This window comes from uncultured Paracoccus sp. (assembly GCF_947496875.1).
Lineage (GTDB): Bacteria > Pseudomonadota > Alphaproteobacteria > Rhodobacterales > Rhodobacteraceae > Paracoccus.
In genome coordinates, this window is record NZ_CANMEH010000009.1 from 56,808 (window position 1) to 112,960 (window position 56,153).

At 65.2% G+C, this 56,153-nt stretch carries 56 protein-coding genes, 4 pseudogenes and 1 CRISPR repeat array (2 of these 61 cut by a window edge); of the genes and pseudogenes, 31 read left to right on the plus strand and 29 right to left on the minus strand.

The features are described from left to right. On the minus strand, positions 1-709 hold the 5' portion of the coding sequence (locus Q0938_RS12125; RefSeq protein ID WP_299362622.1) for an SDR family NAD(P)-dependent oxidoreductase. 56 nt of this gene lie to the left of the window's left edge; 709 of the gene's 765 nt are visible here — the first part of the coding sequence; it begins with the start codon at positions 707-709; the stop codon falls past the left edge of the window. A gap of 356 nt (positions 710-1,065) precedes the next feature. Between Q0938_RS12125 and Q0938_RS12130 the strand changes: the two genes are divergently transcribed. Beyond that, positions 1,066-2,631: an acetolactate synthase large subunit gene (locus tag Q0938_RS12130; protein ID WP_299362625.1), complete on the plus strand. Its 1,566-nt coding sequence runs from the start codon at positions 1,066-1,068 to the stop codon at positions 2,629-2,631. Between the two features lie 423 nt (positions 2,632-3,054). Here the strand turns inward: Q0938_RS12130 and Q0938_RS12135 are convergent, their stop codons facing one another. The 10 genes from Q0938_RS12135 to Q0938_RS12180 all read right to left on the minus strand — a co-directional run bounded on the left by Q0938_RS12135 (position 3,055) and on the right by Q0938_RS12180 (position 10,565). Beyond that, on the minus strand, positions 3,055-3,576 hold the full coding sequence (locus Q0938_RS12135) for a DsbE family thiol:disulfide interchange protein (RefSeq protein ID WP_299362848.1): 522 nt from the start codon (positions 3,574-3,576) through the stop codon (positions 3,055-3,057). Positions 3,577-3,589: 13 nt separating this feature from the next. After that, the gene (gene ccmD / locus Q0938_RS12140) at positions 3,590-3,736 is read right to left on the minus strand and encodes a heme exporter protein CcmD (RefSeq protein ID WP_299362628.1); all 147 of its coding nucleotides are present in this window, start codon (positions 3,734-3,736) and stop codon (positions 3,590-3,592) included. After that, entirely contained in the window at positions 3,733-4,458 is a 726-nt protein-coding gene (locus Q0938_RS12145) for a heme ABC transporter permease (RefSeq protein WP_299362630.1), read from the minus strand. Before Q0938_RS12145 ends, ccmD begins: the two co-directional genes overlap by 4 nt. 42 nt (positions 4,459-4,500) lie before the next feature. Next, entirely contained in the window at positions 4,501-5,157 is a 657-nt protein-coding gene (gene ccmB, locus Q0938_RS12150; protein ID WP_299362632.1) for a heme exporter protein CcmB, read from the minus strand. Positions 5,158-5,212: 55 nt separating this feature from the next. Beyond that, a complete protein-coding gene (gene ccmA, locus Q0938_RS12155) occupies positions 5,213-5,851 on the minus strand; it encodes a heme ABC exporter ATP-binding protein CcmA (protein ID WP_299362633.1) in 639 nt (212 codons plus the stop codon). Between the two features lie 3 nt (positions 5,852-5,854). Further along, positions 5,855-6,208, minus strand: a complete 354-nt coding sequence (locus Q0938_RS12160; protein WP_299362635.1) for an Mth938-like domain-containing protein — start codon at positions 6,206-6,208, stop codon at positions 5,855-5,857. Continuing rightward, on the minus strand, positions 6,208-7,203 hold the full coding sequence (gene secF, locus Q0938_RS12165; protein ID WP_299362637.1) for a protein translocase subunit SecF: 996 nt from the start codon (positions 7,201-7,203) through the stop codon (positions 6,208-6,210). The genes Q0938_RS12160 and secF overlap by 1 nt, the downstream gene beginning before the upstream one ends. Before the next feature lie 10 nt (positions 7,204-7,213). Continuing rightward, entirely contained in the window at positions 7,214-8,878 is a 1,665-nt protein-coding gene (gene secD / locus Q0938_RS12170; protein ID WP_299362639.1) for a protein translocase subunit SecD, read from the minus strand. A gap of 15 nt (positions 8,879-8,893) precedes the next feature. Next, positions 8,894-9,226 (minus strand): preprotein translocase subunit YajC, encoded by a 333-nt coding sequence (gene yajC / locus Q0938_RS12175; protein ID WP_299362641.1) that lies wholly within the window; start codon positions 9,224-9,226, stop codon positions 8,894-8,896. Between the two features lie 169 nt (positions 9,227-9,395). Then, positions 9,396-10,565: a M20 aminoacylase family protein gene (locus Q0938_RS12180; protein ID WP_299362644.1), complete on the minus strand. Its 1,170-nt coding sequence runs from the start codon at positions 10,563-10,565 to the stop codon at positions 9,396-9,398. Positions 10,566-10,629: 64 nt separating this feature from the next. Here Q0938_RS12180 and mazG point away from each other — a divergent pair, with 64 nt between their 5' ends. Next, positions 10,630-11,439 (plus strand): nucleoside triphosphate pyrophosphohydrolase, encoded by an 810-nt coding sequence (gene mazG, locus Q0938_RS12185; RefSeq protein WP_299362646.1) that lies wholly within the window; start codon positions 10,630-10,632, stop codon positions 11,437-11,439. Between the two features lie 25 nt (positions 11,440-11,464). Here the strand turns inward: mazG and dusA are convergent, their stop codons facing one another. Then, the gene (gene dusA, locus Q0938_RS12190) at positions 11,465-12,493 is read right to left on the minus strand and encodes a tRNA dihydrouridine(20/20a) synthase DusA (protein ID WP_299362648.1); all 1,029 of its coding nucleotides are present in this window, start codon (positions 12,491-12,493) and stop codon (positions 11,465-11,467) included. A 219-nt stretch (positions 12,494-12,712) separates the two neighbouring features. Between dusA and Q0938_RS12195 the strand changes: the two genes are divergently transcribed. Next, positions 12,713-13,957 carry a site-specific integrase gene (locus tag Q0938_RS12195; RefSeq protein WP_299362650.1) on the plus strand — a complete coding sequence of 415 codons (1,245 nt, stop codon included), beginning with the start codon at positions 12,713-12,715 and terminating at the stop codon, positions 13,955-13,957. Between the two features lie 191 nt (positions 13,958-14,148). Continuing rightward, positions 14,149-14,403, plus strand: coding sequence for a pyocin activator PrtN family protein (locus tag Q0938_RS12200; protein WP_299362653.1), 255 nt, complete (start codon positions 14,149-14,151; stop codon positions 14,401-14,403). A gap of 517 nt (positions 14,404-14,920) precedes the next feature. Here Q0938_RS12200 and Q0938_RS12205 read toward each other — a convergent pair. Beyond that, positions 14,921-15,760: pseudogene (locus Q0938_RS12205) on the minus strand (cation diffusion facilitator family transporter). On the opposite strand from Q0938_RS12205, the gene Q0938_RS12210 reads away from it, so the two are divergent. The 3 genes from Q0938_RS12210 (at position 15,759) to Q0938_RS12220 (ending at position 17,774) form a co-directional block, all read left to right on the plus strand. Beyond that, positions 15,759-16,001, plus strand: coding sequence for a hypothetical protein (locus Q0938_RS12210; RefSeq protein WP_299362655.1), 243 nt, complete (start codon positions 15,759-15,761; stop codon positions 15,999-16,001). The pseudogene Q0938_RS12205 and the gene Q0938_RS12210 overlap by 2 nt on opposite strands. Positions 16,002-16,015: 14 nt before the next feature. Then, positions 16,016-16,891 (plus strand): DUF1989 domain-containing protein, encoded by an 876-nt coding sequence (locus Q0938_RS12215; RefSeq protein WP_299362657.1) that lies wholly within the window; start codon positions 16,016-16,018, stop codon positions 16,889-16,891. A gap of 535 nt (positions 16,892-17,426) precedes the next feature. After that, positions 17,427-17,774, plus strand: a complete 348-nt coding sequence (locus tag Q0938_RS12220) for a P44/Msp2 family outer membrane protein (protein WP_299362850.1) — start codon at positions 17,427-17,429, stop codon at positions 17,772-17,774. 51 nt (positions 17,775-17,825) lie between these two features. Here Q0938_RS12220 and Q0938_RS12225 read toward each other — a convergent pair whose 3' ends face one another. Further along, positions 17,826-18,158: a hypothetical protein gene (locus tag Q0938_RS12225; RefSeq protein WP_299362659.1), complete on the minus strand. Its 333-nt coding sequence runs from the start codon at positions 18,156-18,158 to the stop codon at positions 17,826-17,828. 103 nt (positions 18,159-18,261) lie between these two features. On the opposite strand from Q0938_RS12225, the pseudogene Q0938_RS12230 reads away from it, so the two are divergent. After that, positions 18,262-18,378 (plus strand): annotated as a pseudogene (locus Q0938_RS12230) (IS5/IS1182 family transposase); the annotation flags it as partial. 389 nt (positions 18,379-18,767) lie between these two features. Here the strand turns inward: Q0938_RS12230 and Q0938_RS12235 are convergent. From Q0938_RS12235 to Q0938_RS12250, 4 genes are all read right to left on the minus strand, one after another. Continuing rightward, positions 18,768-19,232 carry a hypothetical protein gene (locus Q0938_RS12235; RefSeq protein WP_299362661.1) on the minus strand — a complete coding sequence of 155 codons (465 nt, stop codon included), beginning with the start codon at positions 19,230-19,232 and terminating at the stop codon, positions 18,768-18,770. Positions 19,233-19,429: 197 nt separating this feature from the next. Then, complete coding sequence (locus Q0938_RS12240) at positions 19,430-20,353, minus strand: LysR family transcriptional regulator (RefSeq protein ID WP_299362663.1); 924 nt, start codon at positions 20,351-20,353, stop codon at positions 19,430-19,432. A gap of 91 nt (positions 20,354-20,444) precedes the next feature. After that, positions 20,445-20,906, minus strand: a complete 462-nt coding sequence (locus tag Q0938_RS12245) for a dihydrodipicolinate synthase family protein (protein WP_299362665.1) — start codon at positions 20,904-20,906, stop codon at positions 20,445-20,447. A gap of 156 nt (positions 20,907-21,062) precedes the next feature. Continuing rightward, entirely contained in the window at positions 21,063-21,728 is a 666-nt protein-coding gene (locus tag Q0938_RS12250; RefSeq protein ID WP_299362667.1) for a metalloregulator ArsR/SmtB family transcription factor, read from the minus strand. A 220-nt stretch (positions 21,729-21,948) separates the two neighbouring features. On the opposite strand from Q0938_RS12250, the gene Q0938_RS12255 reads away from it, so the two are divergent. Next, positions 21,949-22,197: a rhodanese-like domain-containing protein gene (locus Q0938_RS12255; protein WP_299362670.1), complete on the plus strand. Its 249-nt coding sequence runs from the start codon at positions 21,949-21,951 to the stop codon at positions 22,195-22,197. 571 nt (positions 22,198-22,768) lie between these two features. On the opposite strand, the gene Q0938_RS12260 is transcribed toward Q0938_RS12255, so the two are convergent. The 3 genes and pseudogenes from Q0938_RS12260 to Q0938_RS12270 form a co-directional block, all read right to left on the minus strand. Next, positions 22,769-23,047, minus strand: a complete 279-nt coding sequence (locus Q0938_RS12260) for a 4-hydroxyphenylacetate 3-hydroxylase C-terminal domain-containing protein (RefSeq protein ID WP_299362851.1) — start codon at positions 23,045-23,047, stop codon at positions 22,769-22,771. Beyond that, positions 23,036-23,338: pseudogene (locus Q0938_RS12265) on the minus strand (4-hydroxyphenylacetate 3-hydroxylase N-terminal domain-containing protein); the annotation flags it as partial. The gene Q0938_RS12260 and the pseudogene Q0938_RS12265, both read right to left, overlap by 12 nt. A 202-nt stretch (positions 23,339-23,540) precedes the next feature. Beyond that, positions 23,541-23,695: pseudogene (locus Q0938_RS12270) on the minus strand (transposase); the annotation flags it as partial. Between the two features lie 214 nt (positions 23,696-23,909). Here Q0938_RS12270 and cas3 point away from each other — a divergent pair. The 10 genes from cas3 (at position 23,910) to Q0938_RS12320 (ending at position 35,390) form a co-directional block, all read left to right on the plus strand. Then, positions 23,910-26,438, plus strand: a complete 2,529-nt coding sequence (cas3, locus tag Q0938_RS12275) for a CRISPR-associated helicase Cas3' (RefSeq protein ID WP_299362673.1) — start codon at positions 23,910-23,912, stop codon at positions 26,436-26,438. A gap of 338 nt (positions 26,439-26,776) precedes the next feature. Next, the gene (gene casA, locus Q0938_RS12280) at positions 26,777-28,258 is read left to right on the plus strand and encodes a type I-E CRISPR-associated protein Cse1/CasA (protein ID WP_299362676.1); all 1,482 of its coding nucleotides are present in this window, start codon (positions 26,777-26,779) and stop codon (positions 28,256-28,258) included. After that, positions 28,255-28,824, plus strand: coding sequence for a type I-E CRISPR-associated protein Cse2/CasB (casB, locus tag Q0938_RS12285; RefSeq protein ID WP_299362679.1), 570 nt, complete (start codon positions 28,255-28,257; stop codon positions 28,822-28,824). Before casA ends, casB begins: the two co-directional genes overlap by 4 nt. Continuing rightward, positions 28,763-29,839 (plus strand): type I-E CRISPR-associated protein Cas7/Cse4/CasC, encoded by a 1,077-nt coding sequence (gene cas7e, locus Q0938_RS12290; protein WP_299362681.1) that lies wholly within the window; start codon positions 28,763-28,765, stop codon positions 29,837-29,839. Before casB ends, cas7e begins: the two co-directional genes overlap by 62 nt. Next, positions 29,832-30,536: a type I-E CRISPR-associated protein Cas5/CasD gene (gene cas5e, locus Q0938_RS12295; RefSeq protein WP_299362683.1), complete on the plus strand. Its 705-nt coding sequence runs from the start codon at positions 29,832-29,834 to the stop codon at positions 30,534-30,536. Before cas7e ends, cas5e begins: the two co-directional genes overlap by 8 nt. Continuing rightward, entirely contained in the window at positions 30,533-31,267 is a 735-nt protein-coding gene (cas6e, locus tag Q0938_RS12300; RefSeq protein ID WP_299362686.1) for a type I-E CRISPR-associated protein Cas6/Cse3/CasE, read from the plus strand. The genes cas5e and cas6e overlap by 4 nt, the downstream gene beginning before the upstream one ends. Positions 31,268-31,310: 43 nt before the next feature. Then, positions 31,311-32,210: a type I-E CRISPR-associated endonuclease Cas1e gene (gene cas1e, locus Q0938_RS12305; protein WP_299362689.1), complete on the plus strand. Its 900-nt coding sequence runs from the start codon at positions 31,311-31,313 to the stop codon at positions 32,208-32,210. Beyond that, positions 32,207-32,488, plus strand: a complete 282-nt coding sequence (cas2e, locus tag Q0938_RS12310; protein WP_299362691.1) for a type I-E CRISPR-associated endoribonuclease Cas2e — start codon at positions 32,207-32,209, stop codon at positions 32,486-32,488. The genes cas1e and cas2e overlap by 4 nt, the downstream gene beginning before the upstream one ends. A gap of 84 nt (positions 32,489-32,572) precedes the next feature. Then, positions 32,573-34,248: a CRISPR direct-repeat array (repeat unit 29 nt; unit sequence CTGTTCCCCGCATGCGCGGGGATGAACCG). A gap of 546 nt (positions 34,249-34,794) precedes the next feature. Beyond that, positions 34,795-35,172, plus strand: a complete 378-nt coding sequence (locus tag Q0938_RS12315) for a hypothetical protein (RefSeq protein ID WP_299362694.1) — start codon at positions 34,795-34,797, stop codon at positions 35,170-35,172. Beyond that, on the plus strand, positions 35,169-35,390 hold the full coding sequence (locus tag Q0938_RS12320; protein WP_299362696.1) for a hypothetical protein: 222 nt from the start codon (positions 35,169-35,171) through the stop codon (positions 35,388-35,390). Before Q0938_RS12315 ends, Q0938_RS12320 begins: the two co-directional genes overlap by 4 nt. Here the strand turns inward: Q0938_RS12320 and Q0938_RS12325 are convergent. Then, on the minus strand, positions 35,387-35,542 hold the full coding sequence (locus Q0938_RS12325; protein WP_299362699.1) for a hypothetical protein: 156 nt from the start codon (positions 35,540-35,542) through the stop codon (positions 35,387-35,389). The two genes, Q0938_RS12320 and Q0938_RS12325, sit on opposite strands and share 4 nt — an antisense overlap. Positions 35,543-36,107: 565 nt before the next feature. Then, positions 36,108-38,273 (minus strand): DEAD/DEAH box helicase family protein, encoded by a 2,166-nt coding sequence (locus Q0938_RS12330; protein ID WP_299362702.1) that lies wholly within the window; start codon positions 38,271-38,273, stop codon positions 36,108-36,110. A 214-nt stretch (positions 38,274-38,487) separates the two neighbouring features. Between Q0938_RS12330 and Q0938_RS12335 the strand changes: the two genes are divergently transcribed. From Q0938_RS12335 to Q0938_RS12345, 3 genes are all read left to right on the plus strand, one after another. Next, positions 38,488-38,856, plus strand: coding sequence for an excisionase family DNA-binding protein (locus Q0938_RS12335; protein ID WP_299362704.1), 369 nt, complete (start codon positions 38,488-38,490; stop codon positions 38,854-38,856). A 177-nt stretch (positions 38,857-39,033) separates the two neighbouring features. Continuing rightward, on the plus strand, positions 39,034-41,046 hold the full coding sequence (locus Q0938_RS12340; protein ID WP_299362706.1) for a site-specific integrase: 2,013 nt from the start codon (positions 39,034-39,036) through the stop codon (positions 41,044-41,046). 1 nt (position 41,047) lies between these two features. Beyond that, positions 41,048-42,406 carry a hypothetical protein gene (locus tag Q0938_RS12345; protein ID WP_299362708.1) on the plus strand — a complete coding sequence of 453 codons (1,359 nt, stop codon included), beginning with the start codon at positions 41,048-41,050 and terminating at the stop codon, positions 42,404-42,406. A 189-nt stretch (positions 42,407-42,595) separates the two neighbouring features. On the opposite strand, the gene Q0938_RS12350 is transcribed toward Q0938_RS12345, so the two are convergent. Next, positions 42,596-43,597, minus strand: coding sequence for a 2-hydroxyacid dehydrogenase (locus Q0938_RS12350; protein ID WP_299362711.1), 1,002 nt, complete (start codon positions 43,595-43,597; stop codon positions 42,596-42,598). 535 nt (positions 43,598-44,132) lie between these two features. Here Q0938_RS12350 and Q0938_RS12355 point away from each other — a divergent pair. The 8 genes from Q0938_RS12355 (at position 44,133) to Q0938_RS12390 (ending at position 49,266) form a co-directional block, all read left to right on the plus strand. After that, positions 44,133-44,438, plus strand: a complete 306-nt coding sequence (locus Q0938_RS12355) for a hypothetical protein (protein WP_299362714.1) — start codon at positions 44,133-44,135, stop codon at positions 44,436-44,438. Between the two features lie 284 nt (positions 44,439-44,722). Further along, a complete protein-coding gene (locus Q0938_RS12360; protein WP_299362716.1) occupies positions 44,723-45,112 on the plus strand; it encodes a hypothetical protein in 390 nt (129 codons plus the stop codon). Next, a complete protein-coding gene (locus Q0938_RS12365) occupies positions 45,112-45,501 on the plus strand; it encodes a hypothetical protein (protein WP_299362717.1) in 390 nt (129 codons plus the stop codon). The genes Q0938_RS12360 and Q0938_RS12365 overlap by 1 nt, the downstream gene beginning before the upstream one ends. Before the next feature lie 364 nt (positions 45,502-45,865). Then, positions 45,866-46,090 (plus strand): hypothetical protein, encoded by a 225-nt coding sequence (locus tag Q0938_RS12370; RefSeq protein WP_299362719.1) that lies wholly within the window; start codon positions 45,866-45,868, stop codon positions 46,088-46,090. 62 nt (positions 46,091-46,152) lie between these two features. Further along, on the plus strand, positions 46,153-46,569 hold the full coding sequence (locus tag Q0938_RS12375) for a thermonuclease family protein (protein WP_299362721.1): 417 nt from the start codon (positions 46,153-46,155) through the stop codon (positions 46,567-46,569). Positions 46,570-46,787: 218 nt separating this feature from the next. Beyond that, a complete protein-coding gene (locus Q0938_RS12380) occupies positions 46,788-47,759 on the plus strand; it encodes a phospholipase D family protein (protein ID WP_299362722.1) in 972 nt (323 codons plus the stop codon). A 175-nt stretch (positions 47,760-47,934) separates the two neighbouring features. After that, complete coding sequence (locus Q0938_RS12385) at positions 47,935-48,702, plus strand: hypothetical protein (protein WP_299362723.1); 768 nt, start codon at positions 47,935-47,937, stop codon at positions 48,700-48,702. Between the two features lie 33 nt (positions 48,703-48,735). Then, on the plus strand, positions 48,736-49,266 hold the full coding sequence (locus Q0938_RS12390) for a lysozyme inhibitor LprI family protein (RefSeq protein WP_299362724.1): 531 nt from the start codon (positions 48,736-48,738) through the stop codon (positions 49,264-49,266). 36 nt (positions 49,267-49,302) lie between these two features. On the opposite strand, the gene Q0938_RS12395 is transcribed toward Q0938_RS12390, so the two are convergent. Beyond that, entirely contained in the window at positions 49,303-49,647 is a 345-nt protein-coding gene (locus Q0938_RS12395) for a hypothetical protein (protein ID WP_299362726.1), read from the minus strand. A 537-nt stretch (positions 49,648-50,184) separates the two neighbouring features. On the opposite strand from Q0938_RS12395, the gene Q0938_RS12400 reads away from it, so the two are divergent. Then, a complete protein-coding gene (locus tag Q0938_RS12400; protein ID WP_299362729.1) occupies positions 50,185-51,882 on the plus strand; it encodes an Ig-like domain-containing protein in 1,698 nt (565 codons plus the stop codon). 180 nt (positions 51,883-52,062) lie between these two features. On the opposite strand, the gene Q0938_RS12405 is transcribed toward Q0938_RS12400, so the two are convergent. From Q0938_RS12405 to eutB, 4 genes are all read right to left on the minus strand, one after another. After that, positions 52,063-52,524 (minus strand): substrate binding domain-containing protein, encoded by a 462-nt coding sequence (locus Q0938_RS12405; protein WP_299362733.1) that lies wholly within the window; start codon positions 52,522-52,524, stop codon positions 52,063-52,065. Between the two features lie 511 nt (positions 52,525-53,035). Next, positions 53,036-54,409, minus strand: coding sequence for an aspartate aminotransferase family protein (locus Q0938_RS12410; RefSeq protein ID WP_299362735.1), 1,374 nt, complete (start codon positions 54,407-54,409; stop codon positions 53,036-53,038). A 170-nt stretch (positions 54,410-54,579) separates the two neighbouring features. Next, on the minus strand, positions 54,580-55,566 hold the full coding sequence (locus Q0938_RS12415; RefSeq protein WP_299362737.1) for a cyclodeaminase: 987 nt from the start codon (positions 55,564-55,566) through the stop codon (positions 54,580-54,582). Then, on the minus strand, positions 55,556-56,153 hold the 3' portion of the coding sequence (gene eutB, locus Q0938_RS12420) for a hydroxyectoine utilization dehydratase EutB (protein WP_299362739.1). Its footprint extends 410 nt past the window's final position; only the last 598 of its 1,008 coding nucleotides appear in the window; the start codon falls outside the window, past its right edge — the gene reads right to left on this strand; the stop codon is at positions 55,556-55,558. The genes Q0938_RS12415 and eutB overlap by 11 nt, the downstream gene beginning before the upstream one ends.

The following is a 56,153-nucleotide window of genomic DNA, read 5'->3' on the forward strand; positions in this document are numbered from 1 at the left end:
CGGCATCCGAGGCAAGAAACGCCGCGATGGGCGCGATCTCCTCCGGCCGTCCGATGCGGCGCAGCGGCGTGGTGCGGTTGCGATGCGCCAGCGCCTCCTCGTCCTCCCACAGCGCCCGTGCGAAGTCGGTCTTGATCAGTCCCGGCGCCACGCAGTTGACGCGGACGTTTCGCGGCCCCCACTCGACGGCGAGGTTGCGGGCCAGGGCGAAGTCGGCCGATTTCGATATTCCATAGGCGCCGATCCGGTCGGTGCCCCGGATCCCCGCGATCGACGAGATGATGACGACGGCGCCGCCGCCCCGTTCCGCCATCGACGGGATCGTCAGGTTGGACAGCCACAGATTGCTCTTCACGTTCGCGCCCATGATCTTGTCGAAGGCCTCGTCGGTCAGCTGCGACAGTGGGCCATAGACCGGGTTCACAGCCGCATTGCAGACCAGGACATCCGCGGGGCCAAGCTGCCGCTCGGTCTCGCTTACCAGCGCCTCCACCTCGTCCTTGCGGGTGATGTTGCAGGGAATCGTGATCGCCTCGCCGCCGCTTTCCCGAATCCCGGCTGCGACCGGCTCACATGCCTCGGGCTTGCGGCTGGACACCACGACGCGAGCGCCAAGCTGGGCGAACAATTCGGCAATGGCGCGCCCGATGCCGCGGCTCGATCCCGTTATGATCGCGACCTTGTCGGTCAGGTCCAGTGGGTTGACCATGCGGGATTCCCTCTCGTTGAGACCGGAGACAGGCCGCGCGCTGCGCCGCCGCCCCAATCGCTGCTGCCGTCCGCGCCCCAAGGCAGGCCACGGGCGAGGATTTGTCAACCGCCGGCACGTTGACGTCCGCGCGCGGCGCTGACACCCTGCGAGCGGCTTGCCCCATGCTGGCGGGCGCACCGGGTGCGTGAGCCGGCTACTGCTAGACCTTTCCCGGGGTCGCGCGCCGGCCACATGGCAGATCAAATCGCGGGGCCCTCAGACTGCGATTGCTGCGCGAGGCACCCGGATCGAACAGCAAGATCGCATCAGCGGGCGCCATCCCGATGGTGCCGACCAGAACGGAAGGGATGGCGATGAGCAATCCGAACGGCGCCGAACGGCTGTGCGACACGCTGCTGGCCAACGATATCGATGTCTGCTTTGCCAATCCGGGCACCTCGGAAATGCACTTCGTCGCGGCTCTCGACCGACGGCCGCAGATGCGCTGTGTGCTGGGCCTGTTCGAAGGCGTGGTGACCGGCGCGGCCGACGGTTATGGCCGGATGACCGACAGGCCGGCAGCGACGCTGCTGCACCTGGGGCCGGGACTCGCGAACGGTCTGGCCAATCTGCACAACGCGCGGCGCGCCCGGACCCCGATCGTCAATGTCGTCGGAGATCACGCGACCTATCATCTGCCCTACGACGCGCCGCTGACCAGCGACGTCGAAAGCCTCGCCCGGCCGATGTCGGACTGGGTCGGACGCGCGGACAAACCCGACACGGTTGTCGATGTCGCATCGGAGGCCTGTCGTGCGGCGCTGGAGCGATCCGGCATCTCGACGCTGATCCTGGCCGCCGACGCGGCATGGGGGGCGGCACCGGACGGCCCCATCCACAGGGTCCAGCCGGCGCCCCGGCCAAGTGTCGAGCAGCACGACGTCGACGAGGCGGCCGAGGCCATCCGCAGCGGCAACCGGGTCGTCCTTCTGCTGGGCGGCAGGGCCTTGCGCGCCGAGCCGCTGGAGGTCGCCGGACGCATCGCGGCGGTGACCGACGCCGAGATGATGGCCGAGAACTTCAATCAGCGGATCGAGCGTGGCGCGGGACGCACGCCCATCCGGAAGCTGGCCTATCCGATCGACGCGACGATCGCGGCGCTGGCCGATGTCGACACGCTGATCCTAATCGGTGCGCAGCGTCCCGTGGGGTTCTTCGCCTATCCCGGCAAGCCGAGCGACCTTGTTCCCAAGCAATGTCGTGTGGTGGAACTCGCCCGCCCGCTGGACGATCTCAAGGGCGCGCTTGACCTTCTGGCGGATGCGGTCGACGCTTCCGCCAGGCCGCCGACTCATCAAAGCATCCAGGAAACTTCTCCTCAAGCGATCGCACTCAGCGGAGTTCTCACGGCGGACACGGCGTGCCGCATCGTCGCAGCCATGGTCCCCGAGCACGCGATCATCTGTGATGAATCGGTGACCTCCGGGCGCTCCTTCTACGCCCATTCCGAGGCGGCGCCGCCACACGACTATCTGCAGCTGACCGGGGGCTCGATCGGGATCGGGATGCCGCTGGGCGCTGGCGCAGCGATCGCGTGCCCTGACCGGCGGGTCATCTGTCTGCAGGCCGACGGCAGCGGCATGTATACGGTTCAGGCGCTGTGGACCCACGCGCGTGAGGGGCTGAACGTGACCACGGTGATCTTTTCCAACCGGGCCTATGCCATCCTGCAGGCCGAGATGAAGAATGTCGGGGTGGGCCAGCACGGCCGCAATGCCGATCGGATGCTGCAGATCGATGATCCAGCGCTCGACTGGGTCAGCATCGCCCGCGGCATGGGTGTCGAGGCGATCCGGGCCGAGACGGCCGAAGACCTGACCTCTGCTCTGTCGGCGTCATTCGGTCAGTCAGGCCCGTTCCTGATCGAGGTCGTGCTCTAGTCCCGTCGTGCGTGCGTCGTCATTCGGGCAGCGCGAGGGGTTCGGAGTGTGGATCGTCAGATCGCAAACCGGCAATCCGCCGACATTGCATGTGAAGGCGAGCCCTGGCACGCGTATTCTGGGCAAAAGCCGGTCACGGTGTTGCCGTTGGCTCGCATCCGCAGATCGGGGGCGCGCAGTCGCGGCCCGGCACCGAGCTGCATAGCGAGGCCGCCGATCAGGCGGAAGCTTGTTGGGGAGGTAACGTGCCGGCCGGATTGCCAGCATGGGCCGGTCGATATGCCGCAGACACAATTTTTTCGCGGTCGCAGATACCCCCGGAAAGCTCGCATCTGCCCGAGGCCGGATGTGGCCCCTGTCCCCGCGCTGCATTGTCGCGAGGCGGCGTTTCGTTTCGGCGTGACCCGTCCGCTCGGGCCGCGGTCAGTTCCCCTGCAGGGCCTTGTCCAGTTCCGGGCGGAACCGGTGCAGGTAATCGGCGTCCACCAGCGGGCCCGCATGGCGGTAGAGGATGGTCCCGTCCGCGTCGAGGATGAAGGTTTCCGGCGGTGCCGTCACACCCCAGTCGATTGCCGTCCTGCCCTGCGGATCGGTCGCCAGCTTGGCGAAGGGATCGCCGTAGTCGGACAGGAAGCGCTGCGCGGCCGGTTCGGGATCCTTCAGGTCGACGCCGAACACCGGGATGCCTTCCGCGGCCAGCGCCGTCAGGGTCGGATGCTCGGCGCGGCAGGGCGGGCACCAGCTGGCCCAGAAATTCACCAGCTTCACGCCCGGCTGGCGCAGATCGGCATCGGTCAGCTGATCCTTGCCGGGAAGTGTCGTCTGCGGCACGACCGGCGCGGCCTGCCCGACCAGCGCCGACGGAATCTCGTTCGGGTTGTCGCGCCCCATGCCCCACAGGAACACCCCCGCGATGCCGGCAAACATCAGCGGCGGCAGCAGCATCAACGGCGAGATCCTAGCCACGGCGACGCTCCACCTCTTGCAGGCGCTTGCGGGCACGGGCGTTCGCAGCGACGGTCTGCACCACGAGGCCCGCCAGCAGCAGGACGGATATGGCCCAGGCCGACAGGACAGAGGCGGCGTAATCGCCCAGTTCGATCATGATCTTACCTCGCGCGCGATCAGCGCGGCCGTCCGGCGACGCCGGATCTCGGTGCGGGTGCGCACCAGCAGCAGCGCCAGAAACAGCAGGAAGAACCCCAGCATGCACAGATAGAGCGGATACTTGTAGACCGGCGACATCCGCTCGCCCGCCTTCAGCGACAGCGAGGCGCCCTGGTGCAGGCCCTGGTTCCAGAAATTCACCGCATAGCGGCTGAGCAGTGCAAAGACGGACCCGACCAGGCACAGCACCCCGGTCAGATCGGCGGCGTTGTCGGGGTTTTCCACCGCCGACCACAGGGCGATGTAGCCCAGATAGAACAGGAACAGGATCAGGAAGCTGGTCAGGCGGGGGTCCCATTCCCACCAGGTGCCCCACATCGGCTGTCCCCAGATCGCCCCGGTCGCCAGCGCGATGAGGGTCATCACGGCCCCCACGGGGGCCGCTGCCTTGGCGGCGAGAGCGCTGACATGATGGCGGCGGATGATCCAGATCAGCGAGGCGACCAGCATCATGACCCAGATGTTGATCGCCATCATGGCTGCGGGCACATGCAGGAACATGATCTTGACCGTCGAGCCCTGCTTGTAATCCTCGGGCGTGGTCAGGCCCCAGATCACGCCGACCGACAGCGTCAGCGCGGCCGCCCCGACGACCCAGGGCAGCGCCACATCGGACAGGCGCATGAACTTGACGGGGTTGGCGTATTCCCAGAATGACATGCAAGGACCTCTATGCGGGGTGACAGCCGGGGTGAAGCCCCCTCACCGCAGATTGACCCGCAGCGCGGCCGCCGCGGCGAAAGGTATCGCACCCAGCACCGCCAGGGTGATGGCCGTCAGGAACGCCAGCGGGGTGATCGCATCCATTCCCGCGCCTCCCCGCCGCACCGTTTCCGCGCCGAAGATCAGGGTGGGGACATAAAGCGGCAGCACCAGCAGCGACAGCAGCAGGCCTCCCCGCCGCAAGCCCACCGTAAGGGCCGCACCGAACGCGCCCAGCATCGACAAGGCGGGCGTTCCGATCAGCAGCGACAGCACCAGCCAGCCCTGCGCCCCCGCCGGCAGATGCAGCAGCAGGCCGAACACCGGGGCGGCAGCGACAAGTGGCAGGCCAGTGGTGATCCAGTGCGCAGCCGCCTTGACCAGCACCGTCCCCTCCATCGGCAGCGGGGCCGTCGCCAGCAGGTCCAGGCTGCCGTCCTCCCAGTCGAGGGCGAAGATGCGGTCCAGCGACAGCAGGCAGGCCAGCAGGGCGCCGACCCACAGGATGCCCGGCGCGATCAGCGCCAGGGTGCCGCCCTGCGGCCCGACCCCGAAGGGGACAAGCGTGCACAGGATCAGAAAGAACGCGAGACCCAGCCCGAACCCGCCGCCCGCCCGCACGGCCAGTCGCAGATCACGCAGCAGCAGCGCCGTCATGCCGCAGACCCCTGCCCGACCCGCGCTGGCCCGTGTCGCGTTGCCCGCGGCGCCATCACGCAAACGCCTCGTCAAAGCCCGCGGGCACCCTGTCCTGCACGCGACGCGGGTCCGCACGATAGGGGGTCAGATCCAGGACCGTCGCCTCGGGCAGGTTCAGGTCGATATGGGTGGCCATCAGGGCGGCCCCGCCGCCGCTCAGGTGGCCACGCACGGCCTGCACGAACAGGGCGACCGAGGCCGTGTCCAGCGACACGGTAGGCTCGTCCAAAACCCAGACCGGCCGCCCGGTCACCAGCAACCGGGCCAGCCCCAGCCGGCGCTTCTGTCCTGCGGACAGCATCGCCGCGGGCCGGTCCGCCAGATCGGACAGGTTCATCGCGGCCAGCGCCGCCCCGATCGCGGGTCCGTCGAAGACCTGCGCCCAGAACCCCAGATTTTCACGCACGGTCAGCGCGCCCTTGATCCCGTCGGCATGGGCCGCATAGGCGATTGCGTCCGGCGCGGCGTCCACGATGCCGTCGACGGCAGCCTGCAGGCCTGCCACGGTGCGCAGCAGTGTCGTCTTGCCGATGCCGTTCGCGCCGCGCAGGATCAGCGCCTGTCCCGCGTCAAGTGAAAAGGTGACGCCTTCGACGGCCCGCCGCCCGCCACGGGCGACGGCCAGATCGCTGACGGACAGCAGCGGCGCCACCGGTCAGACCGGCAGCAGCGCACAGGCGACGCGCCGCCCTTCGGACAGGGTGACGTTGTAGCTGCGCGCCGCGGGCGGCGAGGCCATCGTCTCGACCATCAGCCCCGCGTCGCGCAGCCGCTCCGCCAGATCAGCCGGCAAGCGGCCGATCTCGGCGCCCATGCCCATGAACAGGACGTCAACCTGCCCCGCCAGCGCCAGCAGCGGCGCAGCGTCGTCCAGCCCGCCCCAAGGCCGCGCGCCCGCGTCCGTCACGATCACCGCGCCGTGGTGAACCTCGCCCGCCGCGCGAAAGAAACCGGGGCCATAGCCTTCGACCGGAACGCCACCGGCAAAGTCGGTCGGGCGCATCGCCATCAGGGTCTGTCCTGGAACGGCGTGCCGGCCAGGTCGCTCTTTTCGTCCGCCGCGAGCTTTTCGGGCTTCGACCAGTCGCGCTTGACCCCCAGCCACAGCACGATGTTCTTGGCGAGGTAGATGGTCGAGTAGGCACCGACGAACACCCCCCAGAGCATGGCGAAGACGAAGCCGCGGATCACGTCGCCGCCCAGCACGAGCATGGCCGTCAGCGCCAATGCCGTCGTCACCGCGGTCATGATCGTGCGCGACAGGGTTTCGTTCACCGTCAGGTTCATGACCTCGACCAGCGGCATCGTCTTGAACTTCATCAGGTTCTCTCGAAGCCGGTCGAACACCACCACCGTGTCGTTGATGGAATAGCCCAGGATCGTCAGCAGCGCCGCGATCGTGGACAGGTCGAACCTGATCTGGAACAGCGAGAATATGCCCAGCGTCAGCAGCACGTCATGGACCAGCGCGGCCACGCCGCCCAGGGCGAACTGCCATTCGAACCGCAGCCAGATGTAGAACAGGATTCCGATCGTGGCCGCGGTCACCGCATAGATGGCGGTCTTGATCAGTTCGCCGGACACCTTGGGACCGACGGATTCCACGGCCGTGAAGGTGACCTGCGGATCGACCTGCTTCAGCGCGGCCTCGATGCGGTTCAGTTCCTCGGGCGTGACCGACCCGGTGTCGTCCGTGCTGCCAATCCGGATCTGCGCGACATGCTGGTCAGCGTCGAAGGTGGGGTCGAACACCTCGGTGATCGACACGTCGCCCAGGTCGAGTGCGTCCAGGGCGGCGCGATAGTCGCCCACCTCGAATTCGGTGCTGCTTTCCGCGCGGATCGTCGTGCCGCCGCGGAAGTCGATGCCGAAGTTCAGGCCCATGGTCAGCAGCACGATCAACGATGCCAGCATCAAGAACGCAGACAGGCCCGCGGTCAGCTTCTGCCAGCGAAAGAAATCATAGCTGGTGTTGTCGCGGACCAGCTTCAGACGAAAGGCCATGCGTGATCCCCTAGAGTTCCAGTGTCCGCGGCTTGCGCCAGTCGAGCCACAGCACGATCATCAGCCGGGTCAGGTAGATCGCCGAGAACACGGAGGTCGCGATCCCGATGGTCAGGGTGACGGCGAAGCCCTTGACCGGACCGGACCCCAGGAAGAACATCACCAGCGCCGCGATGAAGGTGGTCACGTTGGCGTCGATGATCGCGCTCATCGCTTCGTTGAAGCCGTTGTCGATCGCCTGCGCCACCCGCTTTCCGGACCGCAGTTCCTCGCGGATCCGTTCGTAGATGATCACGTTCGCGTCCACGGCGGTCCCGACGGTCAGCACGATTCCCGCGATGCCCGGCAGGGTCAGGGTTGCACCGATCGCCGACATGATCGCCAGGATCAGGATGACGTTGACGACCACCGCGGTCGACGCGAACACGCCGAAGATGCCGTAGCTTGCGATGATATAGGCGACGACCAGCACGGTGGCGACGATCGCCGCGATCCGCCCCGCCTCGATGCTGTCCTGACCCAGTTCCGGGCCGATGGTTCGTTCTTCCAGGAAGGTCATCTCGGCCGGCAGGGCGCCGGCGCGCAGCAGCACGGCCAGCCGGTTCGATTCGTCCACGCTCATCGCGCCGGAGATCTGGCCCGATCCGGTGGTGATGGCCTGCCGGATCACGGGGGCGGAGATGACCTGATCGTCCAGGACGATCGCGAAGGGCTGGCCGACGTTGGCGGATGTGTACGCGCCGAACCGCTTTGCGCCTGCCGGGTTGAACCGGAAGTCGACCGCCGGCTGGCCGTTCTGGTCAAAGCTCGGGCGCGCGTCGGTCAACTCCTCGCCGGTGACGACCGGACGTTCCTCCAGCGTGTAGTAAACGCCCTCCTCATCCAGCGACGGCAGCACGACGTTGCCGACGCCGGCAGCGGTGTCCGGATCGACGCCCCGCCCGATGACCGGGTTGAAGGTCAGCTTGGCGGTGGTGCCGATCAGCTTCTTCAGCTCTTCCGCCGACCCGATGCCTGGCACCTGGATCAGGATCCGGTCTGCGCCCTGCCGCTGGATCGTCGGTTCGCGGGTTCCGACCTCGTCTACGCGCCGCCGGACGATTTCCAGAGACTGCTGGATCGTGCGATCGTCCGTCGCAGCCTTTTCGGCGTCCGACAGGCGCACGATGAGGGTGCTGCCAGTCGCCGTGATGTCCAGATCCGTGGCGCCGGCGCCCGAGATGCTGACCACCGGGGTGGCCAGGCCGCGCGCGATTTCCACCGCACGGGCCATCTGCGACGGCTCGCCGATCTCGACATGCAGCTCGTCGGGCGGGCCCTGCGCCCGGCGAACGGCGCCCACCACATCCCGCTGCTCGGCCAGCGCGCCCCGCAACTCGGGCCACAGCGCGTCCATGCGGGACTTGTAGACGTCCTCGACATCGACCTCGCCCAGCAGGTGGGCGCCGCCGCGCAGGTCGAGGCCCAGATTGACCAGCGACGACGGCAGGAAGTCGGGCCAGCCCGACCGCGCCGCGGCAAGCTCGGGCGTTTCGAACCCGGCCTGCTCGGCGGCTTTCAAGGCGTCATTGTGCTGCTCGACCCGGCTGTAGAACAGGTTGGGCATCGCAAACAGCAGACCCAGCGCGACCAGTCCCAGGATCAGGACGCGCTTCCAGGCGGGGATTTGCAGCATGGCGCGGTTGCGTCCTCAGCTGTTGGCGGCGACGGGCGCCGTGCGGTTCAGGACCTGCGCCACCATGCCCCGGGCCACGCGCACGCGCACGCCCTGCGCGACCTCGACCTCGATCTCGTCGTCGCGAACCGTCATCACCTTGCCGATCAGCCCGCCCTGGGTGATGATCTGATCCCCCTTCTTGAGGGAGGCGACCATGTCGCGATGTTCGCGCACCTTCTTCTGCTGCGGACGCAGGATCAGGAAATACATGATCGCAAACACCAGCAGCAGCGGGATGAACTGCGCAAAGGCGGCGGCGCCGCCGGCAGGTGCGGCAGCCTGGGCGTAAGCGGGGGTCACGAACATCGCAGATCCTTTGACAAGCCCCGGTCCGGGACGAAGCAGGCGCACCGAACCACACGGGGCCGGGCAGATTGGCGCGCAACCTAGCGACGAGGGTGGGTGATGTCCAGAAAGGCGAGGCGCGTTGAAGCGGCCCCGCCCCACGGCCTCGCGTCGGCCCCCCCCGGTGGTGCTAGCCCGCGACGCTCGGCTGCGCGCGTTCGACCAGACGGGCGAGGAAACTGGCCCCGATCGGCGCGATCTCGTCGTTGAAATCATAGGCGGGGTGATGCAGCCCGGCGCCGGGGCCCTGACCTAGGAACAGATAGGCGCCCGGCCGCGCCTGCAGCATATAGCTGAAATCCTCGGCGCCCATCTCGCGGCCGCTGTGGCGTTCGACCTTGTCCGGCCCCGACACCTCGGCGGCGACATCCGCGGCAAAGGCCGTAGCCGCCGGCTCGTTCACCGTCGCGGGATAGCCGTGCCGATAGTCAAGCTGCGCCGTCACGCCGAAAGCCGCGGCTTGACCCGCGACGATTTCCCCCATCCGTCGCTTCACCATCTCCTGCACCTCGGGATCGAAGCTGCGCACCGTGCCCTGCACGAACGCGGTGTCGGGGATCACGTTCTCGGCAGATCCCGCGTGGATCTGGGTCACCGACACCACCAGGTCGTCCACCGCGCGATGGTTGCGGCTGACGATCGTCTGCAGCGCCTGCACGATTCCCACGGCGGCGATCAGCGGGTCGGCGGTCTCGTGCGGCATGGCGCCGTGTCCGCCGCGACCGGACACCTTGATGTCAAAGACATCGACGGCCGCCATCAGCGGCCCGGGTGTCGTCTTGAACTGCCCGACATCGACATTGGGGCTGTTGTGGATGCCGAACACCTGCGTGATGCCGAACCGGTCCATGATGCCCTCTTCGACCATCACGCGCGCCCCGCCGCCGCCCTCTTCGGCGGGCTGGAAGATCAGGGCCACCCGGCCCGAAAAGTTGCGGGTCTCTGCCAGATAGCGGGCGGCACCCAGCAGCATCGTCGTGTGCCCGTCATGGCCGCAGGCATGCATCTTGCCGGGGGTCCGGGACTGGTAGGGCTTGCCCGTTGTTTCGGCGATCGGCAGCGCGTCCATGTCGGCGCGCAGGCCGATGGTCGGACCGTCGCCGTGACCGTTGATGATGGCGACGATGCCGGTCCGTGCAATGCCTTCGTGCAGTTCATCGACGCCGAACTCGCGCAGCCGGTCCGCCACGAATGACGCGGTCTGGTGCAGATCGAACAACAGTTCCGGGTTCTGGTGAAGATGTCGCCGCCACGCCGTCATGTCGTCGGCATAGCTGGCGATGCGGTTCAGAACGGGCATGATGGACTCTTTCCTGCGGGATGTGTTTGGTGCGCCCATCATTCCGAACGGCAGGTGTTTGTCCATGTCCGACTCCACCGACCCCCTGCGGCGTCTGATCGACATCATGGCCGCCTTGCGCGATCCCAAGACCGGCTGCCCGTGGGACATCGAGCAGGATTTCGCGTCGATCGCGCCCTACACGATCGAGGAGGCGCACGAGGTCGCCGACGCCATCGCCCGCGAGGCGTGGGACGAATTGCCGGGCGAACTGGGCGATCTGCTGCTGCAGGTCGTGTTTCATGCCCAGATGGCGGCCGAGGCGGGGATGTTCGATTTCGACGACGTCGCCTGCAGCATCGCGGACAAGCTGGTCAGCCGCCATCCGCATGTCTTTGGCGACGAGAGCCGGGACAAGACCGCGGCCCAGCAGGTGCGGGACTGGGAGGAGATCAAGGCCCAGGAACGCGCGGGACGGGCGGAACGCGGGGTGCTGGATGGCGTGGCGCTGGGGCTGCCGGCGCTGACCCGTGCGGTCAAGCTGCAGAACCGGGCGGCGCGCGTCGGGTTCGACTGGCCCGCGACCGATCAGGTTCTGGACAAGCTGCGCGAGGAAACGGCGGAACTGGTGGCTGCCCGCGACGCAGGCGACCCGGCCCATCTGGCCGAGGAGTTCGGTGACCTGCTGTTCGTGATGGCGAACCTCGCCCGGCATCTGGACGTCGATCCCGAAGCCGCGCTGCGCAGCGCCAACGCCAAGTTCACCCGTCGTTTCCGCGCGATCGAGTCCGCGCTGGCGGCGCAGGGCCGGCGCCCCGAGCAGTCAAACCTGGCCGAGATGGACGGACTGTGGGACGCAGCCAAACGCAAAGAACGGGCCGCGCCGGACATCTGAGTTCGACCGACCGCAGCCCCACCCCTTAGGCGTTCACCACCTCCGCCATGGCGACGCGGTCCTCTGTCCTATGGGTGACCGCATCCAGGGCCGCGTCGTAATCGGCCAGCGTTCCCCGCGCGCCCCGTTCGGACAGCGCCCGTTTCCATGCCCGCGCGCCGGGCTGGCCATGAAACAGCCCGAGCATGTGCCGGGTGATCTGGTGCATCCGGCCGCCCTGATGCAGATGCCGGGCAACGATGTCGCGCATCGCCTGGGCCGCGGCGAACGGGGACGGCAGCGGCGGGACGTCACCCCACAGCGCATCGGCACCGCCCAGGATATCCCACGGCCGATGATAGGCGGCTCGCCCGACCATGACGCCGTCCATGACCGACAGCTGCGCGCGGGCCTGATCCAGCGTGGCGACGCCGCCGTTGATCGACAGGTGCAACTGCGGGAATGCCGACTTCATCGCGTGAACGAGATCGTAGTCGAGCGGCGGCACCTCGCGATTCTCGCGCGGGGACAGGCCCTGCAGCCACGCCTTGCGGGCATGGATGATCACCCGGCCCACCCCGGCATCCTGCATGCGCTGCAGGAAGGCGGGCAGAACATCGGACGGGACCTGGTCGTCGACCCCGATACGGCACTTGACCGTGACCTCGACAGGGCTGACGGCCGCCATCGCCCCCACGCAATCCGCCACCAGGTCGGGTGTCTGCATCAGCACCGCGCCGAACCGGCCCGACTGCACGCGGTCGCTGGGACAGCCGACATTCAGGTTGATCTCGGCGTAACCCCGATCGGCCGCGATGTTGGTCGCTTCGCGCAACTCGGCCGGATCAGACCCGCCAAGCTGCAGGGCGACAGGATCCTCGCCCGCACCATGATCCAGCAGCTGCGCACGGTTGCCGTGTATGACCGCCGGCGCAGTGACCATCTCGGTATACAGCAGGGCCCGCCGGCTCAGCAGCCGATGGAACCGACGGCAATGCCGGTCGGTCCAGTCCATCATGGGTGCCACGGCAAGCCTTGATGCACGACAAGCTACTGTTTTCTGGGGCTTATTCATAGCATTCCGGCCGGCTCGTGGCCTTCAAAATCGCCCGATTTCGCCGGATTATGCCGGGTTTCGCCGGGTGCCGCGAGCGGAGTTGCTACGACGTAGCAATTTGCGTCGCGCTCCTCCAGCGCGGTCGAGAGGCCCTCCGCCGCTGTCGGAGCGCCTCCATTTCCGGGTTTTGAAACCCGGACCAACCTTCCGCCTGCAGTCGAACAAGGAAGACCGACCATGTCCACCAACATCATCACCTTTCCAGTCCCCCGCGCTACGATATGCCCGGCAGCACCGACCCAAACTCAGAACCCCGATAGCGACACACGCACCGACAGCCGCAACGAGCATCTGCCGCCGAGCACCTCTCCGGCCCACTTGGACGGCCGCCGCAAGCAGGGCGCGAATTCCCGCAGCGTCGAGCCGAACATCCAAGTGATCCCGGGCGAGAACGGCCGGTGCTCCTATCGCGTCCAGATTCGAAAGTCCATGGCGGGGAAACCCCTCAGCTTTACGAAGACCTTCTCCAAGCTCGCCATGGCAAGGAAATGGAAGAAGAGGAAGCTCGCAGAGATCGAGATCGAGGGCGTTCAGGCAGTATCGAGATGTGGCCATACGGTCGGCGATGCAATCACTGCTCGGTTGGCGGCTCACAAACATTTGGGACGTTCGGCGACGCAACACCTCGGCTGGCTGAAGGCAAGCCAATTCGGGAACACGAAACTGGCCGAGTTGTCGCTGGAATCCCTTATCGACCTTGCGGACGACATGCTTGGTGAAGAGCGGCTGCCTCAGACCGTGGCCGGATATCTCTCGATCCTCGTGAACACGCTGGACTGGGCCTCACGACGCGGTTTCTCCGTTCCGGTCGCTGCAATGAAGCAGGCAATGGAAATCATGTGGGAAGACGAGATACTCGCCCGCTCCGAGGAGCGGGATCGTCGGCCCACTACTGAGGAATTGAACAAGATCTTGCAAGCTGTGGCGAACAACAAGCGGCAGAAAATCCCTGTTGCGAAAATTATCGTCTTCGCAATCTTCAGCTGCCGGCGCCTGGGAGAAATCTGCCGGCTCCGCTGGGACGACCTCCGCGTCGAACAGAAGAAGATCCTTGTGCGCGACATGAAGCATCCTCGGAAGAAGAAGGGCAATGACGTGTGGTGCCATCTCACCGACGAAGCGCTGGCGATCATTCTGTCGATGCCCCGCGAAGGTGAGTTCATCTTTCCTTTCAAGGCAACCTCGGTTGGCACCGCATGGCAACGTCACCGCGACCGATTGAAGATCAAGAACCTCCGGTTCCACGACCTGCGGCATGAAGGGATCACTCGGCTCTTCGAAATGGGCAAACCCGCAGTTTTTGTCGCGAAGTACTCAGGCCACAAGAACGGTGGATGCCTGTTTCGCTATGAGCATGTGGAAGAGGAAGGGGACAAGTTCGCAGGATGGGTTTGGACGACCTGGGTAACCGAGACCCGGTGAGAGGCTGCGGCGTGATCGATCGTTTTGGCCTGCGTGCGAGCGGAGCGACCTCTCGCTGCCGGCAGGCAGGTGCGCTCGAAATCAAGAGCATTTGATCTACACAGTGTAGGGAGACCACCAGTTTTCCTCGGCAGCTTTTTTTCCTCTACCCACATAGACCCACTTCCTGAGCGTCCTGAACGGAGGCTCGAATGGATACCTTGGAACTGCTTCTGCAACACTACAATTCTCGGCCCTTCATCCCTCTCGTGGAGGCCGGAGAATTTTGGGGGCACACGGAGAAGAGGATGAAAGAGAAGATTGACGCTGGCGATATCCGCATGCCCTACTTCACGCCCGACGATAAGCAGAAGTCCATCAAACTGGTCCGTGTCGAAACGCTGGCCAAAATACTGGACGAAAGGGCATCGCATGCGGAGCGCGAATTCGCCAAACTTTGGGATTGAACGAGTTCGGTTGAGCTATCCAGATGAGTCGCATCATCCTGATAGCAAGCGTCGCTTGAGACAACTCACCGGATATCCTCCTTCGACAAGGCCTCTTCGGTCCGCTTCAGCGTCGTGATCTCGATCTTCGGGCGTACGCCGCTCAGGACAGTGACATCCAGCGTGCGACCGCTCTCGACCGACGCGCTCCGTCAGCCTTGCCGCCGCGGCGCATCTGGCTTCCCGCGGTATCGCTCCGCTCGTTGTCGAGCGCGGCCGGCAGGCCGGCGCGGCGGTGAGTGAGCCCATGTGCCGGTGTTCTCGGCGCGGGAATACCACATCGACGCAGAGGCGCGCCGGCTGCTCCTCCAAGCGGGCTGGACCATGCCCGACTCCCGCCCCGCAGAGGCCTGCGGGGCCGCGCCAATGCGGGGCGGACTCTGCGGACGAACGGAGGCTGCTCGGGAGGTGCTCGGCGCCCAGTGCGCAGCCTACATCACGAGAAGCAGAACCGGGGTCCAGACGAACAACCTCACGATCATGGCGCCACCTCAAGTGTCGTTGTCGTCGCCGCAGACAGTTCCTCAGAGCCGCCAGCCTCCTGAATTTCTACAGTGGCGTGCTCCACTCCGAAGCGAGAAAACAGGCGGGACTTGACCGCCCGCCGCACGACCTGCGGGTTCGCGTCAGGCTCGACCTCCGCTTCCAGCGTCACCATCGGCCGCTCCTGTGTGATCGACCAGGCGTGAACATGATGGATGCGGACCACTCCAGGAACGTTCTGGGTCAGATCCGCCGTGACCTCACGCACATCGAAGTCCGCCGGAGCACCTCCCAGAAGCATGTGCCCGCTCTCGCGCACTACCTTCCAGGCCGAGCGCAGGATGATAACGACAACGAGGATTGACAGGATGGGGTCGATGGGAGTCCAGCCGGCCCAGAGGATAACCACCGCCGCCACAATGGCCGGGACGGAGCCGAGGAGGTCGCCCGCTACGTGCAGGGCGGCAGAGCGGACATTGAGGTTTTCGCCCTCGCCTCTGGTTAGAACCCAGAAAGCAAGGATGTTGACGGCAAGCCCGGCGACGGCAACCCACAGCATCACGCCCCCCATCACCTCACCCTGCTCGAAGAGACGGTTGAACGCCTCGACGGTGATTCAGGCGGCTATGGCGAACAGGGACAAGCCGTTGACGAAAGCTGTAAGCACGCTGAGGCGGTCGAAACCATAGGTCGTTCGCCATGTTGCCGGACGCCGTGCGAAGAGGAAGGCCAGCCACGCGAGGACGAGCGAGGCGAAGTCCGTCAACATGTGGCCAGCATCGGCCAGCAACGCGAGGGAGCCAGAAATCAGTCCACCAGCAACCTCAGCGAGCATGAAACTCCCGGTGAGCAGCGCGGCGATTCCAACTGCACGTTCATTACTTCCATGGGTGATGCGCGACGTCGGAATCTGCACGCTGATCTGCGACGGCAAGCGCGCCGAGGCTGCGCGTGAGCTGCAGATCTACCTTCTGGAATCCGAGCAACGCATCCTTGAAATCATCCGCGCGCGGACCATTCGCCGCCCGGACGCGATCTTCGATCCCGATATGGCCCGAGAAGACCAAACATCCTGAACAGGGAGCCTGCCTTGAAGACCCTCTCGAATTCCCCCGCACCTGCCGATGCCGAGGCGCGCAGGGCTGTCGCTCCGGTGGTCTGCTATCCGGTCGGGCGCCTGCCGCGCCCCGATCTCGCGCGCTACGAGGCCGTGCGCGGCGACCTGACACTGATCGAACGTGTCATCATCCCGCCTCGGGATGCCGCCAGCTTCCACGTGCCACAGGGATGTTTCTTCCGGATTTCGGTGGCCGGCCCGCAGGTGGGCGACCTGAACCTGTTCAACGCCGACAATATCGATGAACGCTTCTATTCCGGAAAGACACGAGCGCTGAACGGCACCCATCTGGGCTTGGGGGACCAGATGTTCTCGAGCTTTCCCTACCTGCGACCCATGGCGACGATCACCCATGACACGCTCGACTGGTATGGCTTTGACGCGTTCGGTGGCGGCGTTCACGACGTGATCGGCACCCGCTGCGATCCCTACACCAACAACCTGCTTTCGGGCGGCGGGCAGTATCACCATTGCTGCCACTCGAACCTGACGCGGGCGCTCGCCGAGGCCACCGGCCTGCCCCTGCGGCAAGCTGAACCCTACGTGCATGACGTGCTGAACGTCTTCATGTGCACCGGCTTCCTGCGCGAAACCGGGCAATACTTCATGAAGGCTTCGCCCGTGCGGGTGGGCGATTACCTCGAGATGTTCGCCGAGATCGATCTCCTGGGGGTCTTGTCCGCGTGTCCGGGCGGCGACTGTTCGACGACGCACTCCTCGGATCTGGCGATCTGCAACGAGATGTACGTGGACATCTACCGTGCCGACCGCCTGCCGGAGGGATGGGAGCCGCCGGCCGTAAACGGCTATGATCGCAGCCACGGGGTCGCCGTGAATACGAACGTCTGATCGCCGTCACGTCGCCCCACGGCACTGCGGATGCGCGGCAGTGCGCGATCGGTCTCGAGGCTGCCGTCAAATGTCGTGGCCGCAGAGCTCCTCGCGACCAATTGCCTGTGAAGCGCATGACAGGCTCTTCTTCGAGAACGGATAGTCGCCTTCCATCTGACAGGAGAGGGAGCGAGGGGCGCGGAGATCACATCGCACCGATCGTCACGGCTCTGGGCCGCACGTCCCGGGACAACATCTGCCGCGAGCAATCCATTGAGTCCCTCGACGCCGCCGACGCGCTGGTGTCAGACAAGAAAGCCGCTTTGCGTGCCCGTCTCGCGGCGAAGCGAAAACTGCCGGGCGCGTCGAAGAAGAGCCCCGGGGAGGGCGCGGACGACCTGCTCCTGGCGAACGGCTTTCTGACGCCTGACCAGCGCTGGAGCGCCGAGACGCTATCGCGCCGGCGGGGCGGGATCGTGGCGCTCGCAAAAGCCCTCGCCGCCTCTACGGGGATCGCCGCCTTTGTGGATCAGGTCCTCGAAGTGTCCCGGCGCTGCGCAAGGCCGACGGCGACACTTCTGCCAACGTCCTCATGTTCAATGCGCTTTACATGTTCGACGGCATGGGCGCGACCGGGGCGGTTCAGCCCTATCTCGGCGCCGGCATCGGCGGGGCCAACGTGGAGATGAGCGCCGGCGGCCAGGATTTCGACGCCGACAAGTTGCTGGCCTACCAGTTGATCGGCGGCGTGGACTACGAACTGAACCCGAAGGTGAGCCTCTACGCAGAGGGACGGTGGTTCCAGACCGAGTCGGGTGACTTCGACGGCCCCGACGGCGAGAGCTTCGACGGCAAGTTCGAGACCTTCGACCTGCTCGTCGGCATGCGCTATGCCTTCTGACGAAAGCTGACGGACGGGCGCCTGGCCTGCCTGAGAGGCTGACTCAAGGGCTCATGCGAAATCGCAGTATCTTGCGAAATGCGGTGTCATAAGCCTGATGCCTGCGATCAGTGTCCAGGCCGTTGAGCTTTCCAACGATCGCTCCTCGTCCTTTGCCAATCTGTGGCATTGCCTGAGCCATGCGAATGTTCGCTCGACCGACCCGTCGACGCGGCAGAACCTCGACCCATTCGCGGTGTCGGAACGCTTGGTGATCTCGAGCGTCCAGTCGCCGCGGCCGCTGCGCGTTGCCTTCAGCTTATCCCCGGCATAGCCGCCATCGGTGAACGTGGCGCAGCCAAGGAAACCGGTGCCGGATCGAGCGGAAGACGTCCGGGTCGCCATCGCGGTCTTGGATGCCGGCCGGTTGAACGACGGGAAACAGGAGCAAGCCGAGCATATCGGTCATGATGTAACGCTTGCGCCTCCTCACTCGAACGCTGGCATCCTCAACCGCTTTAGCCGCCTCGCCAGACGCTATGAGCGACGCGCCGACATCCACGATGCTTTCGTGATCCTCGGCTGCGGCCTCATCGGGCTCCACCAGATCAGAAGGTCTTGTTAGGTGTTCTCAGTCGCGCGTTGCAGACCGGGCACGCGAGAGAATCTGCGGGTCAGCCCGACCGTGCAAATCCCCTGCCCGGTTCATCGCCTTTGGTGAACTCGCCGGCTCTCCCGGCTTGATTTCTCGTTTCTGCGGTACAACGCCCGCTTAGGAATCCTCTCAGGACACAACACGCCTGAAAGCCGGGAAAGTGCGCCTCTGAGCAGCCCGGAAGGCACTGCGCAGTCCGGTGTTTCACTGCACTGTGCAGCGACAGGCGAGGCGAGAAGCGGGCCGGCTCTGGACCCGCGACCAGCCCCGCTTTCACGCGAGGCTGGCCATGCTCTCCGCACGTGCCGGGAGCGAGGCTCTCGAGCCTTCAATGGTATCAAGGCTCAACTGGACGAGGCTCAGTTGGTGAGCGGCTCCCATCCCTCGTGAGCGAAATGCGCGTCATAGGCCTCGAGGGCTTCGGCGACGAGGGTCATCCCTGCTTCCGGTTCGTCGCCGGTGAGTTGCTCTGCACCCTCGATGACCTGCCCCAGCAGCACGTGAAGCTGGGCGTCCGCATCGGGCGGGAGCTCGCAATTCGCGATCATGTAGTCCACCTGGGATTCGACCGCGGCAGCAAGGGCACCGTACTCTGCCGGGGACGTTCCATTGTCGGCGACCATCGGCGCAGCGGCGTTGCGGATGGTTTCCATCGCGGCGCGCAGCGGCGCGTCGGTCTGCCACTTCTGTCCGTCGTCAAGCGACAGCATCTGAGCGGCTTCGTCATGCCCGTCATGAGCCTGCTCGCTCGCGGCCACAGCCGGGGTGGCGGACAGGGTGGCGGCAAGCAGCAGTGCGGTGAGGGAAGCAGTTGTCTTCAGCATGTCTCTTACTCCGGTAAACTTCATTGTCGGCGGCCCGGGTTCCGGCAGGAGAACCGTTCCGATGCTGCCCTGACCCCAATGTGGGCTGTGCGACCGGAGTTATCCATTCGCCATCCCGACAAGCAGGCCTTGCACAGATGCACAAGCACGCTGTCCGCACGGCTGCGTCGCTCCGCTGCTTGACTGCCCCCCGGCAATCAGGCGCCCTGCCCTTCGGGCCGCGCCTCTGCCGCTTGCCGTTCCCCGCCCTCGAGCAGCGACGCCTCTTTCGCGATTTCCTCGGCCAGGAAGTCCATGAAGACGCGGATGCGCGCGGTTCGGCGGAGATCCTCGTGGGTGAGGAGCCACAGGTCGAGCGCGAAGTCGTCGGGCAGATCCGCCACGCGCACGAGACCTGGTTCCGGATCGGCCAGGCCGCACGGCAGTGTCGCCAGCCCTATCCCCGCCCTGGCGGCGGCGAGGGCGGCGGCAACCGAGTTCACGCGAAAGGTCGGGCGGACCTGCGGCAGGAACGCGGCGAGGCGGCGGACGAGCGGCGCGTGCTCGGCGTCGAAGCCGATCCACGCTCGTTCGGTCAGCGGCGTTTCAGCATCGCCCGCACCTGCGGAACCGTAGACCGCAAATACCAGGCGACCCACCCGCCGCCCGACCAGCGTTTCCGGCGGCTGGTTGCCGACCCGCAGCGCGACATCCGCCTCGCGGCGTGTCAGGCTCAGCGCGGCGTTTCCGACCGTCAGTTCGAGCTCGATGCCCGGATAGGCTCGCTGGAATGCGGCCAAGTGCCTTGGCAGAAGGCCCTGCGCGAGCATGTCCACCGTGGTGATTCTCACCGTGCCGCTCAGCCGCAGGTCGCGACCGGTGACCCTGCGGCCGATCGCAACCATCTCCTCCTCGACGCGCAGGGCGCTCTCCTGCATCGCTTCGCCCGCAGCGGTCAGTGCGTAGCCGTTCGGCAGCCGGTCGAACAGCCGCACCCCCAGCGTCTCCTCGAAGCCCCCGATGCGGCGAAAAACGGTGGAATGGTTCACCCCCAGCGTCCGTGCCGCGCCCGACAGCGTGCCCGCCTGCGCCACAGCCAGAAACAGCTTCAGGTCGTCCCAGTTCTCGATCTGTCCATCCATGACAGGAGACATTTCAGTCTCCGCCAAGCGGCACAAGCCGGCAGCGCCGCTCCCGCTGCGCAAGGTTGTGCGACCCGTCAGCAGACAGGTTTCAGAGCCGCCCGATCAGGTCGCGCGTGAAGGTGAAGTTCGTCGTCCGGGGATTGTTGTAGATGCACAGGGGCAGATCTCCAGCCGCGGCGACGACTTCGACATGCCGGAACACCTCATCCTGCGTGAGCGGCTGGTAGGACATGGGCGCCAACAGGAGGCCGTCGGCTCCAGCTCTCTTCGCGTCCCGGGCGAGGTCCTCGGCCACGTCGGTACGGAGCGCACCGACCCCGACGATGACGGGCGTTCGTCCCGCAACGCATTCGACAGCGGCGCGAAGCGTGCGCTTGCGCTCAACGGGTGTGAGATACGGATAGCCGCCGGTGCTGCCCAGCAGACCGATGGAGTCCGCGCCGGCAGCCAGGATGCGCTCCAGGAACCGGCACAGCAGGTCAGGGTTCAGGCGCCCCTCCTCATCCGTGGGCGTCAGGGGAAATGCAGAGAGGCCGGTGAACAGGCTCATCGAACAGCTTTCCTATGGACCACGTGAACAATCAGATGCCCGCCCAGTGGGCAGATGGAAGCTCCGCACTCCACTCCCGCCTTGCAGGATGATGCGCGATCTCTGCCGCCATCAAGAGGGGACCTGATCAGTGATCGTGAAGGGCGTCTCGTTGGCTCACGGCATGGCGGCCAGCACCGGTCTTCCCTCCTCGCGCCACTCCGGCAAACCGCCTTCCAGCCGCCGCGCGTTGAGGCCGTGGCGGCGCAGGGTGGCGACGGCCTGGTGGGCGTAGACGCAGTACGGACCGCGGCAATAGGCGACGATCTCGGCGTCCGGCGCGAGCGTCGAGAGAAGCCGGTCCAGCTCTGTCAGGGTGGCGTTCAGCGCCCCGGGAATGTGGCCCGCGGCGTATTCGTCGGCAGGCCGGACATCGAGCACAGTGACGGAGCCCTCCGCGAGCCGCGCGGCGAGCTCCGCGCGGCTGACGGGTTCGGGGGCGTCCTCGCCGCCCGAGAGCCCGCGCAGGATGCGCTCGACCTGCGCGAGGTTGCGTTCGGCGACGACGCGGAGCAGGTCCATCAACGTGAGCGTCCTGGCGTCGGTCAGACGATAGATCACTGCCTTGCCGTCGCGGCGGCTGGTGACGAGGCCCGAGCGACGCAACTGCTGCAGGTGCTGCGAGCAATTGGCGACGGTGAGGCCGGTCTTTTCGGCCAGCGCCTCCACGCCGCGTTCACCCTGCGCGAGCTGTTCGAGGAGCGACAGCCTGGCCGGAGCCGAAAGGGCACGGGCGACGAGGGCGTACTCCTCGAGGAGGGCTGTCTTCGGGCTGATTGACACGGAGCGTCTCCGGACGAAAGATCATTCAAGCGATGAATTGAAGGATAGTGATTCTGTCATGGTCCACAACCCGGGAGCCATGCCCGAGACGATCCTGGCAGCCGAAACAGACGTTCAGACTTGCCGCGTTTCGAAGCCCTGCCGGGGGGCCGCGCCGCTGCACAGGCGGACAAAGGATGGCCTGGCCGGTCGTCACCGGACAACTCAACGGAGGAACATCATGAGACACGTCTACGCCACAGCGGGCACTTTCTGCCTGATGGCAAGCACGGCCTGGGCCGCCGACCTTCCGGGTCCGCTGGTCAGCACCGACTGGCTGGCGGAACACCAGGAAGAGGTGCTGATCATCGACGTGCGCAACGATGACGCCAGCTTCCTCGAATCCGGCCACATCATCGGCGCGATCCCCTTGGACTCGCCAATGAAGCGGCTCAAGCCGGGCTCGAGGCCTCACCAGGGTCCCAGATGACTCTCCCACAGTCGCTCCGCGGGTGAATGCAAATTACAGGGCGCTGCGATATCAAGCTGGCGCTCTTGGTCTTCCCGTTTCTGAGCCACTCGAGAACGGAATCGATCGCAGACTGGTCCGTGTTGCACCGGATGGATCGGCCGATGATGTCAACGCGCCGCCCTCTGAAGCCGACATCGTTGGGATGGCGTCCCAGATGCGAGGGCCCGAAGTCTTGAACGCCACGGCGGCGGCATGGGAACGGCCGCGCCGGATGCTCGGAAAAAAAGGCCCAGACGTCGAGATCCTTCACGCCACGCGCATGTCGAACGAAATGCTCGGCACCACCTTGGCAAAGGCACAGCATCAGTAAACGGTCCCGATAAAGGTCGCCCGTGCCGGGTCGCCTCGCGAACAGCCGCTGCAAATCATCAATGGCCAACTCTGCGAGCCGTTGGAGGTCCGCAGCGGCGAGCGCCTCGAAAGATCGCTCAGACAGGAGTGCAGGTGATGTGGCAACTTCCATTTGCGCAGCACATTGTTCCATCAGCCACGCCTCCACCATCGCGATCGCCTCTATTTACCGGGCGATTTAAACGGTGACTATGGCGCGGCTGCAGCGGAAGCGGCGTTTTTGGCTTGGTGGCGGAGCTGCTGGGCCGATCAGCTCGACCATCTGATCGCGGATATGCGCGTGCCGATCCGCATCGAGGCCGTTGGCCTCGATCATCAGCGCCCCGGCCCCGATCAGCAGGTCGCCGAAGCCCGCGCGCGCACCGATGCAGGATTGACGATGGTGGGTGGCATAGGAGGTCGTCAGAAACCCGCCCTCCTCGGTCTCGCCCGCCAGGAAAACGCGGTCGTGCGGCACGAAAACGTCATCGAAGACCACCATCGCCACCGCCTGTCCGTACTTGGCCAAGAACTTCGCGGCGGCATTCCCCGGCTGCCCCGCCGGCCGCGAGATGATCGTCACGCCGGGCGCGTCGCAGGGAACTGCGCAGCACACGGCGAAGGCGCTATCCTCGGGCACATGGGTGCGACAGGGCATGACAAGGAACTCGTGCATGTAGGGCGCACCCGTGACGATGGCCTTGGTACCGCGGATGACGATGCCATCCGGACGCCGTTCCGTGATGTGGACATAGACGTCGGGATTGACCTGCTTGCCTGACGCAGCGAGCGGTCGCCCTTGGCGTCGGTCATCGCGACATCACGCCGCCCACCTGGCGCGGCGCGGCCATCGCCATCTACCGCTTCTGGCGCGACCTCGGCTCCGCAATCGGCGCGCTCGGACTCGGGCATGCCGCAAGCCTGACCGGCGCGACCGGAGTTGCCTTCTGGTTCATCTCGATCTCCATGTGGTTCAGCGTGACCAGTCGGGTATCGAGCGCGCGTTCGCGATACCCGTTTCGCCGAGGGTGCGCTCGCCGGTGCGCTCGTGCAGGCTCACGCCGATTTGGCCTTCCACATCTGCCTCCATGATCGGCTGTGAGACAGGTTCGGCGTTCGAGCGCAGGAGGTTTTCCGGATACTAATAATGCTTTGCCAGAAGCTCGAACACGCCCATGTTGGCGTTGGTCATCGGGCTATCCGTTCGGCCGGTGTTTGAAGTCGCCAAACTCCACCTCGATCGTCGACTCGATGGCCATCCGGGATCACACCGTGAGGTCCACTTATCAAGAGGGAGCCAGATTGGTATTGTTCTTTCTTCAGGTAATAGGACGGCCTCAGTGAGCGTGGTAGCTTGTCACACCCCCTTTAACCGACAGAACATCACGTCTTCTCGTCTGTTGGGCTGGCCTGGGAAAAGTGCGCGCAATGATGGGCCTGAGCATCCCGCCCTTTACCACATGCTCGACGTGGCTGCCGTTGCAGAGGAGCTTCTGCGCCCGAGTCCCGTGCCCGAGAACTGGAAGGCGGCCTTTGTCCTGTTGGTGGCTCTCCATGACCTGGGCAAGATCGGAGCAGGCTTTCGGGCAATGATCCGCGAGGGCAAGCCTCAGGCTGCGCTCCATTGGGAGCTCACGGAAGCCTGGCTGCTGGGCGATGAAGTGCTGGAACACCGATTGCAAGCCGACCCTTGGGCAATGGAAGCTTTGATTCCCGCCATTGCCGGTCACCACGGACGGCCATCGAGACGTGACACACGGTTCTTCGCGCGCATGCGCGACAGCGCAGGTGCCGAGGCAGCGGCTGACGTGCCTGTAGCGATCGCCGCCTTGGCGGATCTGTGGCCTGCCGCGTCTTTGGCAGGCGTTGATGGCGCCCATGCAGTGGCGTTGTCTTGGTGGCTGGCGGGCCTGACCACGGCGGCGGACTGGATCGGGTCGAACCCTGACTGGTTTCCGTCAAGGTCCCCTGGCCTGCCCCTGGCCGACTATCTCGCCTTGGCCCGCAAAGCCGCCGCGCTCTGCGTGCCGGAGGCGGGGCTTGCCGGTGTCAACGCCCGCGACAGCAGGCTGTTCGATTTCGCGCTGCGCCCGATGCAGGAGGCAGCGTCCTCTGCGCCACTGCCCGGCGGGCCGATGCTCGCCTTCATCGAGGACGAAACTGGAGCGGGCAAGACGGAGGCCGCGCTGATCCTCGCGCAGCGTATGTTGCTGGCCGGTAAGGGCAGAGGCCTGTTCTTCGCGTTGCCGACCATGGCGACGGCGGATGCGATGTTCGTCCGGGTGTCAGGGGTCGTGGGGCGGATGCTGAACGGGCCGACCGTCACCCTGGCTCATGGGCGCGCGGGATTGTCGGTGCCGTTCCGCGACCTGCAGTACCGTGCAAGGGACGGCAGCGACGATGTGACCTGCACGGAATGGCTGGGGGCTGACCGGCGGCGCGCTTTGCTGGCCAACGTAGGGATCGGGACAGTGGACCAGGCGTTGCTCTCGGTGATGCGTGCGCGCTTCTCGGCGTTGCGGCTGTGGGGCCTTTCATCGAAGATTCTTCTGGTTGACGAAGCCCACGAGATCTCGGGCGATGGTTATATGGCGGTCCTGCTCGAGCACCTGTTACAGGCCCACGCCGCGCAGGGTGGATCAGCCATCCTGCTGACAGCCACTTTGCCGCTGGCCGCTCGTGGGCGCCTGAGCCGTGCTTTTGCCCGGGGCGCTGGGCTGGACTGGGCGGCAGATCACGATCCGGCGTATCCCTCGCTGACGATTTTTGGGGCACGCACGGTGCCCGTTAGCTCAACTCCCAGTCGGAAGGGGATCGTGAAGGTCGAGAGGCTGCCGGATGCCTCGGTTGCCGCCGATCTATTGGTCCGCAGAGCCGCGACGGGGGCGGCCTGCGTCTGGGTGCGCAATGCCGTGGACGATGCGATCGCAGCGGTCGATCTGCTGCGCGAACGCGGAGTGGAGGCCTCGTTGCTGCACGCCCGTTTCGCGCTATGCGACCGAAAGCGGATCGAGGCGGCCGAGCTGGCGCGCTTCGGCCGAAAAGGCGCGACCCGGGCAGGAAAGGTGCTCGTAGCAACCCAGGTGGTAGAATCTTCCTTGGACTTGGATTTCGACGTGATGGTGTCTGACCTTGCGCCGATGGCTGCGCTGATCCAGCGCGCCGGGCGGCTCTGGCGCCACATGGAGGAGCGGCCGCAAAACCAGCGCCCCGTTTCCCGGCCCGTGCTGCATGTCGTCTCGCCTGATCCTTCCGAGGTGCCCGGTGCGCGCTGGCTGCACCAGGTGCTGGATGGCGGCGCATGGGTCTATCCGCTGGCGGACCAATGGCGCACCGCCGCCCTCCTGTTCCGTCGAGGCGAGATGAATGCGCCCTCCGAGCTGCGCGACCTGATCGAGGCCGTACATGGCGATGGGGCCGCCCCGATCCCACCTGTTCTTGTCGCCGCCGAGCAGGAGCGTATCGGAGAGGGCTATGCCCGCCGCTCGCTGGGCGACCAGAACGTCATCGACTTCGGTTCCGGCTATCGACAGGGCGCGGCTGGGGCGGATGACACGCGCTATCCCACCCGGCTGGGGCGTGAGACACGCACGCTGGTTCTGGCCCGCCGCCGTGAGGGCGCACTTCAGCCGTGGGCGCATGGCACGGAGATGCTGGCAGACCTTTGGAAGCTTTCTGAGGTGGCTGCCGCAAAGGCGCGGCTGGACCGCCTGCCTCTTCCCGACCAGTCCGCGCCCGAGATCCTTGTCGCTACAAAAGACTGGCCGGAGTGGCGCCGCGCGTCGGTGACGGTTTGTCCGGTGGATGAGGGCGGGAAGATTTGCGAGGGGTTGTTCTATTACGAGAACTCGGGTCTTGTGTGGAGATGATCTTCGCACGTGCGGAGATGCCCCGACAGCAGCCCTTGGCTCGACACGGGCTTAATTTCGTTCCTCGCACGTGCGGGGTCTAAGACAGCAGCCCTCGGCTCCATAGCGCGCCTTGACCGATCGGTGTCCATTGTGACAGCATGAAAATGCCCCGACCAAGGTGGTCCGGGCTTCAGCTGCGAAGCTCGTCGCGCACGCCAATGCGCGGCCCAGGCAACGGGGGTTAGGCAACGGCAGAAAATGCCCTGACATCTCATCCTTGAGCAAAGGTGTAGCATGCTTGCGCGCAGACAGGGCAACCATTGCATCCATATGGTTTCATCATTGTTGGAGCTTCTGTGACCCTCAATCTCATTTCCGATCCCTGGATTGCCGTCCGCCGTTCCGATGATGGCCCAAGTGTCATCCGCCCCGACCAGATCGCCGAGCCGGGCGTCATCTTTCCCAGGTGGCCGCGCGCCGATCTGAACATCGCATGCCTCGAACTGCTGATCGGTCTCGTCTTTCTGGCTGATCCGCCTGCCGATGCATTCGACTGGCGCTCCCGCAAGCCCGATGCGCAGCGCCTGCGCGAGCGGTTAGCTCCGCTTGCCCCTGCCTTCGACCTGATGGGCGATGGGCCGCGCTTCCTGCAGGATTTCGACTTGCTGAAAGGTGATCCGAACCCGCCCGACATGCTGTTCATCGACTCGGCGGGCGGCAATGCCGCGCGCAACAATGCCGACCTGATGGTACGACGAAATCGTTATCCGGCGCTGGAACTGCCGCTGGCGGCAATGGCGCTTTACACGCTTCAAGCCCATGCGCCTGCGGGTGGAGCAGGCAACCGAACCTCGATGCGCGGCGGCGGGCCGATGGTCACGCTGGTCGATCCTGGACAAGGGAACCTGTGGGATCTGGTCTGGGCAAATGTTCCTGATGGCCGGTCTGCCGGACCGGAGGTACTGCCGTGGATGCGTCCGACCCGCACATCCGAGGCCAAGGGTTCTGAGGTATATCCGGAGACTGCTCATCCCGCCGAAGCGTTTTTCGGAATGCCGCGCAGGTTGCAACTGAGGGGGGGCGCCCAGGTCACCGGCGTGATCCAGAAGCCTAATGGTGCAAATTACGCGGGGTGGGAACATCCACTGACCCCCTATTACCGGCAAAAGGCGGGTTCCGAGCTTCTGCCGATGCATCCCCGAGCCGGGGCTTTCGGCTATCGCAACTGGCTGGGCGTAGTCATGGATATGCCAGGAGATGAGGGCGACCTGCGACGGCGTGCCAAGACCCTCGATGGCTATGAACGGCGCGTGCTGTCGCGCGACAGGGCATGCGCCACCGTAATTGTGGCCGGCTGGGCGATGGACAACATGAAGCCCCGCGATTTTACCTGGTCGCGCCAGCCGCTTCTCTCGATCGGCGACGAGGCCGGGCTGACCCTTATCGCCTTTATCCAGTCAGCGGAATCCTACGGTCTCGCCCTGCGTGGAGCATTGAAAGTCGTGGCAGGAGAGGGCAGCGCGCTCGATGCCCTGCGCGAAGAGTTCTTCATCACTACGCAGGCATCGTTTGAGGAGGGCGTCGGCGACCTGCTGGTCGGCACGCCGGCTTCGGACACCGCGGCGCGCTGGTTGCGCGCGATGGAGGCGACGGCGCTTGGAATTTTCGACCGGGAGGCGCTGCCAGGACTCGATGAGGAGCGTCCCGAGGTGATGCAGGAGATCATCATGGCGCGCGAGAGGCTGCGCGCAGCCTTCGCCGGTTGGAGCAAGCTCGGCAAGGAAGCCTATTTGAAGCTTGGCTTGCAGCCCCGGGTTCGCAAGAAGGAGGCCGCATGAGCGACGCAACGAGGACGCCGGGCCAGGTCGCCCTTGCCTGGTGGCAGCGGAACCTGCGCCCCGATGAGGACACTGGCTCGGCCCGCGCCCTGCGGGCAAGGCTGCGGCGGGCGGATCATGCCACCGACATCCTGGCCGAGAGTTGGGTGATCGAGTTGCACGACCGGCTGCACCGTCGTACCGATCCGCTGACCCTTGCCGCGCTGGCGCAGGTGCTGGCAAATGTCGAGCGGCACGAGGGACGCCGGATTGCGCAGGCCTTCGGCGCGGGGGATCCCAAGCCCCTCTCACCCCTGCGCTTTCAGCGCCTTATCCGGTCGGACGACCGGGGGGAGTTGGCGACCAGCCTGCGCCGCGCCCTGCCGATGATCGACCGAGCCTGCAACGTGGCCGCGCTTGCCGAGGATGTCCTGTTCTGGGGTGAAAAGCCCCGCATTCGCTGGTGTTTCGATTACTACGGCGCCGCGCCTCCGCGCCCGGCCGCTGCCACCGAGGAGAAGCCGAATGACCACCTTTCTGCAATTCCACCTGCTGACGGTCTATCCCCCGTCGAACCCCAACCGTGACGATCAGGGCCGCCCGAAAGAGGCGCATTACGGCGGCGTACCCCGGCTGCGGCTGTCCAGCCAATCGATCAAGCGGGCTGTGCGCATGTCCGACAGCTTTCAGCAGGCCTTGGCTGGGTCGCTCGGTGAACGAACCAAACGCATGGGCGACGTGATCCGCAAGGAATTGGAAGCGGATGGCGTGGATGCCGCGAAGGCACGCGAGATCGCGGAGGCAGTCGCGAAGGTCTTCGGCAAGATCGAGGCGGTGGACAAGAAGCACCCTGCGCTGGTGCAGGGTACGACGCTGGCCTTCGTCTCGCCCGAGGAACGGGCCCACGCCTTGGACCTTGCGCGCAAGGTCGCGCAGGGCGAGGTGATGCCATCCGAAAAGGACTTGGCCAAGATCGTGCTGCGCAGCGCTGGCGGGGCTGTGGATATTGCCATGTTCGGCCGGATGCTGGCCGACAACCCCGACTTCAACCGAGAGGCGGCGGTGCAGGTCGGCCACGCCATCACCACCCACCGAGCCCAATCGGAGGACGACTTCTTCACCGCCGTTGACGACCTCAAGACCCGCGACGAGGATGCAGGCGGGGCGCATCTGGGCGAACACGCCTTCGGTTCGGGTGTTTACTACCTTTACGCCTGTGTGAACGCCGATCTTCTGGTTGAGAATCTGGACGGCGATCGCGAGCTTGCGGCGCGGGGGCTCGACGCGCTGGCCCGAGCGCTCGCGACCGCCACGCCCAAGGGCAAGCAGAACAGCCATGCCCATCACCCGTTTGCGAGCTACATCCTGGTTGAGATGGGCAGCCAAGCTCCCCGCGATCTCACGGGTGCCTTCCTCAAGCCGGTGCAGGGCGAGGATCTGCTCGCCGCCTCGGCCGCCGCGCTGGAAGCGATGCGCCGCCGGATCGACGCGGCGTATGACAGCGCGCCCGCACGCGAGGCTGTGATGGATGTCGCGGCCGGGCGGGGCAGTCTCGGCGACATAGCCGGTCTCGCGGCGTCGGCGGTGGCGGCGGATGGCTGAGCATCTGGTCTTTACGCTTTGCGCCGCCCTCGGCGCGATGGGAGAACTGGCGGGGCACGAGCGTCGCGGCACGTTGACCTGGCCCGGGCGCTCGGCAGTGATCGGACTGGTGGGGGCAGCGATGGGCATCCGGCGCGGCGATGATGCAGGTTTCGCCCAACTTGATGCGCTGCGGATGGCGGTGGGGGTGATCGACGAGGGCGTGCCCTTGCGCGACTACCATACGGTCGAGACAGTCCCTACTGCCGCCGCCCGCAACCCTGATAGCCGCCTCGCCGCCATCGCTCGGGCGGGGCGACATACGAACACCACCATCACCCTGCGCGACTATCGGGTGGGCGTCGCGCACGCGGTGGCGCTCTGGCCAGGGCTGGGCTGGACGGGAACGTTGGAAGACCTGGCGCAGGCTCTGCGCCAGCCGGTCTTCACGCTTTATCTGGGGCGCAAGTCCTGCCCGCTCGCTGCGCCTCCCGCGCCGCTTATGGTCGAAGCCGAAGGTCCGCTGCAGGCGCTGGCGCAGGCAAAGCGTCCGCCGTTCGGGTATGACGGCGCGCTGCGGCTGGTTGCCTCTGACGAGCCGCTGGCGCCTGGTGACATTCAGGACAGCCGAAACGATCTGCCGGTCGAGCGGGCGAAATGGCATTTCGCGCAACGTGCCGTGTTCCTTCACCGCCCCAATGCCGAGGGATCGGCATGACGCTATATCTTTCGCGCGTGACGCTGGCGCGTAGTCCAGCAACCACGGCGCTGAAGGCGCTGATCGACCCTGTTGAAAGATCGGCCGGCGACCGCCTGCACGATCCTGCGCGTGGGCGGATCATGGATGCGCACCACCGGCTGATCTGGGCACTCTTCGCGGACAGCTCTGACTGCAACCGCGATTTCCTATGGCGGGCCGAGGGAAGCGGGCGCTTCCTGATTCTTTCGTCTCGGCTGCCTGGCGCCGATGGCGCGGGGCTGTTCCTGCCGCCCGAGAGCAAGTCATTTGCGCCTGATCTGCGTGCCGGCGACCGGCTGAGCTTCGTGCTGCGCGCCAATGCCACGCGCACACGCAGAGTCGCGCCCGGCATCCGCGCGCAGCGGGTGGATGTGGTCATGGATGCCATTCACGCGCTTCCTTCCGGGCGCGACAGCGACGCGCGGCGTGAGACGCGGATGGCCGCCGCCGCAGCCGCCGGTCGCGACTGGCTGGCGCGCCAGGGCGAAGCGGCCGGCTTCGAAGTGACGGATTTCGCGGCGGCCGATTACTCGGTCGTCCCGCTGCCCTCTCACCTCGGATCCCGCAAGGGACAGCCGCAGTTCGGCGTGATCGAAATGGCGGGGCGGTTGTCCGTCAGGGAGCCGCAAGCGCTCTTGGGTCAGATCCCAAAGGGCTTCGGCCGGGCAAAGGCTTTCGGCTGCGGGCTGATGCTGATCCGCCGGGCATGACGAGATGACGCTCCGTGGCCTGCCACCCCCAAAGCCTATCCCGTTGAAGGACCGCGCCTCGCTGGTCTTCGTCGAACGCGCCCAGCTTGACGTGCAGGACGGTGCCTTTGTTGTCGTCAATGCCGACGGGACGCGCACCCAGATCCCGGTGGGCGGTCTTGCGGGGATCATGCTGGAACCCGGTGCCCGCATCAGCCATGCGGCTGTCGCCTTAGCGGCCCGGGTGGGGACCCTGATCACCTGGGTGGGAGAGGCCGGCGTGCGACTGTATTCCGCGGGTCAGCCCGGCGGGGCGCGATCCGACCGGCTGCTCTGGCAGGCCTCGATTGCGCTCGACCCTGCCGCGCGGCTGCAGGTGGTCCGCAAGATGTATCAGATGCGCTTTCACGAGGCCGCACCTGAGCGCCGCTCGATCGACCAGCTTCGCGGCATCGAAGGTGTCCGTGTCCGCAAGGCCTATGAGCTTCTGGCGCAGGCACACGGCGTGAACTGGAAGCGGCGGAAATATGACGCCGCTGACTGGGAGGCGGGCGATGTGCCAAACCGATGTCTCTCCGCTGCGACTGCGTGCCTGCATGGACTGACCGAGGCGGCTGTCCTGGCGGCGGGCTATGCCCCCGCGATCGGTTTCCTCCATACTGGCAAGCCCCTGTCTTTCGTCTACGACATCGCCGATCTTTGGAAGCTCGAGACTGTGGTGCCGGAGGCGTTTCGCATCGCCGGTCAATATGGCCGCGGAAAGCTCGACATTACCCCCGACCGGGCGGTGCGGCTGGCCTGCCGGGATGCGTTCCGCCGGTCTGGCCTGCTTGCGAAGATCATCCCCGGAATCGAGGAAGTTCTTTCGGCGGGAGAGCTGCCCCGCCCCGAGCCGCCACCCGAGGCGCTCGGCCTGGCCTTTGAGGATGACGCACCATCTGGAGACGCGGGCCATCGCGGATGATGGTGATCGTAGTCAACAATGCCCCGCCCCGTCTGCGCGGCCGCCTGGCTGCCTGGTTGCTTGAGGTGCGCGCCGGTGTGTTCGTGGGCGACTATTCGGCCCGTACGCGCGAGCGGATCTGGGAGCAGGTCGAGGCCTATATCGACAGCGGAGATGCGGTGATGATGTGGAGGGCGTTGACCGATCAGGGCTACGACTTCAAGACAACAGGCCGAAACCGACGGATGCCCGTAGATTTCGATGGCATGAAGCTGGTTTCGTTCTTTCCGCGCGGATAGCGAAGGTTCCACTGAAGGGCTTCCAAAGTCGGTAGCCCGTTTGACATCGTGAATAGCCCTTTGAAACAGCGCCGTGTAGGAAGACTGTTCCCCGCATGCGCGGGGATGAACCGAAAGGCGGCGCTGTCGGCAAAGGCGCCGGCCACTGTTCCCCGCATGCGCGGGGATGAACCGATGAATGCGTTCCTGACGAACGAACGTCACGCCTGTTCCCCGCATGCGCGGGGATGAACCGGAGCCGACGCCTTGATTATCACCGACGAGGACCTGTTCCCCGCATGCGCGGGGATGAACCGGCCGTCAAGGACGGACTCAACCGCATCGCCTGCTGTTCCCCGCATGCGCGGGGATGAACCGGCAGCGAATACACCATCCACTCCGTTCTGCTCCTGTTCCCCGCATGCGCGGGGATGAACCGCCGCCTGCGTGATCGACGCACTGGCCGCCGCCCTGTTCCCCGCATGCGCGGGGATGAACCGTGCACACACGCGAGCCGGTCAAGGTAGGGTCACTGTTCCCCGCATGCGCGGGGATGAACCGCGGATCCCGTCATAGCGCATGATCCCGTTGGACTGTTCCCCGCATGCGCGGGGATGAACCGACCTATGCCATCGTCACCACCCGCTATGACAGCTGTTCCCCGCATGCGCGGGGATGAACCGATGATCATCCCGCCAATCGTCCGGCAGGCCGACTGTTCCCCGCATGCGCGGGGATGAACCGAGGATGCGCATGACCTGGACGACGTAGTTTGCCTGTTCCCCGCATGCGCGGGGATGAACCGACGGCGGGCGAGGGCGAAATCCTTTCCGGGCACTGTTCCCCGCATGCGCGGGGATGAACCGCCTGCTACTTCGCCACTTACAACCCGGCCACCCTGTTCCCCGCATGCGCGGGGATGAACCGGCCCAACCCGTGCAGGACGATGCACGAACAGCCTGTTCCCCGCATGCGCGGGGATGAACCGCCCTGTTCTGCGACACGCCACGGGCTTCCGCCCTGTTCCCCGCATGCGCGGGGATGAACCGGATTTTCGCGCCATGCTCGGACCTGCCTTTGACTGTTCCCCGCATGCGCGGGGATGAACCGCGGCTTGTGGAAAGCGGGACGTGGATCGCCGTCTGTTCCCCGCATGCGCGGGGATGAACCGGGGGCGCTGATGGCTGGAAGCGTGATCGGCGCCTGTTCCCCGCATGCGCGGGGATGAACCGGCGCGGGACAGGCCATTGCGCAGGCGAACGCCCTGTTCCCCGCATGCGCGGGGATGAACCGCCGCCATCGTAGAAGCGGCAAAGTCGGTCGAGCTGTTCCCCGCATGCGCGGGGATGAACCGGCTTTCGCGTCAATCATCTTGCCTCTGCCTCCCTGTTCCCCGCATGCGCGGGGATGAACCGATTAAGCGGCTGGCGCCGGGGTGGTTACTGCCCTGTTCCCCGCATGCGCGGGGATGAACCGTTGGGGGTGCGGGTGGTCCGGGTGCGAGTCTGCTGTTCCCCGCATGCGCGGGGATGAACCGTATCATCTTGGCAATGGAATGGTTCTGCATCACTGTTCCCCGCATGCGCGGGGATGAACCGCCGGCCCCCCCGAAGTTCAAGACACCGTTCGGCTGTTCCCCGCATGCGCGGGGATGAACCGTCCTGTTCAATCCGCCGTTCTGTGGGCGGGAACTGTTCCCCGCATGCGCGGGGATGAACCGGTGGATCAGGTCGGATTCGTCACGCGGACGGACTGTTCCCCGCATGCGCGGGGATGAACCGGCTTTGCAGATCATCGGGTGGTATCGAACGCCCTGGCTGCGGAAATCCTGACTCAGGTTCCTTCGGCAACCCAGCCCGGTGTTCGGATACGGTGGTGCCTCTCGGATGAGCTTGCGCAGCGTGGCCGGGTGCCAAACTATAAGCCCGCTATGTCCAGGGCGATCTCCGCTGGGGCCTGCATCGCCCGCTTGGGGTGGTTCTGCACGCAGATCGCGGGGGAAGGGAGTATTCCTGTCGCCACCGAGAGGCAACGCGCGCCCTGACTAACGGCGTATTTGACAAGGAAAAAAGGTGGCGCCCGTCGGTCATCAAGAGAAGAATTAATTTGATAGCATGAGGTTATCAAAGAAACCCATCATTTTACCTTTCTTGTAGTCTTTTTTACTACCGCTCATCTCTTCCGACATTTTTTCTTCCTCCGTCGAACCCAATTCCTTCCTGTTCGACCTAATCATCACTCAAGGGTTCCCTGTGCTCTCCGTTTGCTCCACCATCATCTCTACCGACGATCCCGCCGACATCGTAGACCTCGACGGACCGACTTCCATGCTTGCGCCAACAGCGATCAAGGAGAAGTGCGGCTACAGGAACCCTGGCGACCTCACGCACGCCATCTTTAATCTCAGCGCCGCCGGGCACATGAAGAAAATCAACGCCGGGGAATACCTGATCGACCCCAACCTTAAGGCTAAGGCATCATGGGAGGAGGTCGAGCGCGCCCGCGCGGTTTATGCGGCTCTCAAATTCGAGATCAGCGACCAAGATAAGACCCGGCTTGAACTCAAGGCCGACCACTTTGCTGACACCGAGGACACCAAGGCTGATCGGGAGACGGAAACCGACTTCAACGCACATTGCGAGCTGCGTAAGAGGCTCGTCTTTGAGAACGCTATCAACTCCATCAACAGGGAAGACCAGTCATGAGCCAGCCGCGCCACCTTTCGATTTCCTTCCAGAGCCCGCAGGAGATGGCGGAGGAACTGCGGAAGGAGGGGTGCTCCGAGGAGCAGATCAAGAATATGCTGGGCGATCTGGCAAATAGGATGCAGGACCTGCTGAACTCGATGGAAGAGACCAACCCCATCTTGGCTGAGCGAAAAGCCTCGCCGGGCCTCGGCAAAGACAACTACCGCGGTTCCTAAAACGGAAGCGGCTCACAACCGACCGGCTGTGAGCCGCTTTCCGTGCAAGCCAGGGTCTCGACCCGGTCAGCCTGCTGCCGCAGCTGCGCCGCCTCCGGCGTCTGCTGTTGCTCGAACGTGTCGCTGATCTCGCAGGCGAGGAAGCGCAGCATCTCGGGGCGATCGCTCCGGAAGATCCTCGGGCGACAGCGCACCTGTGCAGAAGCATGCGAGAGGCAGGTCAGAGGACAATCCCAAAACAGGATCGTCGGATCACGAGGCACGAGGTTCCGCGGCATGCTGGACGACGATGTCCGTCAGTGCGTTACGTATGTCCTCGCGGACGGCTGGGTTGCGAAGCTCGGCCAGCAGGCGGTCGATTGTGCCCGTATGCCTTCCCAGGTGATCGACTCCAGCTCGCGCGCTACGAAGTTGCATGTGGGGCGATACGTGGCACCCGTCCGGCGCAGCAACAATGCACGCTGTCGTCATGAAGGCGACGATCCGCTGACAACCCCCATCTCTTCCCGGGAGCCGATGGTCGCACGGTCGAGGATGGCGGCTACGCGCCCGGCCGTGGCTACATCACGAAGTCCAAGCTCAACAGTACCTTTAAGGCGCACACGAAGAAGCATCGCGGCCTCGACCTTTGCCTGCATGTCATGCGGCACTTGGCGGCCACGACCGCTCCGAAGAAGATCGGTCCGATGGGCATACAGGAAGAAATTCCGCGCCGGTTCAGGCGAGTTGCGGCGTGAAGTCCGGCCAGAGTCTTCTGGCCAGCGCGAGCGGCGCGGGATCGTCCAGAATGATCGCCGGCACGGGCTTGCCCCCGGTGGCTCTCCGCAGGACCAGAGCCGTGATCTGCCAGCGGTTGGCTGCTGCGACACGCTGGCATAGCGACATCAGGTGCGCCGTGGGGCGCCCCCGACGGAAGCGCGCGGCGCCAGGTTCCGTCTCAAAGTCCCTCGGAAGATCCGCGGCGAGCCCGGCGGCCGACAGCCGAGTTCCGCACACCGGGCGTCCCATGGTGGCGCGCAGGGCCTTTTCCATGCGATCAAACCCATACCAGTCTGGTTCCTGTTCGAGATCCCGGTCGAGCGCGGCCAGGGTCGTGAGGCGCGTGATGGGGAAGTCAGGTAGCGGCAGATTGCTCAGGACCACGACTCGTTTCTCGCGGTTCGGTGAGAGGAGCCGAAGCCGTGCGATCGCCTGGAGCGTGCCGCATTCCCGCGACTGGGCGAGGATCGCCTGCACGCGCGGGTCCGGATGAGCACGTAGATCGGCCTCGCGAACCGAACCATCGGCCATAATCATTCGTGACCGGGTCGGCGGCAGAGGGCCTGAAACATGCGCCCGGATAGGCAGTTCGTCCTGGGCGAAGACCGCACGCGCCGACGCCTCAATGTCGGCGACACCCGGCTGAAGACGCCCGATGATCACGACGCTTGCATAACTCTCGAAATCGTTCACGCCTTGGGTTCTCGGTCCGAACCAGCGCGGCTCAGCGCCGAGAAGCGGTTGTCTGAGAGCCTCCTCATCGCTGCCATTCAATGAGTTGCCGAGATCGGTGTGCAGGGCCCGGAGAACGGATTTCGTCGCTACAACGAGAACTCCCCCTCCCGCAGCCCTGTTAACTTCGCGCCTGAGGATGGTCAGAACCGCAGCCCGCCTCTGAGCACCCCTTTCCAGGTGAAGCAGCCAGCTGTTCGACAAGGTCAGGTCAGAGATCTGGACGACGTCCGCAACCGGGGGCGACTGTATCGAGACGAGCTCCGCGCCGGGGGCAACGCGTTGGGTGATGTCTGGGTCGGCATCAGCGTCGAGGAGAAGCAGCGGTGCATCGCGATCGACCTCATGGATGCCCGATGACTGGATCACGCGCTCGGAGCCATGCTCCGTCGTCTTTTCGAGCAGCCTCAGGCCGACGCAGTGGCCCGTTTCCCTCTCGGCCAGGCGTTCGAAGATGCGCTGCCGCCGGCGGGACGCGATGAAGGATTTCGCGTCGAAGGTCTCGACGCAGAATGCGACCGTCTCTGCGGATTGCCATGGACCGATCTCGAGGTAACTCCGCGACCGGTCCTCCGCTTGCGCGAGGTGCTGCAGCTGCTCGGTACCGATCCCGGAGTTCCGCAGATGGTCGTGGAGCGGCAAGTCGCGTTGCAAGCCATCGACAACTGTAGCCTTTGCGCGGGTAAGCACACCGCGAAGACTTTCCGGAAAGGAGCTCGGCGACGCGCGCATGAGATCGTCGATCGAGAGATGCGGCGTGCGGGTCAGAGTCGGCCAGACCTTCTCGTCGACCACGCGCAGGACCACAGGGTAGTCGTAATCGAGAGGGGGATCGACCGTCAGATAGGCATGAGACAGGAACACGACATGGGGACCGGGGACGTCCTTCTGCTGGAGATAGGGACATCCCGAGGCGCATGGCGATCGAACGAAGTCTCCATTCTTGTCCTGTCCGCGACAGAGCGCCTCCGTGACCGAGGCTACATAACCGGATATTTTCTTCGCGATCTCGGCCCGCTCGCACATCGTCTTCTGACGTTCGTCCGGACGCGGCGCGTCGCGCCCACGAATGACGCGGGAGGGTAGTCCTGGCGCGAGGGTGCGAAAATCGTCGAACGCCCGTTCCGCCAGTTCGATCGTCGGCACGTAGATCAGCACATGCCCGCGCGACAGCAGCGCCTCGCCGTAGCGCGCGACGACGCGCAGGGCGGTCGCCGTCTTCCCGAGTCCGGCCGTCACCTTCAGGGCAAGGGCTGCGCCAGGCTCCGCGCTCGCCTCGGCAGCCGCCCTGACGAAGCTGTCGATTTCCTGGGCGAGCCGCTCCCTTGCATGGGATGGCGTCGACCAGCGCGGGACTCTCGACGCCGCCTCGAGTTGTGCTTCATGCTTCATCTGTATCCTCCATTTCGGAGGAACTGGGCGCAAGCGCTGTCGCGAAAAAACGCCGCGGATCACGACGGCGTGAGTGGTGGCTCACCAGCAAAGATGCCGCCTCGCAATTGATATTCCAATTAGAGCAGCGGCACCTTTGTTCCGGCCTCCCGGCGTTTCAGAGACACGCGCGCAGGGACTAATTCCCTCTCAGGAATAACCTGACGAGGAAAGAATGCTTTCAGTTGAGGAAGTTGCCGGTCACTTCAGTCTGAAGCCTGACACGGTCCGACGCAAGATCCGGAATGGTAAGATCGATGCGATCCGCATCGGCAGGATCTACCGCCTGGCCTGGCCGGATGTTTGGGCCTGCGAAGACGGGCCGATGCCAAAACGAGCACAGGTCCCACGCTACCAGGAAGATCTCCTGAGCAAGAAGGTTATCGCCGGAGCGCTCCGCGTCAGCGTGCGCACTGTCGAGCGGTGGATCGATGAGGGGCTGCCCACGCGCAGTGTGTTCGGGACGGTCCGCTGCAATCCCCACGATGTGTCGGATTGGCTGAAGCTGAGGGGAGTCGACCTGCCTCAGGGCTGGTGGGCGTGATGCAGCAGGTCCGTCGCACAGATGCGACAGCTCTCATCGTGACACGAGCGGGAGCATTCCGCTCGTCGCACATTCGTCCCCGAACATTTATCGGCGTTATGCTTGGGGGCGATCCCGCGAAACGCGGAAAAATCGCGACAGCCTGTGCGAAACGCCCCGCCGGGCACGATCTCCTGAATGGACCAGTTTGGGTCCACGGCCCGGGCTCTGCGCCCCGCCTTTCCTCGTGAAGGCGGCCCGCAGGCCCCGACCCTGGAGTTCGGCAATATGCATCAAGACAGATCACTGACCAGCGCCGCGTGCGCGATGTTCCCGGCCTTCCTGGCCTGGGCCAGGGAGACTGGCGAACAACGCGACACGGTCTACGAGATCGAGAAGGTCGCCGCACGGCTCGACCTGACGGACGAGGAACTCCATCTGATCCCGGCTGACCTCGGCTATTTCGAGAAGGTGATCGCGGTCTCGCCGTACGGCGCGGTGTCGCGGTCGAAGAACCTCGAGAAAGCCCGCAACCGCGGCAACTCCCGCATCCGCACCGCTCTCGGCCGGTTCCTCGCGGCGCACGGACATGAGACCCCGGACGCGGGCGTTCGCGCGAGCTACGACCGGGCGATCGGTTTGATCGCTGAGAACGAGGGCTTCGTCGAGCGCGGGGCGCTTTTCAGCACGGGCACCCACAAACCGTTCCTGCTTCTGCGCGCCCGCGCCCGGGCCAGTCTGCCGGATCTCGATCAGCAGGAATACGACCGGCTCTGGCACGACGCGACGCCGGATAGCCGCAAGTCGCTGCGGAAATTTGCCCAGCGGGTCGCCGAGCTGCGTCGCGCGCACAACCGCTGGCCCGAACTCGCCGAGCTGCTGCCGCGGCAGGACCTCGTCGTGCCGGTTGCCTCGGGTCGGGCCCGGCGCATCGAGTGGCAGTCGCTGCCGGCGCCGTTTCGCTCGGACGCCGAGGAGGTGTTCCGCCAGACATTGCGCCAGCCCGGCGACCTCAAGAAGTGGGCGAAGGAGCAGTTGAGCCTCGGCCGATCCGCCGTCGAAGTCGACACAGAGATTGCCGCACGCGCCGGAAAGAAGAAGCGCACGCCGAAGAACATCGATTCCGCGCTCGCCGGCTACCGGCAGGCTGTGACCTGGCTGCTGCGCGAGAGCTACTCGCCCGAGTCCGGGTTCCCGGGGCTCGAGACGCTCAGCGATCTGTTCACGACCGACGCGCTGGACGCAGCCTGTGCTGCGCATATCGCACGCAGCGAGGCATCGCTCACTCTGAAGAACGCCGACGAGAGTTCGACGCTCTGGTCGCGTTTCACGAACATCACGACGATTGCCCGGCACGGCCTGCGGGATCCCGAGATCCTCGCAAGGATCGGCCTCGTGCGCATGTTCTACTCGGACCACGTGCTGTCGCCCGTCGACATGACCGCGGATGCGGAGGCGATCTGCGACCGGCTGCGCAGGTCGCCGCATCTCGCGGCCACATTCGTGAACGCCCCCGCCCGGCTCAACGCGATCGCGACCAACGAGTTCGAGGCAGCAACGACCAGCTTCGCACTGGATCGCGCGCTGCGGCTCTCCGGCTGCGCAGCCGCCTACGCGGTGCAGGTCAGCCGGTCGCTGCGGCCGGCCAACCTGTTCATGACCCGCCGCGAGGGCGTGAATGGATGCCGGCGTAACCTCACCTGGATCGTCGATCGGGAGCATGCCGAGATCCGCTTTGTCGGCGGAGAGGTGAAGAACGGACAGACCGTGATCGTCAATGTGCACGGCGAGGACGCCCGCGTTCTATGGGAGTGGGACCGGGTTCACCGGCCGGAACTCATGAAGATCCGCGGGATCGACTCATCGCCGTACCTCTTCCCTGGGACCGCCGCTCCGCGGCTGCGCAAGTCGGTACTCAACCTTCCCCACGGCTGCATGTCCGTCGCGTCGATCATGGAGCTCTGGGATCTTGGTGACCGGCAGCTCGGTCTCGGGATCACGCCACATCAGTGCCGGCATGCTCTCGCGACGCTGATGCTCGCGGTCAGACCGGGCGATTTCGCAAGCGTCGCGTCGGTGCTGGCCAACACCGAACAGGTCGCGAGACGGCACTACGGGAAAGACAGCGGCGAAGCCGCGGCTGTGGCCGTTCGCGAGTCCTTGCTGGCGCACCACCCCGACGTCTTTGCGCGCATGAAAAGGAGAACATGACATGAAGTCCGACCTCAACGTTATTCTGAAGGACGCACCGGCGGCCATCCGGCGGGCGATGATCGAGGACGCGGCCAATCTCCCGCCGGGCGCGGCGCTGGTGATGGCGCGTTTCTGGTCGGCCGTCCGTGCAGGCAACGGCAATCTCTCCATGCCTGACGCGGAGGCCTACCGAGCTGCCGCCGCTTCGGAATCCACGTTTCGATGTCTGCTGCGTGCTCTCTCGCGATACGCCCCGCAGGTGTGCACCGCGCCGGCGAGGGCCGTCAGCAACGAATGGTATGCCCAGCGGTGCAAACCGGTCGCAAAGCGGACACCGGGGGCGGAGAAGCCCGAGGGATCGACGTGGCCCGATGCCTGGCGACGGATGAAGCCGGGACTCGATGCGGCCCCTGTCAAGTGCAGAACCCGCCAGCGCTATGTCGCAAGCATCGACCGCTGCGCGACCGTTGTCGCGGAGGGCCTCGCATCTGAGCTGCACGGGTTTCTGGCCGCGTGCGAGCTCTCAGAGGCGTTCCTGTTCCATCCCGACAAGACTCGACGCGTGAAGCCCGTCACGGCGGCGAACTACATCGAGGGGCTGATTGCCTTGGGCGCAAGGGGCGGAGTCGCGGAGGAAAGCCTGACCGCCATGCGGGTTATCCAACGCGACCTTCGGGAGCAGGCCACGTTGGCGGAGAAGAACAAGCATGAAAGGCTGTCCGGATTGATGGAGCGCGGAGGTTATGGGCACGTTGCCGACCGGATCGGAGAACTCCGGGCACGCGCCCATAGGCTGCCGGCGCACAGTGCGGCCCGCCGCCGATACATGCAGCAGGCCGTCGTCTGCGCCATCATTATCAACAAGCCGCCGCGAAGGGGCGATCTCGTGGCGTGGCGAATCGGCGAGCAACTTGTCCGTGAAATCGACGGCACCTGGCGCGCAGAATGGGAGCAGGAGAAGACGGGGGCCGTTACGGAAACAGGCGCGATCTGGCCCGAAATCTGCGAAATCCTCGATGAGTGGATTCTCGAGGGGCGTCCCGACCGGCTGATCCATGTTCGCTACCAGGAACTGGTCGGGTCCAACTGGCTGACGCTCGACCAGAGCGAGCCGTATCGAAACCTGCCGAGCGAACTGACGAGGTCGGCGATCGGTGTGCCGTCCCACGACCTGCGGACCCTCGCCGCGGACTATATGCGACGTCATGATCCTTCTCACGCCGCGGATGTCATCGCTACGCATCTTGGACATCGCACCCGAAAGGCCGGCGAGGCCTATCGCGCCGACTGCGAAGGGGCGGCGGCGCAGGCGATCTGGCAAGCGGCGCGGGCCACCATTGCGGCGCAGTCGGCAGCAGCAACCGGCAAGCGCGCGTAGCGGGGCCTCGTGGCAACGCACAGCGTCAGCATTCTCGGTGGCTGACATCCCAGAGGACGTGGGGAAAGCGATGGGCCTGATCGCTCACAGCCCCCCTGCGGAAGCGTTTCGCAGGACCTTGGGCAAGGGGCTCCAGGATCACCCGCCGGCGACGGCAGGCGGCGCTGCGGCAAGAAGCGCGGCCATTGATCAGGCGTCCGGCGCGGACCGCACGGGGTGAAGCGGCGTACCATCGCGCTCAAATGTCGAGATGTTGGCGATGGTTGTTTCGGCGATGGCGGTCAGGGCCTCCTCGGTGAAGAAGCCCTGGTGCCCGGTGATCAGCACGTTCGGAAAGGTCAGGAGGCGCGCGAATACGTCATCGGGGATGCCACTGCCGGAAAGATCCTGGAAGAAGAGGTCGGCTTCCTCTTCGTAGACGTCCAGCCCAACGCTGCCGATCGCACCGCTCTTCAGACCATCGATCAGTGCCCTGGTATCGACCACCGCGCCGCGGCTGGTGTTGATCAGCATGACCCCGCGCTTCATCCTTGCCACGGCGGTCGCATTGATCAGGTGACGCGTCGCAGGGGTCAGCGGGCATTGCAGCGTGATGACGTCGCTCGAGGCGAACAACTCGTCGAGAGAAACATAGCGGGCCCCCATTGCGCCGCAGGCCGGGTTCTCGTTCGGATCGTGTGCAAGCACATGGCAGCCGAAGCCCGTCAGGATGCGGACCACGACCTCGCCGATCTGGCCAGTCCCGACGACACCCACGGTTTTTCCATGCAGGTCAAAGCCGAGAAGGCCGTCCAGCGCGAAGTTGCCCTCGCGCACGCGGTTGTAAGCGCGGTGGGTCTTGCGGTTCAGCGTCAGGATCAGGGCAAGCGTGTGCTCGGCTACCGCGTGCGGGGAATAGGCCGGCACCCGCGCCACGCAGATGCCGGCGGCCTCGGCCGCAAGCAGATCGACGTGGTTGAACCCCGCCGAGCGCAGCGCGATCAGCTTTACCCCCGCATCCGACAGGACCGAGATCACCTTTTCTCCGAGGTCGTCGTTCACGAAGGCGCAAACGGCGTTGGACCCGGCCGCAAGCAACGCCGTCTCGGGCGTGAGGCGGGCGCCGAAGAACATGAGGTCATGGGCGCCGGCACTTGCCTGTTCAAGGAACTTCGCATCGTAGGGCTGGGTGCTGAAGACTGCGATCCGCATTCGAGGCGCTCCTGCAGGCCGGCCTGGTGGATGCATGGCGCTCGCGACTACGCGCAAAGCACCCTCGAAGGCTACACCCCCGCCCATTCGCATCGCAAGCGAACCGGCTCGTGTGCTGCCCGTTGAGCCGAGGAGATCGGTCGATGCGGTTTGCGGCGGAAAAGCGCGGATGAAGGGATTTTGGGTGAGCCGCGAGATTCCTCTTTTGGGCGAGGTAGCGACCCGGTTTCCGCGAGGGAGGTGAGAGGGAGATGTTGATGCGGCGTCTCCCGCCTGCTGTCCGTTCCACCTCCTCGGGGCGAGAGGCGGATCGGACAACAGCCGCGAGGCGCCGATGTGAGGAAGGACAGCTCGGGAGCGACTTGACCCGGCCCGAGTGCCGGAAACTTAGGAGAACGATCATGTTCGACAGATTCGCTCCAGCTTCGCAGAACTCGCAACCGATGCCACAGCGCCCTTGCGGGCGCTCGTTGCGCAGCGCGACTATGCACTGATCAATTTCGCCTCGTTGCTGGCGGGGCCACGCGGGGCGCGCTTGGCCGCCGCGATCGCCGATGAGGTCCCGCGAGCCCCCGTGATCACGCGGCGCCAGCATCGCCTTTTGCTGGAGCTTCTCGACATCCTGTCGCTCGAGCATGTCGACAATCCCGATCGCGACGAGTGTCACCACTTCGCGCGCATCGATCCCGCCGACCCGGTCGTCGAGGAGATATGTCTGCCGACCGATGAGCTGCACGAGGCTCGCCGACCCGGCACGGCCAGAAACGTCCACGAGCTCGGGTCCCGTCGCGCCCGGTTCAGAACCGCCCCACGGCACCGAATGGCGGACATCACCTCCTGATCCGAATGCGTGCACGGGCATCGAAGAGCCGTTGCCCGGCTGAACCCGGGAGCAGTCCCTCGTCGTGGATCTGTCGGAGTCGCGCTCTTTCATGAGAGCGCGATCCGTCCGACCCCGACGGTGACCTGACAAGGACAAGGGAGGAATACGCCCTCTGGCGACGCGAGCCGGAAGGACCGGTCGAGATCCATGCCGGCCAGGGCAGAAGAAGAAAATCGACCCACACGAGAGCGTCTTGACGCGGTCCATCCCGGGCCGCGCATCCCCAGAAAAGGAAACGGCGGATGCACCACCCTGCTCTCATTAGAAGACACATTGCCGCGGCTCGCCGCGTCGACGAGTTCATCACCTGGCTCGCTGGCTCCGGCGACGAGCTCGTGGATGCGGCCCTGCTGCTGGGCGGCTCGACGTGGGGCCGCGTGGCGGCCAACGTCGTCGCCCGGGCAAGCCAGGGCCACGACCCGTCCGACCTGCTGCCGCAGCTGCGCCGGCTTCGTCGCCTGCTTCAGCTCGAACTCGCCGCGGATCTCGCCAGCGAAGAAGCCGAGCGGTTCATGGCGCTCGATCCGGATGATCCCCGGGCCGACAGCGCCCGGATCTGTGCGGAGGCACTCGATCACGGCATCCGCGCGCTCGAGCTCGTGCGCCCTGTTCTCGGGAGGGAGGCGGCATGATGAGCGATCACCTCGACCGAAAAGGGCGCCATCTCGCGCATGCGCGCGCTCATGCCCTCGATGCCGCGCGTCTGCTTCGGCTGCTGGCCTTCCAGTCCCACCCCCGGGCCCCGGTCTTCATGCCCGGCATCTCGACCTACGCCGATATGCTCGACCCCGACGCGCCGGATGAGCGGCGCCTCGCAGCCTGCCACCGCTACCTCGAGCCGGTGCAGCGAGCGGCCACGCGAGAGCAGCTCAGCATCCACGCGGAGCGGCCATCCGAGTTCCGCAACCCTTACGGACTCGAACTCCAGACGACACAGCGCGGCTACCTCCTGGAGCTGTGCCACCGTCATCTCGGCAAGGCTGTCCTCGCGTTCCTGGCCGCGGGCGTGGATCTGCGGTAGCCAGGCCCGAGTGTGAACGATCTGGCGGCCCTTCTGCGGGGCCGCCAACGCTGTCACTGCTATGACCACCTCCGGCCACCAAGGACGTCACGTGGATCCGAGCCGGTGGAGGGGTCCGAAGCCGTGCGGATGAAGCTGCGTGTGGTTCGCCGATCTGCTGCGCACGGGCATCAAGTTGACACCTACCCCCCGGCAACAGTGCCGCGGGTTCCTGGACCAGCAACGCGAGGCCTGTCGATTTACCACGACAGCGGGTTGAGTTTGCCTCCTGCCGCTCGACGCGTTCATGATGTGTACTCCGATGAGTGGAGTCGTTCCTGTGTTTTCTCGTGTCTTGTCCGCTCTGCGGGCGCGTCGGACAGCCATGCTCGAAGCAGAAGCACTGGTCATCAGCTACGGCCCACATAGCGTGGCGCTCGCACGTGAGTTGGCGTCCGATCCACGGGCACCGGGCGGACGGCGGGCGCATTATGGTCGCGTGGCGCGGATCGCAAGGCGCCGCCACGAATTCCTGACCAGTCTGGACACCGGCACGAAGTACGACGTCGTCAACCAATGGCGCAGCCGACGTGGGGCGATGAACCTGTGATGCCGCGGCGACCCCGAGCTCGCCACCGGCGGCGCAGGCTCCTGCCCAGAGCATCAACGCCCGTGCTGATTGCTGTCCTCGCCGCCTGCGTCGGGTATTCCAATCTCCCGCGTTCCCCCGACAGGCATGTGGTTACCAGTCAGGAAACGGTCAGCCGATCCGGCACGCTGGGCGGTCGGGTCACCCGCGTAGTCGACGGCGATACATTCCGGATTGATACGATCGGCACACCGATCCGCGTCTGGGGCCTCGATGCTCCCGAAGTGGACCAGCGGGGCGGCTCACAGGCGACGGCCGCCCTCAGCCGGATGATTGCGGGTCGGAACCTCAGCTGCCGGCAGCATGACATCGACCAGTACGGGCGAGTTGTCGGACAATGCTTCCTGCCAGACGGGCGCGACATTACGGCGGCTATGATCGCAAGCGGGACAGCCAACGAGTACTGCCGATACTCCCGCGATCACTACGGCACCTGCTGACGCCCCCACCGAGCGGGTCGGCCTTGGCATGGTGCAGCACTTACAGCCCGGAGTGGATCCAGGAGAGCGAGACATGGATGTGCAGAGGGCGGAAGTCGCCGCACTCCGGTGATAACCGGGCCTACGAGCGAAGACGCACCCCCACGCTGCCTCAAGGGTGTTCAAATCGAAAAGCTGAGATCATACCTGCGATAAGTTCAAGACCGGGGCTGGCCACAATGATCGAAATCCTGACAGGAACCGCTATTCAACGAGTAGCTCGAGAAATATGCAAGACTGAAGACTGCATAATCGCCGTCTCTTACTGGAGCGGTGGTGCTGCCACAGCTCTCGGGCTCCACGGCAATCGTGGCGCCCGAGTGGTGTTAGATGTCTACGGCGGCGGCACCAGCCCGAGAGATCTCCAGCTGCTGATAAAAAAACTCGGTGAGCGAGTCAAAGTTCACTGTGATCTACACACCAAAGTATATGCAACCAAGCACCAGGCCTTGGTAGGATCTGCCAACGGCACGCGACCGGGCTTGCAGCTTCAACCTTCCCCCAGAGTCGAAGCCGTCGTTCACTTGATGGACCAAGATGCCTGTGCCGCTTATGAACTTGCGAGAAAGATATTCGAAGAAGCGATGCCCGCAACCGACGAACATGTAAGAATTTGTAGGGAGCGTTTTGGCAGAAAGACACTCAGCCACTCGGAAGCGGGCGAGATCGAGCGTCTCGATTTCGTTGCAGCTTTACTTAATCAGCCTGATATATATTCCCATATTCCGGTGATTGCCACCAACAAGGAGGTTGATCAGAGGCGACGAGACCAGGCATGGGGGCAGCATCAAGCTGAAATTGACCCAGCTAACAGCTCGGCGCAATTTGATTCCGACCGATGGGACAGCTTTGAGTGGGGTCTGCACGATAAGTACCTCGATCAGATATGTCTTGCTGTCCATAAAGCCGAAGACTCATCGGTATGGGCTGGATTGGTCCGGCCGACATCTAAGATTGGAGAAGGTTGGACGTTTGCCCGATGGGTCGCATGGAGCGAAATTCCGGGATTCAATTTTCGTGGATCTGGCGCACGGAAGATCCGGTCTGAAGTGGGCGGGGAAAAGCTTAGCAGGGCGATAGATAGGCTACGGGACGACGACCCGGAGTATATATGTGGTTTGGATCTTATCGAGGCTCTGGAGCGGACATGATGCATTTTCCGCTATTCCCACCTTAGATCTTCCGAAGCGATCTGGGTGGTAACGGACGCAGATCAGGCGATCTATGGGTCGGTTTGACCGCAAACTGGCTGTCCGAAAAATCGCTGCCGGGTTGCGCGACTGTCACTCAAGCATGGGATTGGCGACTTGATCAAGGTGGAGACGCATGGACACGAAGAAAGACGAATTCGCCGCAACCCTCTTCTCCGAATGGCTGCCGTCTTTCTGCGAGCCGCGCGAGGGCGCGGAGCCGGAAGGCTTCGTCAGGAAAAACCTCGACGCCCTGAGCGAATTCGATGCGCACTGGTTCGTGCGGGCGTTTAAGGCGGGATATGTGCATGAGGCAGGCGGTTTCTTCACTTCGGATATGGCCAAGGCAAAAGAGCAGATCCTGTGGGTAGACAGCTGGATCGAAAGACCAAGGAAAATTCACCTCTGGCTCGAACCGGTCATCACGGTCGGCGCCCTCGCCCGGATGATCGACATGCATCACTGGCCGCAATCGCAGGTCGGCCTCCAATCGAAGGCGCCCTGGCCGTTCGACCTCATGGGATATGATGCCGATCGGGATACGGAACTGGTTGCGGGCGAGGTCAAGAAGTCGAAACGGGAAGCAGACAGGCTTATCGCCGAGATGACCGGGTTCGGTGCGATCCCTCCACTGGAGCAGGAACCCACGAACAAGGATGTCAGGAACGCCTACAAGAAGGTGGTCGGCATTCGCAAAACGTGGCCGCGGCTGTTCTGGGCCGTCGGGCCGGACGGATACGAGAACCTGTTCGAGGTGGTCCGCGCGGACGACCCATGGGGCTTCTCCCTCGATCCCGTGTCGCCGGAGCGGCTCCGGTTTCCCGTTCCGCCTCGATCGCCCCTGCGACCGAGGGCGCCCCGGTCCGAGGGACAGTCCGGCACGGATGGCCGGCACCCCGATTGATGACGCCGGTTCAGGCCTTCGATGGAGATCTCCATGACGATCCGCAAAGCCCTCGCCCGTTCTGTTGCTCTCGCCGGCATCGTCCTTGCCGGATCGACCGCCCTGCCCGGCCCCGCATCCGCGCAGATCTACATGACGCCCGACGATCATCTCGCGATCGAGCGGCGTCTCGGCAGGGACCTTGCGCGCTGCATCGATGACGGGCGCGGAAGCTACGAGGGGGTCCTGGCTTGCGGCCGGTCGGTTGCCGACACCTGCTACGCGATGTCGCCGCACGGCGAAACCACCGCCGGGTTCGCGATCTGTGGCCAGATCACGGCAGGCCTGCTCGACGCGGAAATGAACCGCGTCTGGTCCGCCATCAAGGCAGAGTTTCCGCCGGACGCATTCGCACGGAGGCTGGAGGAGCAGCGGGCCTGGCTGAAGTTCCGCGAGAGCGAGTTCTGGGCCGCCCGTGAGCGGTACAGGGGCGGCAGCATGAGCCAGTATAGCGGATGGGTCGAATACAACAGCTTGTCCGTCGATCGCCTCGCCCGGCTGCACGAGATCGCCGGCGATCGCTGACCTCTCGATCCGCATCGGGTCGGATCTGCGGCCTGATCAGTAGCGGAAACTCGGGGTCGATGATCCGGCGCCGAGCTCCATCTCGATGCAGCCCTGCAGGATGGAATAGGAGCCGCCGGTCACCCGTGCCACCTCGTCGCAGTAGCGTCGCGCCTGCGCGGGCAACCCGCTCCAGTCGCCCCGGAGATGGTCGTAGGCCGTCTGTTCCATGTCGATACAGCTATTGTAGATCATCCGCGATCCGCCACTCACGTCCGAGACCTGGGTGCAGTAGTCCTCGACCTGGTAGCGCGGCAGGTCGGCGGCCAAGGCAGGCGCCGCGCACAGAGTTGCCGCCGCGGCGAACAGCACCCCGGGCCACCGTTCCGATACTCGTCGCATCTGCCGTCCTTTCCGAACCCGTGCCGGCTGATCCTGCCAAAGGCGGCAGGCTCGGGCAATCTTCGTGACCGGATCCGGTTTCTCCTGGCAGCAGTTGCGGCGAGGCGTATCCCTCTGCGCCTCCGGATGGCGGGATCGCGAGTTCGCGCAATGCGGGTGTATTCAGTTTCATTAATTCCCCTGAAAAGGGAGTTAGGCTTTCCTTAATCTTTTTTGATGACAGGCGGATTTCCGCCGGATAATCTCGGGCTACTTCAGTGCGTTGCGTAACGAGTACCCCGGAAGCGTTTTTCCCACCGGCGGGCTCCCTTCCTGAGGATGTCCGCCGGTGCAGGTCGCTTTTCCTGACACGAGATCGACCGCGAAGGGCCGGGCCAGCATCGGCCGGGCTGCCCCTCCATCGTTCCAGCCACCCCTGAAGCCCTCCGGCCTTGCCGCCCTGCCGGCCTCTCCGCCGCGTCCTGCCGGACGTGACGGCCGCCAGCGGCAAGCCATTCATCCCGTGCCCGCACCGGGCGGCAAGCGAAGGACATCGAGATGGCGAAGGACATGAAGGACAAGGCGCCGAAGGGCCTGGCCAAGGGGAAGCAGGCCGCACTGCCGCAGGCTGTCGACGATGCGGTGATGGTGTCGGAGGATGCGACCGCAGCTGCCGCCAAACGGATCTCCGTCGCCGATCTCCTCGGCAATGACAAAGGCGGCAAGGCGATATCGCTCGCCGGCGTCGAGGGATCGGGTGCCGGCACGATCGCGATCAGCGCGGACGGAACCGAGATCGTCTACGACGCCAATGGCGCCTTCGATCATCTCGCCGAGGGAGAAACGGCCACCGACAGTTTTGACTACACGATCCAGTTGGCGAACGGCGCGCTGAGCACGGCGACGGTGACCGTCACGATCACCGGAGCTGCGGAGGCTCCCGACGGGCCCTCGATCGTCAACATCACTAACGGCGGAGCCGGGGAGAACTACCATCGCAGTCTCTCACAGGATGGGTCGAAGCTGATCTTCCAGAGGGTCAGCGATCCCGACGTCTCTGCGTGGCTGCAGGATACCTTCATCTACGATCTGGAGACTGGCCAGACGACAGAGGTTCCCGCCCTCGCGAATGCCTGGGCCACCGATTACGTGATCTCGCCCGACGGATCGACAGTGGCCTTCGAGAGCTGGGACAACCTTCTGGAGCTGGAGAACTTCCACTACGACGTGTCGTACATGTACCTGTATGACGTCGAAACCGGCGCGATGCGGACAATCACCGAGGGCAGCGTGCGGGTGAGCTGGGGCCCGATGTTCTCTGCTGACGGCTCGACGCTGGTCTTCAACAGCCACTCCGACAATCTCAATGGCATCGACGAGAACGGCTACATCTGGGACGAAAACGGTCAGCGGCCGGATGTCATCGTCCACGACTTGGAATCCGGCAGGAACTTCAACATCACCGATGATGGCGACTGGGACTACTATCACTTCGCGCTCGACGTCTCGAGCGACGGATCCATGGTGACCTATCATAACCAGACGGACCCGTATCCAGACTCTGATCCTTTCATCATGGAGAATGATCTCCTCCTCCACGACCGGACCACCGGAGAGTCCATCAAGATCGCCGATGGCACCTTCAATACCATAGACGGCGGCGGGGTCTTTGTCTCCTCGGCGGGCTTCATCGACAACGACTCCAAGCTGGTCTTCACCCGCAGTGAGGATTACGGCACGGGCGCGGACGTCCTGATCTACGACCTGGAAACCGGCGCGACCACGACCGTCGGTCAGGGAGCCCGAAATGTCTCTGCTCAAGCTTCGACGATCCTCTACACGACCGCCGGTGCCACGGTCGTCGACAACCAGCCCGATACATACGGCAGGTCCGGCGATGTCGTCGCCTACGACATCGAGACCGGGATCACCACCAGCCTCACCGAGGGTTCCAACGGCGGAATCGCCGGGCTGCAGCTCTCTGCTGACGGGTCGAAGGTCATCTTCTCGAGCAATGCCACAAACCTCATCGACGGCGAGGTCGATCTCAACGGCGACATCGCCGATGTCTTCATCTTCGACATGAACAGCGGCGCGATGGCCAACATCACCAACGGCGGAAATGGCGACAGCTACGTCGGCGACATCAGCGCGGACGGATCAAGGGCGATTTTCACGAGCCATGCCACCAACCTGGTGGAGGGCGTGATCGACACCAACGGCAACCAGCTGGATGTCTTCGTCTTCGAGATCTGACAGGGTCGAAAGGGTGCGGCCGGCCCGTCCGTGCCGCGCCCCCTGGCCTCTGGCCTCTGGCCTCTGGCCGGACTCTCCGGCTGCCGTCCGGATGTCCACGCGAGTCCGGCGCCGCGCCGAGCCTTTCCGGCACTTGCCCGATTGGTGACCCCGGCAGGATTTGAACCTGCAAGCTGCCCCTTAGGAGGGCAGATAGTAGAGCGTCAGCCAGACCTCGGGTTTGGTCCAGTCGGGCAGGACCTCGGCCAGGCGGCCCGCGGCCAGATCGTCCGCGACGATGAAACGGGGCAGCAGGGCAATGCCCTCGCCGTTCAGGGCCAGCCGGGCCAGCACGTCGCCATTGTTGGCGCTGAACCGGCCGGTCGCGCGGTGGCTGCGGCGGGACGCGCCCTTCGACAGGTCCCAGACCTCGTCGCGCGCATCCGAGCGGTAGCCGAGACAGTCATGCGCGGCCAGGTCGCCCGGGTCGTCGGGCACGCCCCGCGCGGTCAGGTAGCCCGGCGCGGCGACCAGCACCCGGGCGACCGCACGCGGCGAGGCCGCGGTCGACGCACTCCCCCTGACGCTTCTGGAAAACGCCGTTACCGGCACCGCGGCCATGCCTCCAATTGGCGGGCGCGAGGACTGCACCACCAAAGACATCAAGGCCGCCATTCGCCTCTTGGCCGCCACGGTACTGTCGGCGGCGTGAAGAACCTATTATTGGGACCGCAACGGGCTATCGTTCATCAACTCGTCGCGGCTACGGTGCGAACCGATGTGCCTGACATGAACGGACATCCGCTACGGACCGTGACGCGAGACCTGCTCGGCACTGCACCTCTAACGCAGATCGTCGGCAGGTACCGAGTGGCCCGCACGCCTTGGGTCAGCGCTTGGTTCCGCTTAGATGACATTGTGCTACAAAACTGCTACAAACTCGCTGAGCCGCCTGCAACTTCTCGATTTCAGATGATTTTTCGAACGTCGGTCCGATCCATCATGGGTGCGACGGACAGGCGCGAGGCATTACGGTCTGAGCTGGCTGTTACCATGATACTGCTGAGTTCCGCCGAGAGCGCGCTTTGAACGGCATCCTCCGACTTTTGCCGGATGTTGCGAGCGAGGTTGCTACAGCTTCGTATCGAAAATGGGAACCCAGGCCAGCACCAGATTACCCCAGTACCGACGTGATCGCCCGGGCCGCCGCGCCGACCACCTGATCGGCCTCCTCTCGCGACAGGCACAGCGGGGGCGCGAACCCCAGGATGTCGCCTTGCGGCATGGCCCGGGCGATGACCTTCTCATCCGCCAGCATCGCGGCGACAATCTGCGGGACGAGCTTGCGGCCTGGGTCGAACGGGCGGCGTGTCGCGCGGTCGTCGACGAACTCGACCGCGCAGAGCATCCCCTCACCCCGCACCTCTCCCACGTTGGGGTGTGCCTCCAGCGCCTCGCGCATTGCGCCCAGCAGGTAGCCGCCCACCTCACCGGCGTTGCCGACGAGTCCAAGCTGGTCGATGAGCTCGAGATTTGCGATGCCTGCCGCGGCACTGATCGGATGGGCGGAATAGGTCCAGCCGTGTCCGATCACCCCCATCGCATCGGTGCCGTTTTCCAGCACCTTCCAGACCCGGTCGGACACGATCGAGCCGGACAGCGGGGCGTAAGCCGAGGTCAGGCCCTTGGCGATCGTGATGATGTCGGGCTCGATCCCGTAATGGTCCGACCCGAACATCGAACCCAGGCGGCCGAACCCGGTGACGACCTCGTCCGCGATCAGGAGGATGTCGTGCCGGCGCAGCACCTTCTGCATCCTTTCCCAGTAGCCCTTCGGCGGCGGGACGATGCCTCCGGTGCCAAGCACCGGCTCGCCGATAAACGCCGCGATCGTGTCGGCCCCCTCACGCTCGATCAGCTTTTCGAGTTCGGCCACGCAATGATCGGTGAACTCGACCTCCGTCATCTCTGTCCGCGGCCGTCGGTAGTAGTAGGGCGCTTCCGTGTGGATCACCTGCGCGAGCGGCAGGTCGAAGGCCTTGTGGAACAGTTCGAGCCCGGTGAGCGAGCCCGTCATCAGCCCCGAACCGTGATAGCCGCGCCAGCGCGAAATGATCTTCTTCTTCTCCGGCCGGCCGAGAACATTGCTGTAGTACCAGACGAGCTTCACATTCGTCTCGTTGGCGTCCGACCCGCTCAGGCCGAAATAGACCTTGGACATGTTCGCGGGCGCGCGGTCGAGGATCATCTTGGCAAGCGTGATCGACGCCTCGGTCCCGTGACCCATATAGGCGTGGTAATAGGCGAGTTCCCGTGCCTGCGCGGCAATCGCCTCCGCGATCTCCGGCCGCCCGTAGCCGACGTTCACGCAATAGAGCCCCGCAAAGGCGTCGAGAAGGCGGGTGCCGTCGCGGTCCTCGATGAAGACGCCTTCGCCGGTTGTGATGATCCGGCTCGGCGTCTCGCCGCGCGCATGATGGGCCAAGTGCGTCGACGGATGAAAGAAGTTCTCGCGATCCCAGAGCGCCAGTTGGTCGTTCGTCAGCATCGACTTTCTCCTCTCATGGCTAGGCGTGGTCAGCGTAGTTGAAGTGCGCAAACTCCTCCATCCCGCAAGCGGATGGACATCCTCGGCATCGAAGAGGCTCGCCGTGCGGTCTGTCGATCGTCGGACCTATCAGCAGAACGGCGGCATCCTGTGCAGTGCGCTTCACCGTCTCACGCCATGATCATCGTGCCGGCCTCGGGAAACCGGTCCCGGACATGGATCGCGATCGCGGTATCCTGCACGCCGGTGCCGGTCAGGTCGCAGATCGTGATGTCGTCCGGCGACCGGCGACCCGAAGCACGGCCCAGGATCACGTCGCCGAGTTCAGGCGGCGTGCCGCTGTTCCAGAGCCCTGCGGCCAGGGCGGCGCGAAGCTCCCCCCGCTCGGCGCATTGGCTCGCCCGGTCGCAGACATAGGCGTCGGCGCGCGCCAGCGCCGCGGGCTCAACCTCGGACTTGCCGTCCTGATCGGAGCCCATGGCCGTGACGTGAAGTCCGGGGTGCAGCCAGTCGGCCCGCAGCACCGGTGTCCGCGACGGTGTCGTGGTGACCACCAGCTGGCTTTCCGCCACGAGGGCCGCCGGATCGTCCACGGCCTCGGCTACGACATCGAGCCGGCGGGACAGGTCGGCGGCGCAGGCGCGGGCCCGGTCCCCGTCGCGTGCATGCACAAGCACGCGCGAGAAGGGGCGCACTAGATGCGCGGCCTCGATCTGAAGCCGCGCCTGCACGCCCGCGCCGATCACACCTGCCGTCTGCACCGTGTGCGGCGCAAGATGGCGCGCGGCGACCGCCCCGGCCGCGGCTGTGCGGAGGTCGGTTAGATAGCCGTTGTCCAGGAAGATCGCCTGCACCAGCCCCGTGCTGGCGGACAGCAGGATCATCAGGCCGTTCAGGCTCGGCAGGCCGATCTTGGGGTTGTCGAAGAACCCGGGCGACACCTTGATCGCGAAGCCGTCCGCGCCGGGCATCCACGCAGTCTTGACGTCGACCTCGCCATTGACCGCGGGGAGGTCCATCGAGAGGACCGGCGGCATGACGACACCGCCCCCCGACAGGGCCGCGAAGGCGCGTTCCACGACGTCCACCAGCGCGAGGTCGAGCGTCACGATCTCCCGGAGTTCGGCCTCGGTCACGATCCGTATGTCATGCGGCATAGGCACGCCCCCTTACCGTCCGATCCCCGATCGTCACGTCCTGTCCCGCGATGATCCTGGTGAAGAGCGACATGTCGACATTCCGGCCGGTGACGATGGTGGCGAGCGGTCCGCCGCCGGCCCGGACCTTGCCTGAGTGGACGGCGGCTAGCCCAACGACCGCCCCGCCCTCGGCCACGATCCGGTCCTCGAAATAGAGCATCTGCATGGCGTCGCGGATTTCCTCTTCGGTCACCAGCACCGCGTCGTCCAGCAACGCGCGGCACAGCGGAAAAGAGAGCCGGTTCCCGAGCCCGATCCCGCCGCCGAGGCTGTCGGCCAGCGAGGCAACCTCGCGAACCTCGACCGGAGTCCCGGCGTGAAGCGACGCGGCCATGGCAGCGCCACGGTCCATGGTGACGCCGATCACCCGGATCGTCGGGCTGACTGTTTTGGCGGCCACAGCCACACCCGCTGCCAGCCCGCCGCCCGACAGCGGCACGAGGATCGTGTCGAGGTCGGGCCGCGCCTCCATCATCTCGAACCCGACGGTGCCTTGCCCTGCGATCACGCGCGCATCGTCGAAGGGCGAGATCTCGACAAGCCCC

Coding starts and splice junctions, on each gene's coding strand:
- Q0938_RS12130 (WP_299362625.1), top strand. CDS start 1,066: ATGAGCAATCCGAACGGCGCCGAACGGCTGTGCGACACGCTGCTGGCC.
- Q0938_RS12135 (WP_299362848.1), bottom strand. CDS start 3,576: ATGCTGCTGCCGCCGCTGATGTTTGCCGGCATCGCGGGGGTGTTCCTG.
- ccmD (WP_299362628.1), bottom strand. CDS start 3,736: ATGATCGAACTGGGCGATTACGCCGCCTCTGTCCTGTCGGCCTGGGCC.
- Q0938_RS12145 (WP_299362630.1), bottom strand. CDS start 4,458: ATGTCATTCTGGGAATACGCCAACCCCGTCAAGTTCATGCGCCTGTCC.
- ccmB (WP_299362632.1), bottom strand. CDS start 5,157: ATGACGGCGCTGCTGCTGCGTGATCTGCGACTGGCCGTGCGGGCGGGC.
- Q0938_RS12160 (WP_299362635.1), bottom strand. CDS start 6,208: ATGGCGATGCGCCCGACCGACTTTGCCGGTGGCGTTCCGGTCGAAGGC.
- secF (WP_299362637.1), bottom strand. CDS start 7,203: ATGGCCTTTCGTCTGAAGCTGGTCCGCGACAACACCAGCTATGATTTC.
- secD (WP_299362639.1), bottom strand. CDS start 8,878: ATGCTGCAAATCCCCGCCTGGAAGCGCGTCCTGATCCTGGGACTGGTC.
- yajC (WP_299362641.1), bottom strand. CDS start 9,226: ATGTTCGTGACCCCCGCTTACGCCCAGGCTGCCGCACCTGCCGGCGGC.
- Q0938_RS12180 (WP_299362644.1), bottom strand. CDS start 10,565: ATGCCCGTTCTGAACCGCATCGCCAGCTATGCCGACGACATGACGGCG.
- mazG (WP_299362646.1), top strand. CDS start 10,630: ATGTCCGACTCCACCGACCCCCTGCGGCGTCTGATCGACATCATGGCC.
- dusA (WP_299362648.1), bottom strand. CDS start 12,493: ATGAATAAGCCCCAGAAAACAGTAGCTTGTCGTGCATCAAGGCTTGCC.
- Q0938_RS12195 (WP_299362650.1), top strand. CDS start 12,713: ATGTCCACCAACATCATCACCTTTCCAGTCCCCCGCGCTACGATATGC.
- Q0938_RS12200 (WP_299362653.1), top strand. CDS start 14,149: ATGGATACCTTGGAACTGCTTCTGCAACACTACAATTCTCGGCCCTTC.
- Q0938_RS12210 (WP_299362655.1), top strand. CDS start 15,759: ATGAAACTCCCGGTGAGCAGCGCGGCGATTCCAACTGCACGTTCATTA.
- Q0938_RS12225 (WP_299362659.1), bottom strand. CDS start 18,158: ATGGCGACCCGGACGTCTTCCGCTCGATCCGGCACCGGTTTCCTTGGC.
- Q0938_RS12235 (WP_299362661.1), bottom strand. CDS start 19,232: ATGCTGAAGACAACTGCTTCCCTCACCGCACTGCTGCTTGCCGCCACC.
- Q0938_RS12240 (WP_299362663.1), bottom strand. CDS start 20,353: ATGGATGGACAGATCGAGAACTGGGACGACCTGAAGCTGTTTCTGGCT.
- Q0938_RS12245 (WP_299362665.1), bottom strand. CDS start 20,906: ATGAGCCTGTTCACCGGCCTCTCTGCATTTCCCCTGACGCCCACGGAT.
- Q0938_RS12255 (WP_299362670.1), top strand. CDS start 21,949: ATGAGACACGTCTACGCCACAGCGGGCACTTTCTGCCTGATGGCAAGC.
- casB (WP_299362679.1), top strand. CDS start 28,255: ATGAGCGACGCAACGAGGACGCCGGGCCAGGTCGCCCTTGCCTGGTGG.
- cas7e (WP_299362681.1), top strand. CDS start 28,763: ATGACCACCTTTCTGCAATTCCACCTGCTGACGGTCTATCCCCCGTCG.
- cas5e (WP_299362683.1), top strand. CDS start 29,832: ATGGCTGAGCATCTGGTCTTTACGCTTTGCGCCGCCCTCGGCGCGATG.
- cas6e (WP_299362686.1), top strand. CDS start 30,533: ATGACGCTATATCTTTCGCGCGTGACGCTGGCGCGTAGTCCAGCAACC.
- cas2e (WP_299362691.1), top strand. CDS start 32,207: ATGATGGTGATCGTAGTCAACAATGCCCCGCCCCGTCTGCGCGGCCGC.
- Q0938_RS12315 (WP_299362694.1), top strand. CDS start 34,795: ATGCTTGCGCCAACAGCGATCAAGGAGAAGTGCGGCTACAGGAACCCT.
- Q0938_RS12320 (WP_299362696.1), top strand. CDS start 35,169: ATGAGCCAGCCGCGCCACCTTTCGATTTCCTTCCAGAGCCCGCAGGAG.
- Q0938_RS12325 (WP_299362699.1), bottom strand. CDS start 35,542: ATGCTGCGCTTCCTCGCCTGCGAGATCAGCGACACGTTCGAGCAACAG.
- Q0938_RS12330 (WP_299362702.1), bottom strand. CDS start 38,273: ATGAAGCATGAAGCACAACTCGAGGCGGCGTCGAGAGTCCCGCGCTGG.
- Q0938_RS12335 (WP_299362704.1), top strand. CDS start 38,488: ATGCTTTCAGTTGAGGAAGTTGCCGGTCACTTCAGTCTGAAGCCTGAC.
- Q0938_RS12340 (WP_299362706.1), top strand. CDS start 39,034: ATGGACCAGTTTGGGTCCACGGCCCGGGCTCTGCGCCCCGCCTTTCCT.
- Q0938_RS12345 (WP_299362708.1), top strand. CDS start 41,048: ATGAAGTCCGACCTCAACGTTATTCTGAAGGACGCACCGGCGGCCATC.
- Q0938_RS12350 (WP_299362711.1), bottom strand. CDS start 43,597: ATGCGGATCGCAGTCTTCAGCACCCAGCCCTACGATGCGAAGTTCCTT.
- Q0938_RS12360 (WP_299362716.1), top strand. CDS start 44,723: ATGCACCACCCTGCTCTCATTAGAAGACACATTGCCGCGGCTCGCCGC.
- Q0938_RS12365 (WP_299362717.1), top strand. CDS start 45,112: ATGAGCGATCACCTCGACCGAAAAGGGCGCCATCTCGCGCATGCGCGC.
- Q0938_RS12370 (WP_299362719.1), top strand. CDS start 45,866: ATGCTCGAAGCAGAAGCACTGGTCATCAGCTACGGCCCACATAGCGTG.
- Q0938_RS12380 (WP_299362722.1), top strand. CDS start 46,788: ATGATCGAAATCCTGACAGGAACCGCTATTCAACGAGTAGCTCGAGAA.
- Q0938_RS12385 (WP_299362723.1), top strand. CDS start 47,935: ATGGACACGAAGAAAGACGAATTCGCCGCAACCCTCTTCTCCGAATGG.
- Q0938_RS12390 (WP_299362724.1), top strand. CDS start 48,736: ATGACGATCCGCAAAGCCCTCGCCCGTTCTGTTGCTCTCGCCGGCATC.
- Q0938_RS12395 (WP_299362726.1), bottom strand. CDS start 49,647: ATGCGACGAGTATCGGAACGGTGGCCCGGGGTGCTGTTCGCCGCGGCG.
- Q0938_RS12400 (WP_299362729.1), top strand. CDS start 50,185: ATGGCGAAGGACATGAAGGACAAGGCGCCGAAGGGCCTGGCCAAGGGG.
- Q0938_RS12405 (WP_299362733.1), bottom strand. CDS start 52,524: ATGTCTTTGGTGGTGCAGTCCTCGCGCCCGCCAATTGGAGGCATGGCC.
- Q0938_RS12410 (WP_299362735.1), bottom strand. CDS start 54,409: ATGCTGACGAACGACCAACTGGCGCTCTGGGATCGCGAGAACTTCTTT.
- Q0938_RS12415 (WP_299362737.1), bottom strand. CDS start 55,566: ATGCCGCATGACATACGGATCGTGACCGAGGCCGAACTCCGGGAGATC.